The 57,671-nt window shown below is 70.2% G+C and carries 49 protein-coding genes (1 of these 49 running past the window's edge); 24 read left to right on the top strand and 25 right to left on the bottom strand.

Features of this window, described 5'->3' with window-relative positions; all coding sequences use genetic code 11:
- Nucleotides 1-42 precede the first annotated feature (42 nt).
- The gene (locus tag DSY14_RS03020; protein WP_211714872.1) at nt 43-441 is read left to right on the top strand and encodes a hypothetical protein; all 399 of its coding nucleotides are present in this window, start codon (nt 43-45) and stop codon (nt 439-441) included.
- A gap of 199 nt (nt 442-640) precedes the next feature.
- Here DSY14_RS03020 and DSY14_RS03025 read toward each other — a convergent pair whose 3' ends face one another.
- From DSY14_RS03025 to DSY14_RS03055, 7 genes are all read right to left on the bottom strand, one after another.
- Nucleotides 641-1,372 carry an RNA polymerase sigma factor SigF gene (locus DSY14_RS03025; RefSeq protein WP_249187246.1) on the bottom strand — a complete coding sequence of 244 codons (732 nt, stop codon included), beginning with the start codon at nt 1,370-1,372 and terminating at the stop codon, nt 641-643.
- A gap of 68 nt (nt 1,373-1,440) precedes the next feature.
- The gene (locus tag DSY14_RS03030; RefSeq protein ID WP_211714873.1) at nt 1,441-1,866 is read right to left on the bottom strand and encodes an anti-sigma factor; all 426 of its coding nucleotides are present in this window, start codon (nt 1,864-1,866) and stop codon (nt 1,441-1,443) included.
- 125 nt (nt 1,867-1,991) lie between these two features.
- Nucleotides 1,992-2,483 (bottom strand): GNAT family N-acetyltransferase, encoded by a 492-nt coding sequence (locus tag DSY14_RS03035; protein WP_211714874.1) that lies wholly within the window; start codon nt 2,481-2,483, stop codon nt 1,992-1,994.
- Nucleotides 2,484-2,557: 74 nt separating this feature from the next.
- The gene (locus tag DSY14_RS03040) at nt 2,558-3,148 is read right to left on the bottom strand and encodes a class I SAM-dependent methyltransferase (protein ID WP_211714875.1); all 591 of its coding nucleotides are present in this window, start codon (nt 3,146-3,148) and stop codon (nt 2,558-2,560) included.
- Nucleotides 3,149-3,376: 228 nt separating this feature from the next.
- Nucleotides 3,377-4,207, bottom strand: coding sequence for an amino acid ABC transporter ATP-binding protein (locus DSY14_RS03045; RefSeq protein ID WP_249187247.1), 831 nt, complete (start codon nt 4,205-4,207; stop codon nt 3,377-3,379).
- Complete coding sequence (locus DSY14_RS03050) at nt 4,207-5,166, bottom strand: amino acid ABC transporter permease (RefSeq protein ID WP_211714876.1); 960 nt, start codon at nt 5,164-5,166, stop codon at nt 4,207-4,209. Before DSY14_RS03050 ends, DSY14_RS03045 begins: the two co-directional genes overlap by 1 nt.
- Before the next feature lie 138 nt (nt 5,167-5,304).
- Nucleotides 5,305-6,213: an ABC transporter substrate-binding protein gene (locus DSY14_RS03055; RefSeq protein WP_211714877.1), complete on the bottom strand. Its 909-nt coding sequence runs from the start codon at nt 6,211-6,213 to the stop codon at nt 5,305-5,307.
- A gap of 381 nt (nt 6,214-6,594) precedes the next feature.
- Here DSY14_RS03055 and DSY14_RS03060 point away from each other — a divergent pair, with 381 nt between their 5' ends.
- Nucleotides 6,595-7,788, top strand: a complete 1,194-nt coding sequence (locus DSY14_RS03060) for an NADP-dependent malic enzyme (protein WP_211714878.1) — start codon at nt 6,595-6,597, stop codon at nt 7,786-7,788.
- Between the two features lie 268 nt (nt 7,789-8,056).
- Here the strand turns inward: DSY14_RS03060 and DSY14_RS03065 are convergent, their stop codons facing one another.
- The 5 genes from DSY14_RS03065 to DSY14_RS03085 form a co-directional block, all read right to left on the bottom strand.
- Nucleotides 8,057-8,236, bottom strand: a complete 180-nt coding sequence (locus DSY14_RS03065; protein ID WP_211714879.1) for a hypothetical protein — start codon at nt 8,234-8,236, stop codon at nt 8,057-8,059.
- A 94-nt stretch (nt 8,237-8,330) separates the two neighbouring features.
- On the bottom strand, nt 8,331-9,365 hold the full coding sequence (locus DSY14_RS03070) for a PadR family transcriptional regulator (RefSeq protein WP_211714880.1): 1,035 nt from the start codon (nt 9,363-9,365) through the stop codon (nt 8,331-8,333).
- Nucleotides 9,366-10,217, bottom strand: a complete 852-nt coding sequence (locus DSY14_RS03075) for a DUF4097 family beta strand repeat-containing protein (protein WP_211714881.1) — start codon at nt 10,215-10,217, stop codon at nt 9,366-9,368.
- Between the two features lie 197 nt (nt 10,218-10,414).
- Entirely contained in the window at nt 10,415-10,597 is a 183-nt protein-coding gene (locus tag DSY14_RS03080; protein WP_211714882.1) for a DUF6104 family protein, read from the bottom strand.
- A 4-nt stretch (nt 10,598-10,601) separates the two neighbouring features.
- Complete coding sequence (locus tag DSY14_RS03085; RefSeq protein WP_211714883.1) at nt 10,602-14,237, bottom strand: multifunctional oxoglutarate decarboxylase/oxoglutarate dehydrogenase thiamine pyrophosphate-binding subunit/dihydrolipoyllysine-residue succinyltransferase subunit; 3,636 nt, start codon at nt 14,235-14,237, stop codon at nt 10,602-10,604.
- A 574-nt stretch (nt 14,238-14,811) separates the two neighbouring features.
- Between DSY14_RS03085 and DSY14_RS03090 the strand changes: the two genes are divergently transcribed.
- Nucleotides 14,812-15,213, top strand: coding sequence for a BlaI/MecI/CopY family transcriptional regulator (locus DSY14_RS03090; protein WP_211714884.1), 402 nt, complete (start codon nt 14,812-14,814; stop codon nt 15,211-15,213).
- Here the strand turns inward: DSY14_RS03090 and DSY14_RS03095 are convergent.
- Complete coding sequence (locus DSY14_RS03095; protein ID WP_211714923.1) at nt 15,196-16,389, bottom strand: MFS transporter; 1,194 nt, start codon at nt 16,387-16,389, stop codon at nt 15,196-15,198. The two genes, DSY14_RS03090 and DSY14_RS03095, sit on opposite strands and share 18 nt — an antisense overlap.
- Before the next feature lie 173 nt (nt 16,390-16,562).
- Nucleotides 16,563-17,648: a suppressor of fused domain protein gene (locus DSY14_RS03100; RefSeq protein ID WP_211714885.1), complete on the bottom strand. Its 1,086-nt coding sequence runs from the start codon at nt 17,646-17,648 to the stop codon at nt 16,563-16,565.
- A 218-nt stretch (nt 17,649-17,866) separates the two neighbouring features.
- Between DSY14_RS03100 and rlmN the strand changes: the two genes are divergently transcribed.
- A complete protein-coding gene (gene rlmN, locus DSY14_RS03105; RefSeq protein ID WP_211714886.1) occupies nt 17,867-18,964 on the top strand; it encodes a 23S rRNA (adenine(2503)-C(2))-methyltransferase RlmN in 1,098 nt (365 codons plus the stop codon).
- A 6-nt stretch (nt 18,965-18,970) separates the two neighbouring features.
- Nucleotides 18,971-19,444: a hypothetical protein gene (locus DSY14_RS03110; RefSeq protein WP_211714887.1), complete on the top strand. Its 474-nt coding sequence runs from the start codon at nt 18,971-18,973 to the stop codon at nt 19,442-19,444.
- Between the two features lie 39 nt (nt 19,445-19,483).
- Here the strand turns inward: DSY14_RS03110 and DSY14_RS03115 are convergent, their stop codons facing one another.
- On the bottom strand, nt 19,484-20,347 hold the full coding sequence (locus DSY14_RS03115) for an alpha/beta hydrolase (protein ID WP_307851112.1): 864 nt from the start codon (nt 20,345-20,347) through the stop codon (nt 19,484-19,486).
- 77 nt (nt 20,348-20,424) lie between these two features.
- Here DSY14_RS03115 and DSY14_RS03120 point away from each other — a divergent pair, with 77 nt between their 5' ends.
- The 3 genes from DSY14_RS03120 (at nt 20,425) to DSY14_RS03130 (ending at nt 22,286) form a co-directional block, all read left to right on the top strand.
- Complete coding sequence (locus tag DSY14_RS03120) at nt 20,425-20,751, top strand: transcriptional regulator (RefSeq protein ID WP_211714888.1); 327 nt, start codon at nt 20,425-20,427, stop codon at nt 20,749-20,751.
- 239 nt (nt 20,752-20,990) lie between these two features.
- Complete coding sequence (locus DSY14_RS03125) at nt 20,991-21,803, top strand: carbon-nitrogen hydrolase family protein (protein WP_211714889.1); 813 nt, start codon at nt 20,991-20,993, stop codon at nt 21,801-21,803.
- 240 nt (nt 21,804-22,043) lie between these two features.
- Nucleotides 22,044-22,286, top strand: a complete 243-nt coding sequence (locus DSY14_RS03130; protein ID WP_211714890.1) for a hypothetical protein — start codon at nt 22,044-22,046, stop codon at nt 22,284-22,286.
- A 257-nt stretch (nt 22,287-22,543) separates the two neighbouring features.
- Here DSY14_RS03130 and DSY14_RS03135 read toward each other — a convergent pair whose 3' ends face one another.
- Nucleotides 22,544-24,052 carry a CoA-acylating methylmalonate-semialdehyde dehydrogenase gene (locus tag DSY14_RS03135; RefSeq protein WP_211714891.1) on the bottom strand — a complete coding sequence of 503 codons (1,509 nt, stop codon included), beginning with the start codon at nt 24,050-24,052 and terminating at the stop codon, nt 22,544-22,546.
- Nucleotides 24,053-24,188: 136 nt separating this feature from the next.
- Nucleotides 24,189-25,475 (bottom strand): aspartate aminotransferase family protein, encoded by a 1,287-nt coding sequence (locus DSY14_RS03140; protein ID WP_211714892.1) that lies wholly within the window; start codon nt 25,473-25,475, stop codon nt 24,189-24,191.
- Between the two features lie 183 nt (nt 25,476-25,658).
- On the opposite strand from DSY14_RS03140, the gene DSY14_RS03145 reads away from it, so the two are divergent.
- Both DSY14_RS03145 and DSY14_RS03150 read left to right on the top strand, forming a co-directional pair.
- The gene (locus tag DSY14_RS03145; protein WP_211714893.1) at nt 25,659-27,263 is read left to right on the top strand and encodes a PucR family transcriptional regulator; all 1,605 of its coding nucleotides are present in this window, start codon (nt 25,659-25,661) and stop codon (nt 27,261-27,263) included.
- A gap of 155 nt (nt 27,264-27,418) precedes the next feature.
- Complete coding sequence (locus DSY14_RS03150; protein ID WP_211714894.1) at nt 27,419-27,907, top strand: Lrp/AsnC family transcriptional regulator; 489 nt, start codon at nt 27,419-27,421, stop codon at nt 27,905-27,907.
- A gap of 274 nt (nt 27,908-28,181) precedes the next feature.
- Here the strand turns inward: DSY14_RS03150 and gabT are convergent, their stop codons facing one another.
- Nucleotides 28,182-29,516, bottom strand: a complete 1,335-nt coding sequence (gene gabT, locus DSY14_RS03155) for a 4-aminobutyrate--2-oxoglutarate transaminase (RefSeq protein ID WP_211714895.1) — start codon at nt 29,514-29,516, stop codon at nt 28,182-28,184.
- 213 nt (nt 29,517-29,729) lie between these two features.
- Between gabT and DSY14_RS03160 the strand changes: the two genes are divergently transcribed.
- The 11 genes from DSY14_RS03160 to DSY14_RS03210 all read left to right on the top strand — a co-directional run bounded on the left by DSY14_RS03160 (nt 29,730) and on the right by DSY14_RS03210 (nt 45,505).
- Nucleotides 29,730-31,214 carry a PucR family transcriptional regulator gene (locus tag DSY14_RS03160; RefSeq protein WP_211714896.1) on the top strand — a complete coding sequence of 495 codons (1,485 nt, stop codon included), beginning with the start codon at nt 29,730-29,732 and terminating at the stop codon, nt 31,212-31,214.
- A 144-nt stretch (nt 31,215-31,358) separates the two neighbouring features.
- Entirely contained in the window at nt 31,359-34,490 is a 3,132-nt protein-coding gene (locus DSY14_RS03165; protein ID WP_211714897.1) for an ATP-binding protein, read from the top strand.
- Nucleotides 34,491-34,627: 137 nt separating this feature from the next.
- Entirely contained in the window at nt 34,628-35,506 is an 879-nt protein-coding gene (locus DSY14_RS03170) for an Fpg/Nei family DNA glycosylase (protein WP_211714898.1), read from the top strand.
- 148 nt (nt 35,507-35,654) lie between these two features.
- On the top strand, nt 35,655-36,674 hold the full coding sequence (locus tag DSY14_RS03175) for a LacI family DNA-binding transcriptional regulator (protein WP_211714925.1): 1,020 nt from the start codon (nt 35,655-35,657) through the stop codon (nt 36,672-36,674).
- A 259-nt stretch (nt 36,675-36,933) separates the two neighbouring features.
- A complete protein-coding gene (locus tag DSY14_RS03180; RefSeq protein ID WP_211714899.1) occupies nt 36,934-38,625 on the top strand; it encodes an ABC transporter substrate-binding protein in 1,692 nt (563 codons plus the stop codon).
- Nucleotides 38,626-38,687: 62 nt separating this feature from the next.
- A complete protein-coding gene (locus tag DSY14_RS03185; protein WP_211714900.1) occupies nt 38,688-39,683 on the top strand; it encodes an ABC transporter permease in 996 nt (331 codons plus the stop codon).
- Complete coding sequence (locus DSY14_RS03190; protein ID WP_211714901.1) at nt 39,680-40,588, top strand: ABC transporter permease; 909 nt, start codon at nt 39,680-39,682, stop codon at nt 40,586-40,588. Before DSY14_RS03185 ends, DSY14_RS03190 begins: the two co-directional genes overlap by 4 nt.
- Nucleotides 40,588-41,541, top strand: coding sequence for an ABC transporter ATP-binding protein (locus DSY14_RS03195; RefSeq protein ID WP_211714902.1), 954 nt, complete (start codon nt 40,588-40,590; stop codon nt 41,539-41,541). The genes DSY14_RS03190 and DSY14_RS03195 overlap by 1 nt, the downstream gene beginning before the upstream one ends.
- Before the next feature lie 4 nt (nt 41,542-41,545).
- Entirely contained in the window at nt 41,546-42,457 is a 912-nt protein-coding gene (locus DSY14_RS03200; protein ID WP_211714903.1) for an ABC transporter ATP-binding protein, read from the top strand.
- Between the two features lie 46 nt (nt 42,458-42,503).
- Nucleotides 42,504-45,023, top strand: coding sequence for a glycoside hydrolase family 2 protein (locus DSY14_RS03205; protein WP_211714904.1), 2,520 nt, complete (start codon nt 42,504-42,506; stop codon nt 45,021-45,023).
- Nucleotides 45,024-45,301: 278 nt separating this feature from the next.
- Entirely contained in the window at nt 45,302-45,505 is a 204-nt protein-coding gene (locus DSY14_RS03210; protein ID WP_067601566.1) for a cold-shock protein, read from the top strand.
- 356 nt (nt 45,506-45,861) lie between these two features.
- On the opposite strand, the gene DSY14_RS03215 is transcribed toward DSY14_RS03210, so the two are convergent.
- Nucleotides 45,862-47,427 carry a glycerol-3-phosphate dehydrogenase/oxidase gene (locus tag DSY14_RS03215; RefSeq protein WP_211714905.1) on the bottom strand — a complete coding sequence of 522 codons (1,566 nt, stop codon included), beginning with the start codon at nt 47,425-47,427 and terminating at the stop codon, nt 45,862-45,864.
- 461 nt (nt 47,428-47,888) lie between these two features.
- Here DSY14_RS03215 and DSY14_RS03220 point away from each other — a divergent pair, with 461 nt between their 5' ends.
- Entirely contained in the window at nt 47,889-48,743 is an 855-nt protein-coding gene (locus DSY14_RS03220; RefSeq protein WP_211714906.1) for a helix-turn-helix transcriptional regulator, read from the top strand.
- Between the two features lie 189 nt (nt 48,744-48,932).
- On the opposite strand, the gene DSY14_RS03225 is transcribed toward DSY14_RS03220, so the two are convergent.
- From DSY14_RS03225 to DSY14_RS03245, 5 genes are all read right to left on the bottom strand, one after another.
- Complete coding sequence (locus DSY14_RS03225; protein WP_211714907.1) at nt 48,933-49,688, bottom strand: MIP/aquaporin family protein; 756 nt, start codon at nt 49,686-49,688, stop codon at nt 48,933-48,935.
- Between the two features lie 229 nt (nt 49,689-49,917).
- Nucleotides 49,918-51,414: a glycerol kinase GlpK gene (glpK, locus tag DSY14_RS03230; RefSeq protein WP_211714908.1), complete on the bottom strand. Its 1,497-nt coding sequence runs from the start codon at nt 51,412-51,414 to the stop codon at nt 49,918-49,920.
- A 269-nt stretch (nt 51,415-51,683) separates the two neighbouring features.
- A complete protein-coding gene (locus DSY14_RS03235) occupies nt 51,684-52,472 on the bottom strand; it encodes an IclR family transcriptional regulator (protein ID WP_211714909.1) in 789 nt (262 codons plus the stop codon).
- A gap of 48 nt (nt 52,473-52,520) precedes the next feature.
- Nucleotides 52,521-53,618 (bottom strand): low specificity L-threonine aldolase, encoded by a 1,098-nt coding sequence (locus DSY14_RS03240; RefSeq protein WP_211714910.1) that lies wholly within the window; start codon nt 53,616-53,618, stop codon nt 52,521-52,523.
- An 82-nt stretch (nt 53,619-53,700) separates the two neighbouring features.
- Nucleotides 53,701-54,330 carry a DJ-1/PfpI family protein gene (locus tag DSY14_RS03245; protein WP_211714911.1) on the bottom strand — a complete coding sequence of 210 codons (630 nt, stop codon included), beginning with the start codon at nt 54,328-54,330 and terminating at the stop codon, nt 53,701-53,703.
- A gap of 676 nt (nt 54,331-55,006) precedes the next feature.
- Between DSY14_RS03245 and DSY14_RS03250 the strand changes: the two genes are divergently transcribed.
- A complete protein-coding gene (locus tag DSY14_RS03250) occupies nt 55,007-56,383 on the top strand; it encodes a GntP family permease (RefSeq protein WP_211714912.1) in 1,377 nt (458 codons plus the stop codon).
- 38 nt (nt 56,384-56,421) lie between these two features.
- On the opposite strand, the gene DSY14_RS03255 is transcribed toward DSY14_RS03250, so the two are convergent.
- A complete protein-coding gene (locus DSY14_RS03255) occupies nt 56,422-57,132 on the bottom strand; it encodes a FadR/GntR family transcriptional regulator (RefSeq protein WP_211714913.1) in 711 nt (236 codons plus the stop codon).
- Nucleotides 57,133-57,265: 133 nt separating this feature from the next.
- On the opposite strand from DSY14_RS03255, the gene DSY14_RS03260 reads away from it, so the two are divergent.
- A protein-coding gene (locus DSY14_RS03260) for a gluconokinase (RefSeq protein ID WP_211714914.1) crosses the window boundary here: on the top strand, nt 57,266-57,671 show its 5' portion. Its footprint extends 110 nt past the window's final position; only the first 406 of its 516 coding nucleotides appear in the window; it begins with the start codon at nt 57,266-57,268; its stop codon lies beyond the right edge, outside the window.

Below are 57,671 nucleotides of genomic sequence, written 5' to 3' on the forward strand. Positions count from 1 at the left end.
GGTCGGACGGGGGCGGGCGCAGGACCCGTATAGGTTTGAGGGGTGTCTTCGCGTCCTCTCACCCTCATCGTCGCCGCCGCCCTGGAGGCCCTGATCGGGCTGGCCGCGGCCGCCGGCGGCCTCTACAGCCTGTACACCGTCATCATCGGGCAGGCCACCGACGTGGCGTCCTCCGCGCTCCCGCTCACCGTCATCGGGGTGGGGGTGGGCGCGCTGCTGATCTTCGTCGCCCGCGGCCTGCTCCAGCTGAGTGAATGGGCCCGTACCCCGGTGGTGGTCACCCAGCTGTTCATGGCCGTGGTGTCCTACTACATGTTCACGGGCGAGCAGTACGTGGCGGGAGCGGTCATGCTCGGCACGGCCGTCGTCGCGACCGCCGCGGTGCTGGCGCCGCCGACGACGGCGGCGCTCTTCTCCGACGACTCCACCCGGGGCCGGTGACACCGCGGCCGCGGCCGCGTTCCCACGGTCCGGCGCGGGCCCGTGTCCGGTCGCCCCACAGCACGGCGGGGACCCTCGGGACCCGCGGTGGGATGGCCCGTTGCGCGCCATCCCACCTGCGGTCTCTTCTCGGGGTCCGGGAAGCGCGGTCCACCGGCGTCCCGACACGGCAACGCCACGGTGGCCCGACACCCGGGCCCTAGTCGTCGGTCGTCAGGGCCTGTCGTAGTTGCGCCAGGGTCCGAGCCAGCAACCGGGACACGTGCATCTGCGAGATCCCGAGTTCCTGGGCGATCTGCGACTGGGTCATGTTGCCGAAGAAGCGCAACAGCAGAATCCGCTTCTCCCGCGGCGGGAGCTGTTCCAGGAGCGGCTTCAGCGACTCCCGGTACTCCACCCCCTCCAGGGACTCGTCCACGATCCCGAGCGAGTCCGCCACCGCGGGTGCGTCCTCGTCGCCACTGTCGGGGGCGTCGAGCGACACCGTGGAGTAGGCGTTGGCGGACTCCAGGCCCTCCAGCACCTCTTCCTCGGTCATCTGCAGGTGCTGTGCCAGCTCCGCGACGGTCGGGGACCGCCCCTCCCGCTGGGACAGGTCGCTGACCGCCTTGGTCAGCGACAGCTTCAGCTCCTGGAGCCGGCGCGGAACCCGCACCGCCCAACCCTTGTCCCGGAAGTGGCGCTTGATCTCACCCACGATCGTCGGGGTCGCGTAGGTGGAGAACTCCACCCCGCGCTCCAGGTCGAACCGGTCGATGGACTTGATGAGCCCGATCGTGGCCACCTGGGTGAGATCGTCCAACCACTCACCACGATTGCGGAACCGGCGGGCCAGGTACTCCACCAAGGGAAGGTGGAGCTCCACCAGCTCGTCACGTATCGCACGCCGCTCGGGCGCGTCCGCGTCGAGGACGTTAAGGCGCTCGAACAACTCTCTCGCGCGCGCCCGATCGGGCACCGCGTGCTCGGTCTTCGCTGTCAGAGCGGGCCCCCTTTCGCTCACTCCGGCTCCAGCGTGCCGCGGTGTTTGTACAGGACGATGTAGACGCGGTCGTCCGGTCCGACCCCCGCGTCCACGTCCCCCGCCAGGGCGGACAGGACGGTCCAGGCGAAGGTGTCGCGGGCCGGGAGGCGCCCGTCCGCGGTCAACACCGAGACCGAGATGCGCATCCCCTCGGGGGTGAGTTCGAATTCGGTGGTCAGTTCTGTGCCGGGAAGCGCCTGGGAGAGGAGCATCGCGCAGGCCTCGTCGACACCGATCCTCAGGTCCTCGATCTCGTCGAGGGTGAAGTCGAGCCGCGCGGCCAGACCGGCCGTGGCCGTCCTCAGCACCGACAGGTAGGCACTGTCCGCGGGCATGTTGACGGTGACGGCGTCGCGGACACCGGTGGCGTCGGCCGTGGGCACAGCGGTTTCTTCGGTCACGTCCCTCCTTCGGGGGGCGAGGTTGCCGCTTGAATGCAATGTATCTCGTTTCACCCTGCCACTGACGCAGGGGACGAAGATCGTGTCCGGCCGATGACGGTCGAAACCGAGACGAATGGTCGGGCTCAGCCCTGAACGGAACCCAGTGCGACCAGCGCGTCGCCGTCCAGGCGACGGACCGTCCACTCGTCCATGGGGGTGGAGCCCAACGACTCGTAGAATCCGATCGCGGGGGCGTTCCAGTCGAGCACCGACCACTCCAGACGCGTGTGACCGCGCTCCACGCAGATCCGGGCGAGGTTGCGCAGCAGGGCCTGTCCGTACCCGTGGCCGCGCATCTCGGGCCGCACGTACAGGTCCTCCAGGTAGATGCCGTGCTTGCCGGTCCAGGTGGAGTAGTTGCGGAACCACAGGGCGAAGCCCGCGGGCACGAGTGAGCCGTCGGTGTCCGCGTGCTCCGCCACGTGCGCGTACACGGCCGCGTCCGGCCCGAACAGCGCCAGGTGCAGATCCTCCTCCGTGGCGGTCACCGCGTCGGGTTCCTTCTCGTACTCGGCGAGCTCCCCGATCATCCGATGAATGACGGGAACGTCGTCGGGACGGGCAGGACGGATCATCGATTCACCTTCGAACGGCTCGGAGCAGCGATCCTTCCCAGGATATGCGCTGCTGGACGGCCGGTTCGCAGGGCTCAGTGCGGGCGGTGCGCCACTACGCGTTCCACCATGCCGAAGAACAGCCGATCGTGATGGCCCACCTCGAAGCCGACCTCCCGGGCCACCTCCCGGGGCAGCCGTCGCGGGTGCTCGCGGCGGCGCTCCCGGAGCAGCAGCGGCATGCGCGTGTACTCGATGTGGTCGACCATCAGCAGACGGCCCCCGGGGACCAGGACCCGGTACATCTCCCGCAGGGCCCGCTCCTGATCGGGGATCGTGCAGAGCGAGAGCGTGCAGACCACGGTCTCGAAGGACCGGTCGTCGAAGGAGAGCCGTTGCGCGTCACCCTCCACCAGGGTGATGGGTCGCCCCAGTTCCTCGGCCTTCTCCCGTGTCCGCTCGATCATGTCGGGGCTCGGATCGAGGCCGGTCAGTGCGACCTGTGGCGGGTAGAACCGAAGGTTCCGCCCGGTGCCCACGGCCACGTCCAGGGTGCGCCCGCGGGCACCGCCGCACAGGAGCTCCCTGGTGTTGCGGATGGCCACGTGTTCACAGTGCCCTCCGAGGTCGTGACGGCCCGCCCGGTGCTCCCACAGCCGACGTGCCTTCTCCGTACGCGCGTCCATGCTTCTCCCCGGGGCAGGATCGGGGTGCCCCTGGGCAACGACTCTGGGACCGGAAGGCCTCCTGGTCAAGGGGAGAGACGGGGTGTTTCGCGAGTCACCCGCATCCACGTGGGATTTCGGGGGGTCGGGGGCCCGATATGGGTCGCGCGGGGCGACCGTGCCGGTGGTGAAACGGCGCGGGGCCCGCGCACCGAGCGGTGCGCGGGCCCCGTGGTGCTCGGACGCGGGTCAGAGGACCTTGGACAGGAACGCGCGGGTGCGCTCGTGCCGGGGGTCGGACAGCACGTCGGAGGGTGTGCCCGACTCCACCACGGCACCGTCGTCCATGAAGACGAGGGAGTCGCCCACCTCGCGGGCGAACCCCATCTCGTGGGTGACGACCACCATGGTCATGCCCCCCTGGGCCAGGTCGCGCATGACGTCCAGGACCTCACCGACCAACTCCGGGTCGAGGGCGCTGGTGGGCTCGTCGAACAGCATCAGCGACGGCTCCATCGCGAGCGCGCGGGCGATGGCCACACGCTGCTGCTGACCGCCGGACAGCTGCTCGGGGTAGGCGTGCGCCTTGTCCGGCAGCCCCACCCGCTCCAGCAGTTCCCTCGCGCGTTCGGTGGCGCGGGCCCTCGGGACGCGCTTGACCTGGACGGGCGCCTCGATGACGTTGCCGAGCACGGTCAGGTGCGGGAACAGGTTGAACCGCTGGAAGACCATCCCGATGTCGCTGCGCTGAGCCGCGATCTCGCTGTCGCGCAGTTCGTACAGGCGCCCGCGCTTTTGCCGGTAGCCCATGAGTTCGCCGTTGACCCACAGGCGGCCGGCGGTGAGCTTCTCCAAGTGGTTGATGCAGCGCAGGAACGTGGACTTGCCCGACCCGGAGGGGCCGATGACGCACATCACCTCGCCGCGTTTGACCTGGAGGTCGATGCCCTTGAGGACCTCCAGACGCCCGAAGCTCTTGTGCACGTCCTCGGCGACGACGAGGGCGTCGGCGGGCAACGCGGCGCCCTCGGCGGTCTCGACGACCTCGTCGGTGCCGGTCACGTTGTTCTCCTCGGCCATCAGTGCGCCCCTCCGACGATGCGGTCCCGCACCCCGCGCTCACTACGGCTGAACCGGCGCTCGATGAAGTACTGGCCCACCATGAGCACGCTGGTGATCGCCAGGTACCACAGGCACGCCGCCACCAGCATCGGGAAGATCTGGTAGGTCCGGGTGCCGATCGCCTGGAGTTGGTAGAAGAGCTCGATGGTCACCGGCACGTACGCCAGCAACGCGGTGTCCTTGAGCATGGCGATCGTCTCGTTGCCCGTGGGCGGGATCACCACCCGCATCGCCTGCGGCAGGGTGATGCGCCGCATGATCCTGCTCCGGCTCATCCCGAGGGCCTGGGCGGCCTCGGTCTGTCCCTTGTTCACCGACTGCAGGCCCGCTCGGATGATCTCGGCCATGTAGGCGCCCTCGGAGAGCGACAGGGCGAGCAGACCGGCCGCGTACCCGCTCAGGAGCGTGCGGACGTCGATCTCGAAGAACCGGGCGTCGCCCTCGAACCCGAGGAGCGGCATCCAGTAGTTGTCGAACGGCAGCCCGATGTGGATGGTCGAGTACAGGATGGCGATGTTGCCGAACAGCACCGCCAGCACCAGCCGGGGCACACCGCGGAAGAACCAGGTGTACAGCCACGAGACCGAGACCAGGATCGGGTTGCCCGACAGGCGCATCACCGCGAGCACGACGCCCAGCAGGATGCCGATGATCATGGACAGGACGGTGGCGCTGAGGGTCACCCAGACACCACGCAGGACCGGGTCCGAGAACATGTGCTCGAACATGAAGGGCCAGTTGAACGCCGGGTTCGTGATGAGCATGTTCACGAACATCGCGGCCAGGACCAGCACGACCCCGGCTGCGACCCAGCGTTCCGGGTAGCGGACGGGGACCGCGGTGATCGGTTCGACCGAACGACGCGGGGTCGGTTCCTTCGACCCCGGGCCGTCGGCCGATGCACTCGGTGAGGTCACGGATCAGACTTTCGCTAATGGCGGGCGAACAGGGCGGGCGGTCGCGGTGACCGGAGCGGTCGCCCGGACACGGTCGGTCGACACGGCCGCACGCCGGCCCGGATGAGCGCGGCGTGCGGCGGTGCGAACCTGTGGTGACTACTCGTCGACGTCGGGGTTCACCTCGGCGGTCTCGATGGCACCGACCTCGATGCCCCACTCCTGGAGAACGTCATCGTAGGTGCCGTCCTCGATGATGGCGTTGAAGGCCGCGGCCAGGGCCTCGGCCAACTCGGTGTCGTCCTGGTGCGTCACCACACCATAGGGGGCGGCGTCGTACTGGTCACCGATGAACTCGAGCTGGTCGCCGGTCTCCTGGAGAGCGAACAGGGAGGTGGGCAGGTCGGCCAGGGAGGCGTCGTTCAGACCGGAGATCACGCTGGAGGTGGCCAGCGGCTGGTTCTGGAACTTCTCGATGGTGATGGCCTCCTCGCCCGCCTCGACACAGGCCTCACTGCGGGCCTCGATGTCGTCGTCGTGCGTGGTGCCGGTCTGCACGGCGATACGCATGCCACAGGCGTTCTCCGGGTCGACCTCCTCGGGGTTGCCGGCGAGGGCGAACCACTGGGTGCCGGACGAGAAGTAGCTCACCATGTTCACGGCCTCCATCCGCTCCTCCGTGATGGTGAAGGAGGACGAACCGAGGTTGTGGTTGCCACTGTCGACGCCGATGATGATGGAGTCGAAGTTGGCGGGGACCCACTCGGCCTCGAGGCCGAGCTTGTTCACGGCCGCGGTGACCAGGTCCACGTTGAAGCCGAGGACGGTCTCGCCGTCGTCGTCGAGGTACTCGCCGGGGGGATACTCCGCCTCGACGCCGATGCTGACGACGCCGGACTCGCGGATCTCCTCGGGCAGGAGGGCGGCGAGCTCCTCGTCGGCGGAGACCTCAGGGGACTCGGGGGCGGCGTCGTCCTCGGCGCCGTCACCGCCGCCACATGCGGACAGGGTCAGGACACCCGCTGCGGCGAGGGCCGTGAAGTACGGAAGGGGCTTGCGCAGAGGCATCTGAGGTCTCCTTCAAGGGCACGGATCGTGCCTGGTCGGAGGCGGGTTCGCGGGACCACGCCGCCAGCCTAAAACGACATTTAAGACATTATGCTGCATAGTGCGATGCGTCGGTAACGACCCATCGTGGCGACCCGCGATGTTCCTGTGGTCACCGTTGTGAGAGAATTGTGTAACGGGTCATCCCCGTGAGACGCGGACACGCAGTACTCGCAAAAGAGTCCGGCGAAGACCGTCCCTCCCGGCGAACACCACCGGTCATGGCCGACCGGCGTCGTGGGGGGCTCCCCTGGCACCCTGACGTCTTCGCGCGTGTTCCGCCGCCCACCGTCCCCGTCATGGCCGACGCGGGACGTAGCAGCAGACCGAGGGGTTTGAGCAGTGACCACTTTTACTTCGCGTACCCAGGACACGTCCGCATTGGATCGTGATCCGGCCTTCGCCATGCACCGCGGCGGCAAGCTGCACGTCGCCTCCTCCGTCGACGTCAGCGACCACGCCGGCCTCTCCCTGGCCTACACCCCCGGCGTCGCCCGCGTCTGCGACGCGATCGCCGAGGACGCCGCCCTGGTCGAGACCTACACCTGGAAGAGCAACCTGGTCGCCGTCGTCACCGACGGGACCGCGGTGCTGGGTCTCGGCGATATCGGCCCCGAGGCCTCCCTGCCGGTGATGGAGGGCAAGTCGCTGCTCTTCAAGCAGTTCGCCGACGTCGACTCCGTGCCGATCGCCCTCAACTGCACCGACGCCGACGAGATCGTCGAGACCGTCGTGCGCATGTCGCCGTCCTTCGGTGGCATCAACCTGGAGGACATCGCCGCCCCGCGCTGCTTCGAGATCGAGGCCAAGCTGCGTGAGCGACTCGACATCCCCGTCTTCCACGACGACCAGCACGGCACCGCCATCGTCACCGTCGCCGCGATGCACAACGCCGCCCGCCTCACCGGCCGCACCCTGGCCGACCTGCGGGTCGTCGTCTCCGGTGCGGGCGCCGCAGGTGTCGCCGTCACCAAGATGCTCGTCGACGGCGGTATCGGTGACATCGCCGTCGCCGACTCCAAGGGCATCATCTACGACGGCCGCGAGGGCCTCACGCCGATCAAGCGCGAAATCGCCGCCATCAGCAACAAGGCCGGTCTGAAGGGCTCCATCGAGAGCGCTCTGGCCGGAGCGGACGTGTTCATCGGCCTGTCCGCCGGAGAGGTCCCGGAGTCGGTCGTGGCCACCATGGCCGAGGACGCCATCATCTTCGCCATGGCCAACCCGGACCCGGAGATCCACCCGGACGTCGCCCGTAAGCACGCGAGCGTCGTCGCCACGGGGCGCAGCGACTTCCCCAACCAGATCAACAACGTCCTGGCCTTCCCGGGTGTGTTCCGGGGCGCCTTCGACGTCCGTGCCTCGGACATCACCGAGAACATGAAGCTGGCCGCGGCCAAGGCCCTGGCCGACCTGGTCGGCGACGACCTGACCGCCGACTACGTCATCCCGAGCTCCTTCGACGAGCGGGTGGTCCCGGCGGTCTCCGCCGCGGTCGCCGCGCAGGCCCGTGAGGACGGCGTCGCCCGCCGCTAGCCGCGCCTGCTCGGGCCTCCACCGTGGTTCGGCCCGCGATCGAGGACTCGAAGGGCGGTGTCCTTCGGGGGCCGACCTTCGGGGAACACCCCCTGTGGTCGACCCCCAGGGGTGGCACCGCTCGGTGACACCCCCGCGTCCCGGCGCGAACACGAGGGGCCCGAAAGACCGCGACCCCGTCCGGTCCTCCGGGCCCCTCGGCCGTTTCCGAGCACGCGCCCGGCCGGACCCGCCCACGCGGAACCGACGCCCCTCGGGACGCCGGTCCTCACATCAGCTCCAGACGGGTGTCGCCCTCCGCGACCAGGAGGGCGAACTCCGCGCGCAGGTCGGCGAGGGCGGCGTCGGGGGTGTCGCCCACACCGCGGGCGCCGACACCGGGCCGCAGGCGCGCCCGAGCGCACCACACCCCGGCCTCGTCCTGCTCGATCGTGTACGGGACCAACACCGTTCCTTCCCTTCCTCGTCATCCGCCCGAGCGTCGCCGAGGGGCCCGTTGGACCACGCCCCCGTGTGGTCCAACGGGCCCCGTGCGCCTGTGGTCAGTCGCTCCGTTCCGCGTCCTCGCCGGTGGCGGTCGACCAGGGGTCCCCGCCCGTCTTCGGCATGGGGCGCGCCTCACGCCGCTCCGAGGGGTCCTCCCCCTCGCCTTCGGAGGTGGGGGTGGAGGACGGCTCGCGGGGGGCGTCGGTCTCACCCGTGGTGGGCTCGTCCTCGCCACGCTCGCTCGGGCCACGGCCCTCGTCGTCGTGTTCGCCCTTGGTCGGCCCCCACCGGCCCATGTCGCGGCGGATCACCTCGACGGTGTCGTCGAGGATCCGACGCAGGTCGTGGGCGGCGGACCCGCCGACCTGACCGGCGCCCCGCACCATGTCGCGCACGCGCGTGGAGAAGTCCCGCAGGGCCTGCTCGAACTCGGGGCCCTCACGCCCGGCCTCCTCACGCCCGGCCTCTTCGCGTTCGGAGCCCTCACCCTCGGTCCCGCTCGCGCCGCCGTGTTCGGAGCCGGGACGGCCCCAGGCGGCGCCGAACGCGCCGAAGCCCTGGGCGAAGCGCTCCCACTCACGGGCCCACATGCCGCCGTCCCCGCACTCCCGGGCACGGTCGCCCTCGCGGCGGGGTTCCTCGTCCCCCTCGCCCTTCTCGCGCCCGGCCTCGTCGGAGGCGGCGGTGCGTTCGGACTCCTCACGGCGGGCCCCACCGGCGGCGAACTTCAGTTCCTCGCGCAGGGAACCGATGGTCGCGCGCACGTCCTGCTTGACCGCGCGGGCGATGTCGCGCACCGAGTCGGTGATCTCCTGCTCCAGGTCGTCCAGGTCGCTCTCACGGGCGCGCAGTTCCTCGCGGCCCTTGTCGGTGAGGCTGTAGACCTTGCGTCCGCCCTCCTCCGTGTGGGTGACCAGTCCCTCCTCCTCCAGCCGGGCGAGCCGGGGGTAGATGGTGCCGGGGGAGGGCGAGTACACGCCCAGGAAGCGGTCGCGCAGCAGGCTGATGATCTCGTAACCGTGGCGCGGGCTCTCGTCGAGCAGTTTGAGAAGGTACAGGCGCAGTCTTCCGTGGCCGAAGATGGTGCTCATTCAGGCCCCCTCTGGGATCGCGGCCGGAGCCTCGGGCGCACGTCGCAGCAGCGCGGCCCGACCGGACACGGTGTTGACACTGATGGAGGCGGGGTCGACGCCCACGCCGATCTTGCCGCTCAGAGTGGTGCGGGCCGGCGCGCTGTTGCGGTCCAACCCGAAGTCCGAGTCCACGTCGCCGGTGACGGCGCGCAGTTCCACCGCGGCCGAACTCTCCGAGGGCACCCGCAGGGCCACCTCGCCCGACACGGTGTTCACCCGCACCCGGGCGGAGGAGGTCAGGTCGGTGTCGACCAGGACCGAACCCGAGACCGTCTTGGCCCGCAGCTCCGACAGTCGGCCGCCCGCCACCGCCAGCTGCCCGGTGGCGGTGTTGAAGCCCAGTGTCCCGCCCGGGCCGCGCACGGAGGCGTTGCCGTCGGCGGTGTGCAGTTCGGTCTCGCCCGAGACCTCGTCCAGGGTGACCTCGCCGGTGGCGGTCCGGATCTTGGTGCGCGCGCTCAACCCGGCCGCCACCACCGGGGCGGTGGCCGTGGTGACCTCGACCGGGCAGTCCCGGGGGACCCGCAGGTTCACGGTGGCCCGGCGCGAGTGCACGTTCTTGTACCCGGTCAGCTGCAGGGGCTTGAGGCGGTCCAGGAAGCCCTGGCCGGTCAGGTCCCGATAGTGGATGGTGAGGATCCCCGCCTCCTGGGTGACCTCCAGGGGCTCGCCCTCGATGTCACCGATCTCGAAGGTGACGGGGTCGTCGGTGGGGATGATGTTGACCTGGCCGCCGACGATCCGCACCTTCAGGGCGACGATGCCGTCGAGGGTGTGGGTCATCGGACTGTCGATGGTCCAACGTGCCATCGTGAACCCTTTCGTTCGCTCTCTCTGACTTCACGATATGTCGCGTCTGGAGCGAACTCAAGATATGTCGCGGATTTCGGGGGTCGATTCGGGGGTCTCTCCGGGTCGACCCCGAGAACCGCTCCGGGCACACGCGAGGGGCCCGGGTCGTTCGACCCGGGCCCCTCGGCCGTCACACCGCTCGACGCGGTGCCGTGCTACTCCTCTTCGTCCTCGTCGTCCAGCCGGGCCAACCAGGTGGCCAGCCGTTCGACGGGCGTCTCGAACTCGGGGTTGATGTCGGTGAACACCCGCAGCTGCTCGGCGAGCCAGGCGAAGCTGACCTCCTCGTCGCCGCGGCGGTTCTCCAACTCCTCGATTCCGCGATCGGTGTAGTACATGGCGTTACTCGGCGGGCGGGAACACCGTGTCCACCAGGGCTCGCTGCTCCGCCTCGTGGCGCTTGGCCGAACCGGCCGCGGGCGCGGAGGAGGCCGGACGCGAGATCCGGGTGAACGGGCGGTCCAGCTGCTCGGAGAAGACGAGCGCGACGAAGGGCCACGGACCCATGTTCGCCGGCTCCTCCTGGACCCACAGGACCTCGCCCGCGTTCGGGAAGGCCTTGAGCTGCTCGCGGATCTCCTCGGTCGGCAGCGGGTACAGGCGCTCCGCGCGAATGATCGCGGTGTGCTTGTCGCCGCTCTTGCGACGGGCCGCGTCCAGCTCGTAGTAGATCTTGCCGGAGCAGATGACCACACGGCGGACCTTGTCCGGCGTGATCGAGTCGTCCCCGATCAGCGGCTGGAAGTGGCCCGACGTGAAGTCGGAGGCCGCGGAGGTCGCCGACTTCAGACGCAGCAGCGACTTGGGCGTGAACACCACGAGCGGGCGCTCGACCGGCGACTTCGCCTGCCAACGCAGCAGGTGGAAGTAGCTGGCCGGGGTGCTCGGCATCGCGACGGTCATGTTCTCCTGCGCGCACTGCTGCAGGAACCGCTCGATGCGGGCCGAGGAGTGGTCCGGGCCCTGGCCCTCGTAGCCGTGCGGCAGCAGCAGGGTCACGCTGGAGCGCTGACCCCACTTCTGCTCACCCGAGCTGATGTACTCGTCGATGACCGTCTGGGCGCCGTTGACGAAGTCGCCGAACTGGGCCTCCCACATGGTCAGCGTGTCGGGACGGGTCAGCGAGTAGCCGTACTCGAAGCCCAGCGCCGCGTACTCGCTCAGCAGCGAGTCGTGCACGTGGAACTTGGTCGTGCCGTTGTCGAACTGCTTCAGCGGCGTGTGGGTCTCGCCGGTGTCGCGGTCCATGAGCGAGGCGTGACGCTGTCCGAAGGTGCCGCGACGGCTGTCCTGACCGATGAGACGGACCGGGTGGTCGTCCAGCAGCAGCGAGCCGAAGGCCAGCAGCTCACCGGTGGCCCAGTCGATCGCGTCGGTCTCGACCATGGTCGCGCGACGGGTCAACTGCGGGGCCAGACGCGGGTGCGGCGTGAAGCCGTCGGGCAGGTTCACCTGGGTGTCGATGACCCGCTTGACGGTCTCGGAGCTGATCGCCGTCTCGACCTTGGAGTGGACCAGACGCGACTCTGTGAACACCTGCGGCTTGACCACGGCGCCCGGCTCGATCGGCTTCTTCTCGACCTCGCGGGTCTCGGTGAAGGCGCGCTCGAGTTCGCTCTGGTAGTCGCGCAGGGCCTGCTCGGCCTCTTCCACCGTGATGTCGCCGCGGCCGATGAGGGCCTCGGTGTACAGCTTGCGGGTGGAGCGCTTGGCGTCGATGACGTCGTACATGAGCGGCTGGGTGAACGCGGGGTTGTCGCCCTCGTTGTGCCCACGACGCCTGTAGCAGACCAGGTCGATGACGACGTCCTTGTGGAACGCCTGACGGTAGGCGAAGGCCAGATCCGCGACCCGGACCACGGCCTCGGGGTCGTCCCCGTTGACGTGGAAGATCGGCGCCTGGACCATCCGCGCGACGTCGGTGGCGTACACGCTGGAGCGGCTGTCGGAGGGGGAGGTGGTGAAGCCCACCTGGTTGTTCACGATGACGTGCACCGTGCCACCGGTCCGGTAGCCGCGCAGCTGGGACAGGTTCAGGGTCTCGGCGACCACGCCCTGACCGGCGAACGCCGCGTCACCGTGGATGAGGATGGGCAGCACGGTGAACCCGTGCGGGCCCTTGTCCAGCACGTCCTGCTTGGCGCGGACGATGCCCTCGGCGACCGGGTTGACGGTCTCCAGGTGGGACGGGTTGGCCGACAGCGAGATCTGGATCTTGTCGCCGTCGCGCGTCTCGAAGAGCCCCTCGGTGCCCAGGTGGTACTTGACGTCACCGGAGCCGTGCGCGCTGCGCGGGTCGAGGTTGCCCTCGAACTCACCGAAGATCTGCCCGTAGGACTTGCCACAGATGTTGGCCAGCACGTTCAGGCGACCACGGTGGGCCATACCGATGACGGCCTCGTCCAGCTCCGACTTGGCGGCGCGGGAGATCACACCGTCCAGCAGCGGGATGAGGGACTCGCCGCCCTCGAGCGAGAAGCGCTTCTGACCCACGTACTTGGTCTGCAGGAAGGTCTCGAACGCCTCGGCGCTGTTGAGTCGGTGCAGGATGTGCAGCTGCTCGTCACGGTCGAGCTTCTCGTGCTCGCGCTCGACGTGCGACTGCAGCCACTCCCGCTCCTCCGGGCTCTGGATGTGCATGTACTCGATACCCACCGTGCGGCAGTAGGTGTCGCGCAGCACGCCCAGAACGTCGCGCAGCTTCATGACCTGCTTGCCACCGAAGCCCCCGGTGGGGAACTCGCGGTCCAGGTCCCAGAGCGTCAGGCCGTGCTGGAGCACGTCCAGGTCCGGGTGCTTGCGCTGCTCGTGGTCGAGCGGGTTGGTGTCGGCCATGAGGTGGCCGCGCACACGGTAGGCGTGGATCAGCTCCTGGACCCGGGTGGTCTTGTCGAGCTGGGTCGCCTTGTTGACGTGGATGTCCTGCACCCAGCGGACCGGCTCGTAGGGGATCCGGAGCGAGTTGAAGATCTCGTCGTAGAACCCGTCATCGCCCAGCAGCAGCTGGTGGATCCGACGCAGGAACTCACCCGACTGGGCACCCTGGATGATCCGGTGGTCGTACGTCGAGGTGAGCGTCATGACCTTGCTGATGCCCAGCTCGCTCAGGGTGTCCTGGGACGCGCCCTGGAACTCGGCCGGGTACTCCATGGCCCCGACGCCGAGGATGGTGCCCTGTCCGGGCATCAGGCGCGGCACCGAGTGCACGGTGCCGATGCCGCCCGGGTTGGTCAGGCTGATCGTGGTGCCCTGGAAGTCCGGAACGCCCAGCTTGTTGTTGCGGGCCTTGCGGACCAGGTCCTCGTAGCCGCTCCAGAACTCGTTGAAGTCCATCTCGTCGGACTTCTTGATGGAGGGCACGACCAGCTGACGGGAACCGTCCGGCTTCTGGAGGTCGATCGCCAGACCGAAGTTCACGTGTTCGGGCTTGGCGACGCCGGGCTTGCCGTCCAGCTCCGTGTAGGAGTGGTTCATCTCGGGCAGGGCCTTGAGGGCCTTGACCATGGCGTAGCCGATGAGGTGGGTGAAGGAGACCTTCCCACCGCGGCCGCGCCGGAGATGGTTGTTGATGACGATGCGGTTGTCGAACAGCAGCTTGACCGGCACCGCGCGCACGCTCGTCGCGGTGGGCAGGGTCAGGCTGGACTCCATGTTGGTCGCGGTGCGGGCGGGTGCGCCACGCAACCGCTCCTCCTTGACCTGGAGTGCATCGTCGGTATCGGTGTTCTTGGGTGCAGGGGCCGCGGCGGCCTTCTTCTTCGGCGCGGGTGCGGCGGGGGCCTTCTCGGACTGCGCCTTAGCGGTCGCAGCGGCCCCACCCTTCCCGCCGGCCGAGTCCGCGGGCTTGTAGTCCGCGAAGAAGTTCCACCAAGCCTTGTCAACCGAATTCGGGTCGGTGAGGTACTTCTGGTAAAGCTCCTCTACCAGCCACTCGTTCGGGCCGAAATCTGTCAGGGGTTGAGACGCCTCAGACGACACGGCGGAGATCGCCCACTTCCGCAGCTCGCTTGTGAATGTGTAGGAAAGACGGGTGGCTGTCGGCTAGGCGGGCTCGAAGAAGCATGGAGTCGCTCCCCAACGGGGGAGTGTCTGACCTGGCCAGCACTCGTCGGGTACAAGGCTACTTGTACCGACCTCCCGGACGGGAACGCGAGGGTTGTGGAAACTGGGAGATACCTAACAATCTTTCACACGAACCTTGCCGCTACGTGCCGGTCACTTTGCGTTGCGTGGTCGTGGCGACCCATTTGCCCCTATTTGGTGGGGTTTTCGGGGCGTCCCATCGTGATCGTCGTGGGGCGACAAGAATGTGGCGCGTACCACGTTTCCAGCGAGTAACACCGGGGGAGATGTTTCGATCCCCGTGAGGGCGCCCGCCGGCGGCCCGGGCGGCAACCGATGGCGCGCGGGGCGCTTCCGGCGGTGAAACGCCGGTGAACCCCGCCTTGGATGTCCGGATCTGCGTGTTCTCCCCGGTTCTTCCTGTGCGCTGTGTCTCGCACACCTACGATGCGCCTACGTACTGATGCAACGACGGGGGCTAGGGGGACCCATGAGGGGTCTGGGGGAACTGGAGGCGGCCATCATGTCCGCCCTGTGGCGCGCGGAGGGGCCGCTGCCGGTCCGCGACATCCGCGAGAGCATGGTCTACGACCGCGAACTCGCCTACACGACCGTCATGACGGTCACCAACATCCTCCATCAGAAGGGCCTGCTCGAGCGCGAGAAGACCGGCCGCGCCTGGGTCTACTGGCCCCGGGAGACCCACGCCGAGTTCACCGCCCGCGTCATGGGCGAGGTCCTGCGCACCGGCCCCGACCCCGGAGCCACCCTGCTCCGCTTCGTCGAACGCTTCAGCGACGAGGACATGGCGCGGCTGCACCACGTGTTCCGGCAGGTCCGGGACCGCCGCGCGGGCGGGCCCCTGCCCCGTCCCTCACCCGCGGCGCAGTGACCGCACGCTCGGCGCCGCCACGGCCGCCAGCGTGGCGATGATCGTCAGTCCCGCGACGATCAGGATCGACCGCTCCGGGCCGATCGTCTCGGCGAGCGGCCCGATCGCGACCTGCCCCACCGGCATCGCCACGAACGAGCCGAGGGCGTCGTAGGAGTACACCCGGGAGAGCCGGTCCGGTGGGATGTTCTCCTGTACCGACACCTCCCAGGCCACGGTGAACTGCTCCACCGCGACCCCGCCCACGAACATCGCCGCGAACAGCAGCGGCACCATCGGTGAGGGGTCGGCCAGCACGAAGAACGGCAGGGTCTGCAGGGTGACCAGGGCGGTGCCGTAGAACAGCGCCCTTCGGGGCTGCCACCGCGCCGCCAGGACCCCGCCCGCCAGCAGCCCCACGCTGTTGGCCGCCATGACCAGCCCCCACGTGGTCCGCCCGAACGTCTCGTCGGCGATGCCCGGGCCGAGTACCGCCGTGGTCGCCGACCAACCCGCGTTGACCACCATGAACTGCAGCACGATGATCCACACCCAGGGGCGCGCCACGAACTCGCTCCAGCCCTCGCGCAGGTCGCGCAGGACGTTGCTCCGCCCCGGCGACACCGTCGAGGGCACCCGCAGGAAGAGGAAGGCGACCCCGGCCGCGGCGAACATGAGGGCGTCCACGCCGATCGCCCACCCGGGACCGAGCAGCCCCACGGCCACACCGCCCACCGACATGCCCGCGAACATGCCCATCTGCTTCGCGATCCCCACGAGGGCGTTGGCCTGCCGCAACAGGGTGAGCGGCACCGTCTGGGGGGTCAGCGCCGCCGCGGCGGGCAGGTTGGCGGCGGCCGCGGCCCCGTTCAACAGGCTCAACACGATCATCACCGTCAACGTGGCGGTCCCGGTGAGCAGTGTCAGCGCCAGAAGCCCCTGGGAGAGCGCGGCGAGCACACAGGCGCCGCGGATCACCAGGGCGCGCGGCATGCGGTCGGCGATCACCCCGCCCAGGAGGAGCAGGGACACGTTGGCGACCGAGCGGGCCCCCACCACCAGACCCACCTGGGCCAGCGACCCGGTCACGTCGAGGACCGCGAACGCCAGCGCCACGCTCGCCATGCCGTTGCCGAACATCATCAGCACCCGGCCCAGCGCCAGCGCGCGGAAGTTCCCGTGCCGCAGCGGGGCCATGATCCCCGCGCGCCGATCCGTGTCCGTCCCGTCCGTCCGGCCCACGTGCCCTGCCCACCTTCACCTCGCGCGACCCATCGACCGGGGCATGGTCGTCGAACCGCGCGGGCGGGTCAACCGGTTTTCGGGAGGGCGATGGGGCGCCGACGGAGGACGTCGGCTCGGGGCGGAACTCAGCCCAGGATCCAGCTGCGGTTCTCCGCCGCGAGCTTCTCCACCAGGGTCGCGCTGTCGTGCTCCTTGGCGAACAGGTGCTCCGGGCGGGTGATCGGCACGATCCACAGCCACCGCACCGGGTCGCCCTGGAAGGAGAGCCCGGAGGTGTCCGGTGGCACGTGGGTCGGGTCGGTGACCAGGGGACCGGGGTCCTCCAACAGCAGGACCGCGCCCGCGTCGCCGCGCATCGCGCGGTCCTCGGGGTTGTCCAACCACTTGACCGTGTGCCCGGTCCCGAACCAGGTGACCGCGCGCCACGGGAAGGCCCCGATCCACCGGAAGATCCGTGCCGCGTGGTGCGCCGGCAGTGTCGTGGCCAGCGCCAACTCCACCCGGGCGTGGTGGGAGGTGTCGGCCATGTACCGGTCCAGGGTGGGCATGCGCTGCCCGCACATCCCCACCGTGGACAGGATCGTGAACGGTCGTTCCGCGGTCGGAGGGCGCTCCGACACCCGGAGCAGCGGGGGATGCCCGTCGGAGACGTCCCAGTAGTGCCCGGCCGCGCCCACCCGGCGGTTGAGGTGGCTCAGCACCGTGCGCTGCACGCTCCGCCAGGCCCCGGAGGCCCGTCTCCAGTCCCAGTAGGCCTCGGCGTGCACGACCCGCGGCCACAGTCGGCGCTTCACCGAGTCCAGCTCCCACGCGTAGGCGCTGCGCCCGATCGCCTCGCGCGCGTACCCGGGAAGTCCGCTGTCGGCGTCCGCCCATCCGGGGATGACCGCCAGCAGCCCCTCCTCGTCCAGCAGGGCCACCCCGTCGCCCTCCTCGAACCAGACGGCGCGCAGGGTCTCCGGATCGAAGCGGGGGCGCCCTTGGGGGTGCTTGGTGTGCGCCTCCGGCATGAGCGGCGCCCGGCCCTGGTAGAGGTCGCCGGGCTGTACCTCGCTCGGGGCGCTCTCGTGGTTGGCCAGCCACACCGGGACGCGGATGCGCTCGCGGGCGTCCAACAGGTAGGCGGCGGTGGTGTGGGAATCGCACTCCACGACGACGCGTCGGCTCTGGTAGGGGCTGATCTCGTCGAGCAGGACGTCGATCTCGGTCACCGGCCCTCCACGTATGCCGACCCAGGGGGTTGTCGTGTTGTCGTGGTCACCGAAAGGGCAGGACCCGTCCGGGCTGTCCACACTGCGCGTAGAATCGACGGTAGTGCCCTGACAGGCGGAGCAACGCCGCAGCCGCGTATAAGTCGTATAACGACCCGCGGCGCCACATCCCTTCCGCGCCGGGCGCAGTCCACCGACTCCACTCGTTACGGATCCTTATGCCCGCCGAGCTGACATTCGTCGCACCCCGCCGTGCCAAGCCGCCCCGGCACCTGGCCGACCTGACCCCACAGGAGCGCCAGGAGGTCGTCCGCGAACTGGGCGAGAAGCCGTTCCGCGCCAAGCAGATCGCCAAGCACTACTACGGTGCCCTGGAGTCGGACACCTCGAAGATGACCGACCTGCCCGAGGCCTCCCGGGAGAAGCTCGGAGAGGCGCTCCTGCCGACGCTCCTCACCCCCGTCCGGCACATCACCTGTGACAACGGGATGACCCGCAAGACCCTGTGGAAGGCCTTCGACGGGGTCATGTTCGAGTCGGTGCTCATGCGCTACCCGGACCGCGTCACCCTGTGCATCTCCTCCCAGGCCGGCTGCGGCATGAACTGCCCGTTCTGCGCCACGGGGCAGGCGGGTCTGACCCGCAACCTGTCCACCGGCGAGATCGTCGAGCAGGTGGTCGCCAGCGCCCGGGACCTGGCGCGCGGTGAGGTCGCCGGTGGCCCCGGGCGGGTCAGCAACATCGTGTTCATGGGCATGGGCGAGCCCATGGCCAACTACAAGCGCGTGCTCCAGACCACCCGCCAGATCACCGACCCGGTCCCCGAGGGCATGGGCATCTCCCAGCGCGGCGTGACCGTCTCCACCGTCGGTCTGGTCCCGGCCATCAACAAGCTCATCGACGAGAAGATGCAGGTCCGCCTCGCGATCTCCCTGCACGCCCCCGACGACGAGCTGCGCGACGAGCTGGTGCCGATCAACACCCGCTGGAAGGTCCGGGAGGTCCTGGACGCGGCCTGGCGCTACGCCGGTACCACCGGGCGGCGCGTGTCCATCGAGTACGCCCTCATCAAGGACATCAACGACCAGGCTTGGCGTGCCGACCTGCTCGGCAAGCTCCTCAAAGGCCACCTGGTGCACGTGAACCTCATCCCGCTCAACCCCACACCGGGGTCGAAGTGGACCGCCTCGCGTCCCGAGGACGAACGCGAGTTCGTCCGGCGTCTGCAGTCCCACGGAGTGTCCGTCACCGTCCGCGACACCCGCGGTCAGGAGATCGACGGCGCCTGCGGGCAGCTCGCCGCCGCCGAGAAGTAGACGCCCGTGGTCGAGACCCTCCTGGCCTTCGTGGTGGCCACGGCGGCCGGGCTGGTCCCGATCCTCAACATCGAGGTGTACCTGGTGGGCGCCGTCGCCCTGGTGGACGACGGCGCCCTCGTCGCGATGGCGGTGGCCGCCGCGGTGGGACAGACCCTCGGCAAGATCCCCTACTACTACGTGGGCAAGGGGACGATCTCCGCGCCCTGGCTCAGGCGCAGGGCCGCCACCCCCGGCAAGTGGTCGGCGCGGATGGCGGAATGGCGCGCGAAGGCGGAGGCCCGACCGGCCTGGGGCGCGGGCCTGCTGGCCCTGAGCTCCTTCGCGAGCGTCCCGCCGTTCATGGTGGTCTCGGTACTCGCCGGGGTGGTCCGGATGAACCTCGTCCTGTTCTGCGTGATCACCTTCGTGACCCGCGCGGCGCGCTTCCTCATCCTCGTCCTGGCGCCCGCCTGGGCCCTGTCCTACCTACCGGGCTGAGCCGCCGAACGGAAGGCCGGCGAACGAGGCCGGTGCGGATCACAGCACGTGGTCGGCCAGGCGGGTGAACGCCCCGATCACCTCGGGGCCGTGCACGAGTTCGGCGTCGTTGTGGTCCGCTCCCGACAGCACGACCTCCTCGAACGGTCCCCCGCGGGCCAGGGCCACCGCGTGGCTCTGCTCCGCCGGAACGATCGCGTCGACGTCCCCGATGACCACGGTCGTGGGGGACTCCACCCGCGCCACCTGCTCGGTGACCGGGTAGCGGTCCCAGAGCATCGAGCGCACCGGTAGGAGCGGGTAGTGGACCTCGCCCAATTCCGCCAGAGAGCTGAACGGCGAGCGCAGGAACAGTCCGGCGGGTGGACGTTCGACCGCCAGGGCGGTGGCCACGGCGGCACCCAGACTTTCTCCGAAGTAGAGCGTGCGGTCGGCGTCGAAGCCCCGTGCGGCCAGATGGTCGGCGGCGGCGCGGGCGTCGGCGGCCAGCCCCTCCTCGGAGGGCGAACCCTCGTTGCCGCCGTAGCCGCGGTAGTCGAACAGCAGGACGGAGAAGCCCTCGGACGCCAGGGCCCGGGCCAGTGGCGCCCGGCTCTCCCGGTTGCCCGCGTTGCCGTTGGTCACCAACACGGCGGCCTCGCGGTCCTCGTCCCGAGGCGGTACGAACCAGCCGCCCAGGTCGACCCCGTCCTCCGTGGTCAGCCGGACGTCCTCGGCCCCCTCGATCACGTCGGCGGCGGTTGGTGGCGCACCTCCGAAGGGCGCGTAGATCACCGATCTCTGCATGGCCCACATCAGTCCCGCCACCACCACGAGTACGACCGCCACCGCCGCCGCGACGATCAGCGCACGTCCTCCCCGGTGACGCCGGGGCGCGGGTGTCGAAGCGTCGGTACTGCTCACGACGGTCCTTTCGGGGGAGTACGGGGTTCCTCTCCGTCCGGGCTACCCGATTTCCGGTGCGTGGGAACGGACCGACCATGGGCACGCACTTGGAGGACATCGCGGAGATCGACCGTCTGGTGCACGAACCCTCGCGGTTGGCGATCACCAGCGCGCTCCGGTCCTGCGAGAGCACGGACTTCCTGTTCCTCCAACGCGCCACCGGGCTCTCCAAGGGCAACCTCTCCAGCCACCTGTCCAAGCCGGAGCGCGGCGGGCTCGTCGTCATCACCAAGACCGCCCGAGGTCGTCCCCGCACCCTCCTCGCCCTCACTCCGGTCGGCCGCGACACCGTCGCCGAACACGGGGAGCGACCGACCCGACTGCGCGACGCCGCACGCGACCGGACCGCCCCTGAGGAATGAGCCCCGGCGGCGCCGCTGCGTTCCGCGCGGCCCCGTGCGCCGTGGGGTGACCGCGTCGGGACCACGGAGCCCGGCAGGGGAGCCGGCACCGGCCTCTCGGCCGTCCGGCGGCGACCGTGCGTTCCCGGTGTCGTCGGACCACCGCCCCGCGGGTGGGCGGAGCCGGCCCGGACGTACACTCGTGGCACGTTCGGGGTGGGCCGGCCGGGTCGCGCCCCAGGCCTCGAGGGGGAAGTTCGATGGTGCAGGTCGCGGTCGCCCAGTTCGCGCCGGGGCAGGACAAGGCCGAGAACGCCCGCTCGGTGGCCGAGCTGGCCGCACGTGCCGCCGTCGCCGGCGCCGGGGTCGTCCTGCTTCCCGAGTACACGATGTTCACGGCGCCGCGCACCGATCACCGCTACGTCGAGGCGGCCGAGTCGCTGGACGGGCCCTTCCTCGCCGAGGCCGCCGACACCGCGCGCCGCGAGGGTGTGCATCTGGTGCTGGGGGTCAACGAGTCCGGGGGCGAGGGCTCCTCGCACTTCACCAACACCCTGGTGGCACTGTCCCCGCAGGGGGAACGCGTGGCCCTGTACCGCAAGATCCACCTGTACGACGCGTTCGGTGTCAAGGAGTCCGACGTGGTCGCGCCCGGCCCGATCGAGGCCCCGGAGACCTTCGTCGTCGACGACGTCGTCTTCGGTCTGCAGACCTGCTACGACCTGCGCTTCCCCGAGGTGACGCGGCGGATCGCCGACGCCGGGGCGCACGTGGTGCTCTTGGCCGCTCAGTGGGTGCCGGGGCCGCTCAAGGAGGAGCACTGGCGCACCCTGGCGCGCGCCCGCGCCGTCGAGAACACCGTCTACGTGGCCGCATCCGGCCAGGCCGCCCCCAGCGGCGCGGGTAACAGCATGCTCATCGATCCCATGGGCACCCCGCTGGCCTCCCTGGGCGAGCAGACCTTCGAGGTCGCCGCCGCTCGGGTTTCGGCCGAACGCGTCGAGTCCGTCCGCGTCACCAATCCCGCGTTGGCGATGCGTCGATTCGCGGTGGTCCCTCGTACCGAAGCGTGAAGGCCCTGATCGGCTTCGTGTGCACATATCGGTCACAGTGCATGAATGGCCACTTCTCGCCCCGGGTCTTCCCAGGGTTCGTTACTTAGGGTTATGATTTACCTTCACGGAGTGATTTAGATCGGTCCGGGCCCTTCCAGGCGCCGAGGGCTTCTGATTCAATTAAGAGCCGGTAACTATCGGCCCGCCAGACTGTCCTAAACCACGGGGGGAGCAAGGACATTGCGCGGAACGAGCACGATGTGCGAACCAGACATGCCGACCGACGCCGTATTCGAGCCTTACGTCTATGACCCGAGCCTGCTGAGCCGGGCGCAGTGCATGGGGGATGCCTGCGCCGTCTGCCACACCAAGTGGCCCCGGCCTCGCCGGGTGCTCGGGGAACTGCCGGACGGGGCCCATGTGTACGGGTGTGACGAGTGCGCGGGGATCATCGGCCTCCAGCCGGTGACCGCGGGCGAGCCGCTGATGGCGGCGCGCTGATCGGCATCCCGCCCTTCAGGGGCGGAAGTGACGGTCGCGCTCCGGGTCCAGGGGGAGAAGTCGGACCCGGAGCGCTTCCGTCGACGCGCCCGCTTCCATGGGGAGGAGGGGAATTGAGCGCGTCTTCTCAGGATGGCTCGCATGGCTGCGTGGCCGATGGCCACGCCCCGTGAAGGGCGCCACCGTCAACGATACTCCGTGTCGCGCGTCACCGACGGTCAGTGAGAGACATCCATGCGGTATTTCGCCGAAGTTCCTCAGCCATTGGTGGGGAATCCCAGGTCCACGCCGCCTTCGGGCCGACGGCCCGGGTCGGCCCAGCGGGCGGTGACCGCCTTCGTCCGTGTGTAGAAGTGGACACCCTCCGTGCCGTGGACGTGCGAGTCTCCGAAGAGCGACTGCTTCCAGCCGCCGAACGAGTAGTACGCCATGGGCACCGGGATGGGCACGTTGATGCCCACCATGCCGACCTCGATCTCGTTCTGGAAGCGGCGGGCGGCGCCCCCGTCGTTGGTGAAGATCGCGGTCCCGTTCCCGTACGGGTTGTCGTTGATGAGCTTGACGGCCTCGTCGTAGTCGCCCACGCGCACCACGCTCAGCACCGGACCGAAGATCTCCTCCCGGTAGCAGGACATCTGCGGTCCCACGTGGTCCAGCACGGACGGACCCAACCAGAACCCGTCCGCCTCCCCGCCCGACACCGGGTGCACCCGGCCGTCGACGGCCAGGGTCGCCCCCTCGCGCACACCCGACTCCAGGTACGAGGCCACCTTGTCCCGGTGCTCCCGGGTCACCAGTGGCCCCATCTCGCTGCGGTCGTCGTCCCCGGGGCCCACACGCAGCCGGGCCACCCGCTCCTTGATCCGGTCCAGCAGGTCGTCGGCGACCGAGTCCACGACCGCGATCGCGGAGATGGCCATGCACCGTTCGCCCGCCGAACCGAACCCGGCCGAGACCGCCGAGTCCGCCGCGAGGTCGAGGTCGGCGTCGGGCAGCACCACCATGTGGTTCTTCGCGCCACCGAGCGCCTGCACACGCTTGCCGTGTTCGGCGGCGGTCCGGTAGATGTACCGCGCGATCGGGGTGGAGCCCACGAAACTGACCGCGGCCACGTCCGGGTGCTCCAAGAGCGCGTCCACCGCGACCTTGTCGCCGTGCACCACGTTGAACACACCGTCGGGCAGCCCCGCCTCCTTCCACAGCCGGGCCAGGAGGTCGCCCGCCGAGGGGTCCTTCTCGCTGGGCTTGAGCACGAAGGTGTTCCCGCAGGCGATCGCCACCGGGAACATCCACATCGGCACCATCGCGGGGAAGTTGAACGGGGTGATGCCCCCGACCACGCCGAGCGGCTGCAGGATCGAGTAGGAGTCCACGCCGGTGGACACGTTCTCGGAGTAGCCGCCCTTGAGCAGGTGGGGGATACCGCAGGCGAAGTCCACGACCTCCAGGCCGCGCGCCACCTCGCCCTGGGCGTCGGAGAACACCTTGCCGTGCTCGGAGCTCACCAGGGCGGCCAGTTCGTCGGAGTGGGCGCTCAGCAGCTCACGGAAACGGAACAGGATCTGGACCCGCCTGGAGAGCGAGGTGTCCCGCCAGCCGGGGAACGCGGCCTTGGCGACCGCCACGGCCGCGTCGACCTCCTCGGGGCCGGCGAAGTCCACCGTGCCGGTGATCCGACCGGACGACGGGTCGTAGATGTCCCCGCTCCGTCGCGCGGGCCCCTCGTGGGCGCCGCCGCCGATCCAGTGGGTGACGTGCTTGCTCATACTGCCTCTTCCTGGTGCGGGGAGCTGTTCTCGGGCGTCGGATCGGCGCGGGCGGCCCGCGGCCGTGCGGACGCGAAGGACGTCGTGCGCACCCGGGGGAGGACGGTGTCGCGCCGCCCCTCCACCCGGGGTCGGCTCACGCCTGGTCGGCGACGGACCGGACGGCGTCCAGCAGGATGTCGCGTCCCTCGGCCGCCTCCTCCGTGGACAGGGTCAGGGGCGGGGCCATCCGCAGGACGTTGCCGTGCACGCCGCCCTTGCCCACCAGCAGTCCGCGCTCGCGGGTGGCCTCCAGGACCCGGCCCGCCAGCGGGGAGGAGGGCGCGCCGGTGGCCGGGTCGACCATCTCGATCGCGAACATCAGCCCCTTGCCGCGCACGTCCTTCACACAGTCGAACTCGCGCAGGGCCCGCAGCCCGTCGATGATGGTGTCACCCTGCCGCAGCGCGTTGCCCTGAAGGTCGTGTTCGAGCACGTAGTCGAGGGTGGCGCCGGCCGCGGCCATGGACACGGGGTTGCCGCCGAAGGTGGCCACGCCCAGTGCCTTCAGGCCGTCCATGAGGTCGCCGCGGGCGACCACGCCGCCCACCGCGAACCCGTTGCCCAGGCCCTTGGCGAAGGTCATGGCGTCGGGGGTCACCCCGTGGTTGCCGATCCCGAAGAAGCTCGTACCGGTGCGGCCCCACCCGGTCTGCACCTCGTCGGAGACGAGCAGGATGCCGTGCTCGTCCAGGACCTCCTTGTACGCGGCGTACAGGCCGTCCGGCGGCATCGCGAACCCGCCCACGCCCTGCACGGGCTCGGCGATCAGGCACGCCACGTTGGGCGCGGTGGTGTCGAGGACCTCGCGCAGGTCGGCCACGCACACGTCGATGTACTCCTGCTCCGACAGATGCCGGAAGGCGGGGGAGGAGTGGTCGGTGCCGTGCAGGTAGTGCACGTTGAGCGGGGACAGGGAGGAGTTCTTCCAGGCCTTGTTGCCGGTGACCGCCACGGTGCCGAAGGAACGACCGTGGTAGCTGCCGCGCAGGGCCAGCACCTCGTCGCTGCCCCGGGCGTGGGTGGCCAGCAGCAGGGCGGTCTCGTTGGCCTCGGTGCCGGAGTTGGTGAAGAACACCTTGGCGTCGGGGATGCCCGACAGGCGGGCGATCTTCTCGGCCAGCTCCACCTGGGAGCGGATGAGGTACAGGGTGGAGGTGTGCACGACCCCCCGGGCGATCTGCCGCTCGACGGCCTCGCGGACCTCGGCCACGTCGTAGCCGAGCATGTTGGTGACGATGCCGGTGAAGAAGTCGAGGTAGGTCCGGCCTTCGGCGTCCGTGACACGGGCGCCCTTACCGCCGACGATCTCCAACGGGGACTCGTAGTACAGGGGCAGCCAGGAGGGCATGACCGCCCGGTGGCGCGCAAGAAGTTCCGACATGCCCTCAGTCTCCCCAGGGGCCGAACACTTGGCCAGGATCAGCATGGTGACAACATGATGGGTGGCTTTACATGATGTAAATCCGCCCCCGTGGCGTGGAACCCGTGCTCACGCGACCGGTGCGCGGTTCACCCTGTCAAGGGAAACCCGCCTGAACGTGACAGAACGTCCTAGACTGACGGCGTGCTTCCCACCCTCGCCGAGGTCCTGCGTCTTCCCGCCCTGCAACGCGCCCGTCCCCGTGTGGTCGCCGGCTCCGCGTACCTGGACGTGGCCGTGCGCTGGGTGCACATCGCCGAGGTGACCGACCTCGCCCATCTCTTGCGCGGGGGCGAACTCGTGCTCAGCACCGGCATCGCCATGCCGGACGACCCCGACGCCCTGCGCCGCTACATCGAGGACATCGCCGACGCCGGGGTGAGCGGTATCGCCGTCGAACTCGGCCGCAAGTACCACGCCGAGCTCCCCCGGGCCTTCCTCGACGCCGCCGAGGACGCCCGCGTCCCCGTGATCCTCCTCGACCGGGAGGCGCGGTTCGTCGAGATCACCGAGGCCGTGCACATCCGTGTGGTCAACGAACAGCTGGAGGAGCTGCGCGAGTCCGAGAAACTCCACTCGGTCTTCACCCAGCTGTCCGTCGAGGGGGCCGACGCCACGCAGATCCTGCGCGAGGTGGCGCAGCTGTCCGGATGCCCCGTCGTCCTGGAGAACCTCACCCACCAGGTCCTGGCCTGCGACCTCAACGGCGAGGACCCCGGGACCCTGCTCACCTCCTGGGAGAGCCGGTCGCGGTCGGTCCGCTCCGGGACCCGTACCGTGCACGCCCCGACCACGGGCTGGCTGGTCACCACCGTCGGCGCCCGAGGGCAGGACTGGGGGCGTCTCATCCTCATCGTCGGTGCCACCCCCACCGCCCGCCAGACCATGCTCATCGAACGCGCCGCCATCACCCTGGCCCTGGGCCGGTTGCTGGAACGCCACCAGGAGAGCCTGGAGCGGCAGACGCACCGAACGATCATCACGGGCATCATCGACCGCTCCTACTCCGATCCCGAGGAGGCGCTGGTGCGCGCACGGGCGGTGGGCGTACCGCTCAACGGGCGCGAGCTGGTGGGGTTGGTGTTGCGCCTGCGCGAGAACGGGACCGGTCTGGCGGCCCAGGCACGTCTGTCCGACACCGCCGAGGGCGCGGCCCGGGCCTGCCGTGAACTGCGGTTGCCCGCCCTGGTGGGTTCGCTGGACGACCTCCGGGTCGGGGTCCTGCTGGCCCTGCCCGCCCGCCAGAGATTGGACGCCACCCTGCAACTGCTGGCCGACCGGGTGCGTTCCAAGCTGGGCGACGCCGCGGTGCTGGCGGTGGGTTCGGCGGCCGACGACATCCGCGACGTGCGCCGTTCCTTCCTGGAGGCCCGTCAGGTCGGTGACGTGGCCATCAAGCAGAGCGACCGGCGCTCCTTCTACCGGCTGCCCGACCTGCACCTGCGCGGACTGCTGCACCTGTTCCGGGACGACGAGCGGTTGCAGACCTACGTGGAGCGCGAACTGGGGCCGTTGCTCGACCACGACGCCCGCCACGGCGGCGACCTCGCCGACATGCTCCGCCACTACCTGGGGGCCGGGCGCAACAAGGCGCTGGCGGCGAGCCGGGCGCACCTGTCCCGACCGGCGTTCTACGAGCGGTTGCGTCGCATCTCGTCGGTGCTGGACGTCGACCTGGAGTCGGTGGAGACGTGTCTGTCGCTCCACGTGGCACTGCTGTCCCTGGACTCGGTCCGGGACCAGCACTGACCGGTATCGGGGTGCCGGTCCCTCCCTCCGTTGGAGCGGTGCAGTACCTTGGAATCCGTTGTCTCGGCCCGTGTGAAGAATGATTTTCCACGGTCGAAACGTCGAAAAACTGTGGTAACCGTATCCAGATCCATCGGTAACACTCGGAGGGCCCTGTGACCGAACCGCCCGAGCCCGGCCCCGCCCGCCGGGTCAACGGGGTGGCGTTGGACGACACCGCCAAACGCATCATCGAGGTCCTGCAGGAGGACGGACGCCTGTCCTACGCGGCCATCGGCAAGACCGTCGGCCTGTCGGAGGCCGCGGTGCGCCAACGCGTGCAGCGGCTCCTGGAGGCGGGTGTCGTCCAGGTCGTGGGGGTCACCGATCCCATGACGCTCGGCTTCCACCGCCAGGCGATGATCGGTGTCCGCACCACCGGGGACCTCAACGCGGCGGCCGACGCCGTGTCCGACCTTCCCGGAGTGGAGTACGTCGTCATCACCGCCGGCTCCTTCGACCTCCTGGTGGAGGTCGTGGCCGAGGACGACGCCCGACTGCTGGAGATCCTCGCCGACATTCGCGCGGTGGACACGGTGGAGAGCACCGAGACGTTCCTGTACCTCAAGCTGCGCAAACAGACCTACGCCTGGGGCACCCGGTAGCCGTGGCCCCCGGGGCCCGCGCCGCGCCTCGCCCCGTGTTCGGGCGTCCGAGTGGTCGGGAGCCTTCGGCGTCCACGGTGCGATGGCCCGTTCCTCGCGCTCCCACCCACCGCGCCCCCACGGGTTCCGGGGGCAGGGGCGCCGGCGCCCGGACCCACACCCCTTCGGGGCGGGGGCTGCGCGTTCACCGAACCCCTCCACATGGCGTGGGGCGGTGTCCGCAACAGCCCCCGGGTGGCGCGGCGGGCTTCGGTGGGGGCTCCCCGGGCCGGGACTACAGCGCGGCGAGCGCCTCCTCCAGCAGGTTCAGGCCCTCGACGAGCAGGTCGTCACCGATGACCAGCGGGGGCAGCATCCGGATCACGTTGCCGTGGGTGCCGGCGCTCAGCAGCACCAGGCCCCGGGCGTGGCAGTGCTTCAGCACCCGTGCCACGGCCTCCGGGTTCGGCCGCCCGTCGCCCTCGACCAGCTCGATCGCGACCATCGCGCCCCGACCACGCACGTCGCCCACGACGTCGAACCGCTCGGCGAAGGTGCGCAGCCGGGCCAGCATCAGCGCACCGATCTCGCGGGCGCGCTCCACCAGGCCCTCGGACTCGATCACCTCCAGTGCGGCCAGGGCGGCCGCGCACGCCGCGGGGTTGCCCCCGTAGGTGCCGCCCAGGCCGCCCCTGTGCACGGCGTCCATCAGCTCGGCGCGGCCGGTCACGGCGGCCAGCGGCAGCCCGCCCGCGATGCCCTTGGCGGTCGTGATCAGGTCCGGGACGATCCCCTCGTGCTCACTGGCGAACATGTGCCCGGTCCGCGCGAACCCGGTCTGCACCTCGTCGGCGACGAACACGATCCCGTGGGCCCGGCAGAACTCGGCCAAGGCCGGAAGGAACCCGGGGGCCGGTTCGATGAACCCGCCCTCGCCCTGGATCGGCTCGATCACCAGGGCCGCCACGTTGTCGGCGCCGATCTGCTCTGTGATCCGGTCGATGGTCACGGCGGCGGCCTCCGGGCCACAGTTCTCCGGTCCGGTGGGCCAGCGGTAGGCGTAGGCCATGGGCATGCGGTGGATCTCGCCGGCGAACGGACCGAACCCGTGCTTGTAGGGCATGTTCTTGGCGGTCAGACCCATGGTGAGGTTGGTGCGGCCGTGGTAGGCGTGGTCGAACACCACGACGGCCTGGCGTCCGGTCGCGCCGCGGGCGATCTTCACCGCGTTCTCCACCGCCTCGGCGCCGGAGTTCAGTAGGATCGACCGCTTCTCGTGGTCGCCCGGGGTGACCCGGTTCAGGGCCTCGCACACCTCCACGTAGCTCTCGTAGGGGTTGACCATGAAGCAGGTGTGGGTGAACCGGCCCAGTTGCTCGGCGGCGCGCTCGGCCACGCGCGGGTCGGCGTTGCCGACGTTGGTCACGGCGATGCCCGAACCGAAGTCGATGAGCGCGTTGCCGTCGACGTCCTCGATGATGCCGCCGCCCGCGCGTTCCACGTACACGGGCAGCACGCTGCCCACGCCCTGGGCGACCGCCGCGCCACGGCGTTTCTGGATGGCGCGGGACTCGGGCCCGGGGATCTCGGTGACGATCCGACGGGACTGGACGACCTCGGTCGTGGCCATGCGGCTGCCTCCTTGCGGGGGTCGGTGCTCCGGGGTGAGGCACGAGGACACGGTCCGGGACGCTCTCCGGCACGCGGTGTCTCCATGCGGACCCGCCTGACATTAGGCCGCGTGGAAAACGACACACATGGACATAGTGGATAATCGAACCAGCGTCCTGTGCCATTGCGGCAGGGAACGCGAGGACGTCGACGGGTGATCAGGGGAGGGGCCATGCCACCGACACTCGGTGCGCTGCTGCGCACGCCCAAGCTGCGGTTGCGCCTGCTCACCGGCGGAGACCGGCTGGACCGGCAGGTCGAGTGGGTGGCGGTCAGCGAACTCACCGACCCCACGCCCTACCTGGCCGGGGGCGAGCTGGTGCTCACCACCGGGGTGCGGTGGGCGGAGGAGATGCCCGACCTGCGCTCCTACGTGCGTCGCCTGGCCGAGCGCGACATCGCCGGGGTGGGGTTCGGCGCCGCGGTCGTGTGGGAGCGCACCCCCGACGAGCTGTGCGCGGCGGCCGAGGAGTTCGGCGTGACCCTCGTGGAGGTGGCGCGCGAGACCCCCTTCATCGCGGTCGGCAAGGAGGTCTCGCGGCTGCTCGCCCAGGAGGAGTACGAGGGGCTGGGGCGGGCCTTCACCGCCCAGCGCGCGCTCACCCGGGCCGCCCTGAGCGGGGCCGGTGCGGTGGTGGACCGGCTCGCTCGTGAACTCGACGGCTGGGTGGTGCTGATGGAACCCGACGGCGCGGTCCGGCACGCCGCCCCGGCCTCGGCGGCCGACCACGCGTACCGGTTGGCTCCCGAACTGCCCCGGCTGCGCGGTGCCGGTCCGCGGGCCGGCGCCTCCGTGGTCTCGGGCCGTGAGCACGTGGCCCTCCAGTCCCTGGCTGCCGGTCGCCGGGTGCGCGGGTTCCTCGCCGTGGGCGCCCGGGAGGGGTTCGGTTCGCACGACCGCACCCTGGTGCACGCCGCGGTCTCGCTGCTGACGCTGGAACTGGAACGCCCCGCCGCGGAGGTGGGCTCCGGGCTCGTCCCCGGTGTGGTGGCCGCGCTCTTCGACGGTGCCCTGGACCCGACGAGTCCGGGGGCCGCGGCGTTGGCTCGCGTCCTGCCCGCCGCACCGGTGGTGGTGGCCGCCGCCCAGGACCCGCCGCCGGAGGGGCCGTGGCCGGAGGGCGTGTGGGGCACGGAGACCACCGACGTGTCCACCCCCGGTACCGCGCGCACGCTCCTCCTCGCCGCGGCCGACCGGGCCGACCTGCTGCCCGAGGTGTGCGACGAGCTCTTCGAGGGGCCGGTGGGTCTGAGCGAACCCGTGGACTACAGCGAGCTGGCCGTCGCCCGTGCCCAGGCCGAGCGCGCCCTGTCCGTGGCGGTGGAGGAGGCACGCGCGATCGTGCGCTCCGGTGATCTGCCCGGCGGCCTTCTGGGGATGACGGACACCCCGGCCGGGCTCCGGTTGGCCGACGACCTGCTCGGCCCTCTCGACCGGCAGCGCAACGCCGCCGAACTGCTCGCCTCGCTGCGCGCCTACCTCGCCGCCTCCGGACGCTGGGACGCGGCGTCCGAGAGCCTGGGGGTGCACCGACACACCCTGCGTTACCGGATGCGGCGCATCCGGGAACTGCTCACCGTGGATCTCGACGACCCCGATCACCGCGTGGAACTGTGGATCGCGCTCCGTGTCCGGGAAGGGCGCGGTCGACCCTGAGTGCCCCTTCTTCGTCACCCTGAGTGAAATTCGCTGCGGGTTCCTGCGTTCCCCGGGTGGGGGCGCGCGGAATGCACCACAATGGGACCCGATAGCACGGAGTAATCACGTGGTCACATGTGACCGTGTGCTCAGGGGGACGCTGTGAGGTCACTGCGGGACGAGGCACAGATCGGACCGGCCGCGGTCCACACCGCCGGCGGTCCGGTCGGCGAGACGGGCGCCCAGGGGGTCGGGGTCGGGACGGCCTCGCGACGCTGGAAACCCCCGGTCGATCAGGGCGAGGTCCGTTCGTTCCTGGCCTACCTGCGCTCCTGCCTGCACCGGGAGGCGGTCCACGGCCACGTCGTGGACGCCGAACACCTGGACTCCGACACCTGCGCCTGTCTGCCCGCCGGGCCCGAGCTGCTCTTCAGCGGGGCCAGGGACACCCTGCCCCTGCACCACGAGAGCGCCCGCGTCATGCGGCTCGCCGGGCGCTACGGCCAGGCCCTGCGCTACGGCTACCCCCTCGTCGTCCTGCCGGGCGGGCCCGAGGACGGTCCGGGCGAGCCACGGGTGACGTTGCCGCTGCTCACCGTCGACGTGCGGGTCGTGGACGAACACGAGGAACGCCACGTGGGCGACCGGACGGGCGTCGGCGACGCGCTGTTGGTCCGCGCGGTCGGCCCTCCCGACGTCAACACCGCCCTGCTGGCGCTTCTGGGCATCACCGACCCCGAGGACCTCTTCGAACTCCGCACCCGGCTGCGCGCCGGGGCGCCCGACGTCTTCCACCGCCCCGCCGCCGTCGCCGACCTGGCCGCCAAGGTCCGCACCCTGCTCACCCGGCTGGAGATCGAGCGGGTGGACGACATCGCCCCGCTCGGTACCCGGGGGCTGCCCCGGCGGCTGCACATCGGAGCGCACAACACCGCCGTGTTGTTCCGCGCGGGGCCCGGCGGGCAGCCCGAGGTCGACGAATCCCGCCCCGGCAGCGTCGAGGGCCTCCTGGCCGACCTCGACCCCACCGACAGGGACGGTCTGGACCCCGACGCGATCGGCGGCACCGCCCTGGAGGCCCTCCTGGGGGCCCGTCCGGCCGGTGGTTCCACCGACCGCGACCACGGATCGACCACGGCACGGCCGACCCGGTCCCTCCTGAGGCGCGGGGCCGGTCGGCGTGCCGACGCCACGCGGGACGCGACCCCGTCGGTCGTCCCCGTCTCCACCACCGCGCTCGGCCAACCCCAGTACCGGGCGTTGCGGGCCGCCATGCACGAACAGCTCACCGTGGTCGCCGCCCCACCGGGCGGTGGTGTGCACGACCTCGTGGACGCCATGGTCCGCACCGCCGTCACGGCCGGACAGCGCGTCCTGGTGTGCGGGCGCACCGAGGCCGACGTCGAGGCGGTCTTGGGCCGGGCCGACACCGACCCCGGCCACCCCGTCGTCCGGGCCGGCGGCGCCGGCGGGCGTGCCGACGAGGTGCACCTGCTCACCCGTCTCCTGGGACAGCGCTCGGGCGCCCTCCCGGTCTCCCTGACCCCGGACGAGGACGACCCCGACCGCACCGACGACCTCGGTGCCGCCTGGGCCCGGGTCCACGACGTGTGGAACGCCATGGACACCATGGCCTCCGGCGGACACGCCCTGGCCCACCTGGCCGAGGAGCGCGGCCGCAGCATCGCTCTCGGCTGGGACCCCGAGACCCTGTTCACCCCCGAACGCGGCGGCCCCGAGTACTGGCTGCACCGCGCCGAACGCGCCGCGGCCCGCGGTCTGGGCGGCCTGTCCCACCGCGCCGCCGTGCGCCGGGAACTCGGCGTGACCACCGACCCCGACAGCCTGGCCCGACTGCGCGCGGTGGCCCGCCTGGAGAGCGAGTGGCGTGAGGCCGTCGACCGTCGGACCCGGTGCGCGCCCCTGGCCGAGCTCACCGGTGACCTCGCCCGCGCCCTCGACGACCACCGACGTGCCGCGGGACGCCGCCTGAGCACCATCACCGAGCCCCGCCTGTGGCGCGGCCGGTCCGCCCTCGAGAACCGTCTGGAGACCCTGAACTGGCACCACGGCGACGGTCGGACGCAGCTCAGCGGTCTTCTCGACACCCTGCCCGCCTGGGTCTGCCGCACCGACCAGGCCCGGGCCCTGCCCTCGCGGGCCGGACTGTTCGACCTCGTGATCGTGGTGGGTGCCGAGCGGACCCGGGTGGGCGAGCTCCTGCCCGTCCTCTACCGGGCCGACCGCGCCGTGGTCGTCGGCGACCCGGCGCACCCCGGGCCGCTCACCGTGCTGGAGCCCGAGGAGGAGCGCCGAGCCCTGGCCACCGCCGGACTCACCGCCGACCACCTCGATGACCGCGCGCTGCGCCACGGCTCCGGCTCGGCGCTGTGCGCCGCCTACAAGGCGGCTCCGACCATGATCTGGCTGGACGAGCAGCGGGGCGCGCCTCGCGCCCTGGCCACGGTGGCCTCCCGTCACTGTTACGGGGATCGGATCTCGGTGACCACCGAACCCGCTCCGGCCGACGGCCCGGCCTTCGACTGGCGTGACGTCGCCGGAGAGTGCCAGGCCGCCCCGGGGTCCTCCTACGTCAACCGGGAGGAGGCCTACCGGGTCGCCGTGGTGGTCGACGAACTCGACCAGGTCCTGCCCGAGGGGCACACGATGGTGGTGGTCGCTCCGTTGCAGCCCCAGGCGGCGCTGGTCCGCCGTCTGCTGCGGCAACGGGTCCTGCGCCACCGGGTCCGCGTCGGGGGACCGGATCTGCTGACCGAGGGGGTGGGAACGGCCGATGTCACCGTGCTGTCCCCGATGCTCTCCACCGGGGCGCCCGCCATCGCCGAACGGCGCGTGCGTCGGATGACCCACCTGTGGGCGGCGGTGCTCACCCGGACCCGGGGCCGTCTCGTGGTCGTGGGCGACCGGTCCCACTGGTCCGAGGGCGACGGGCCCCTCGCCGACCTGCTCGCCGGGGCCGTGTCCACCGCCGGTGTCGCCACCGCCGCCGACCCGGCCGGCGCCTCCCTGGTGGAGGCCCTGCGCACCGCCGGCACCGACGTCACCGTCGGACCGCGCATCCACGGATGGCCCGCGGACCTGCTGGTCCGGTACGGGGCCCGCGGCGTCGTGCTCCTGCTCGACCGTGAACCCGACGGCGCGGCCCTGCGCCGGTTGCTGGCGCGTGGTGAGGCCCTCAACCGGTCGACCGAGGAACTCGTCGTGATCGTTCCCGCCTGGCGCTGCCTGGCCGACCCCCACGCCCTGGTCGAGGAGATCCTCGCCGCCTGCTGACCCCTTCCGGCGTCCCTCACCGGGGTCGGTTCCGACCGCGGACCGCCCTATCCTGAGGGCGACGGACACATGCCCGCGCGACCCCCGACGACGCCCGCCTCCCGGGCCGGGGCGAGGGCACGACGAAGGGGACACGGGTGCCTGAGGGCCACACACTGCACCGGTTGGCGGCGCACTTCGACAAGACCTTCGGCGGCTCCGCGGTGCGGGCCACCAGCCCCCAGGGGCGCTTCGTCGAGGGGGCCGCGCGGCTGGACGGTCGTGTCCTCACGGTGGGGGAGGCCCACGGCAAGCACCTCTTCCTCGGGTTCGACTCCGGGGCGTGGCTCCGGGTCCATCTGGGCCTGTACGGTGCCTGGACCTTCGGCGACGCCGACGGTGAACGCCACCTGGGCGCGCCCCGCGCCCCCGGTGCCGAGCGGATCGACCTCGACCGCGACCCCGACGGCTTCGTGGTCCCGCCCGCACCCGTGGGTGCCGTGCGGGTGCGCCTGGTCAACAGCACCGGCTGGGCCGACCTGCGCGGCGCCTCGGCCTGCGAGGTCATCACCATCGATGACAAGCGGGCCGTCCAGGACCGTCTCGGGCCGGACCCCCTGCGACCCGACGCCGACCCCGAACGGGCCTGGCGCCTCGTCTCCCGCTCGCGCACCACCATCGCGGCGCTGCTCATGCGCCAGGACGTCATCGCGGGCATCGGCAACATCTACCGTGCCGAATCACTGTTCCGCGCGCGGATCGACCCGATGACCCCCGGCCGGGAGCTGGGACGGGAACGGTGGGAGGCCCTGTGGGAGGACCTGTCCGGGCTGCTCCGGGACGGGGTGCGCGACGGCCTCATCATCACCACCCGGCCCGAGCACCGGCTCGATCCGGACGCGCGTCCGGTGCCCCGGCCCGACACCCTCTACGTCTGTTACCGGACCGGCGATCCCTGCCGTGTGTGCTCCTCGCCCATCGCCGCCACCGAGCTCGCCGGCCGCACCCTGTACTGGTGCCCCGGCTGTCAGGGCTGAGTCACACCCGCATCGCCTTGCTTATCCGTCCCACCGGTCACACTCGAAGAATCCCCTGGACGACGGTCGGGAGAGGTGGGTTAAAATCCCCTGTCGATGACTGAACCGGTTCAGTCTCATGTGCACGGGAGGCGGCTTGGGTTCTGTGATGCGGCGTCCGACGATCATGGACATCGCCAGGGCGGCGGGCGTGTCCAAGGGGGCGGTCTCGTACGCCCTCAACGGCCGTCCCGGTGTCTCCGAGGCCACGCGGGAGCGGATCCTCAGTATCGCCAGCGACCTCGGCTGGGCGCCCAGCAACCCCGCCCGCGCGCTCGCGCCCGGTGGCCGGGTCGGCGCGATCGGCATGGTGGTGGACCGCCCCGCCCGGTCCCTCGGTATCGAACCGTTCTTCATGCAACTGGTCTCGGGCGTGGAGACCGAACTCGCCGCCGTCGGCATCGACCTGATGCTCCAGGTCGCCGACAACGTCGACTCCGAGATCGCGGTGTACCGCCGCTGGGCCGCCGAGCGCCGCGTCGACGGGGTCGTCATCGTGGATCTGCGGGTGGAGGACCCTCGCCCGGAGGCGATGGGCGTCCTGCCGCTCCCCGCCGTGGTCCTGGGCGGGCCGGAGGGCACCGGTGGCCTGCCATGCCTGTACACCGACGACGCCGCCTCGGTCCGTGAGGTGGTGCACTACCTCGCCGCGCTGGGGCACCGGCGGATCGTGCGGGTGGCCGGTCCCGAGGACTTCGTGCACACACGGGACCGGTCCGCGGCCTTCCAACAGGCGGCCCGGCGGGCCGGGCTGGACGAGGCGCGCACCGTGCACGCCGACTACTCCGGGGAGGACGGCGGCCGTACCACCCGGCGTCTTCTCGCCGACGCGGAGCCGCCCACCGCGCTGGTCTACGACAACGACCTGATGGCGTTGGCCGGCCTCGGAGTGGCCTCGGAGATGGGCGTGGACGTGCCCTCGCAGCTGTCCATCGTGGCCTGGGACGACTCCGCGCTGTGCCGATTGGTGCGCCCCTCGCTCACCGCGATCAGTCGCGACGTCGTCGCCCACGGGCGCCGGGTGGCCCAGATGCTCAACGGCGTGCTGTCGGGGGAGCGGGTCGCCAACGAGGAGACCCCCCTGGGTGAACTCCGACCGCGGGGGAGCACGGGCCCGCTGCTCCCCTGAACGCGGGCCCGGCGCGTCGTGCCCGCGGAACCGGTTCAGCGTCGTTGCCTCCACGTGTCCACGGCCCATCATGGCTGTTACAAGCGGATAACACCGAAGTGACGGGGATTGACGGGGTTCCGCCGCGCATGTTGTTGTTAACGTCACTTACCCGGTTCAGCAACGGTCCTTCGCGCTCACTATTGGGAGCGCTCCCAGCCTTCCTCGAAGGAATCGGCTACCCCCCGAAAGGACCGACCGGGTGAAAGGAGGAGTCGAGATGAGATCTCTGAGGCTTCCCGCCGCCCTGGCGGCCGTGGCGCTCATCGCCACGGCCTGCTCGGACGAGGGCGGGGATGGGTCCTCCGGGGGGTACCCCAGGAACGAGACCCTGTACACGACGGGTACGGCGTGGAGCCCGCCCACCAACTGGAACCCGATCATGCGGGGCCAGTACGCGGTCGGCACCTTCGGTCTGGCGTACGAGTCGCTCTTCCACTACGACCCGGAGGCCGGAGAGTACGTCCACTGGCTCGCCGAGAGCGACGAGTGGACCGACGAGGACACCCACGTCATTACCCTGCGCTCCGGTATGACCTGGAACGACGGTGAGGCCATCGACGCCGAGGACGTGGTCGCCACGCTCGAACTCGGTCAGATGGAGGTCCACTACAGCAACGTGTGGAACTACGTGGAGAGCGTGGAGGCGACCGGTGACCTGGAGGTCACCGTCGACTTCTCCGAGACGCGTCCGCAGGAGTGGATGAACTGGGCCTACTCCACCCCCATCGTCCCCGAGCACGTCTGGGGCGAGGCGAGCCAGGACGAGCTCACCGACAACCCCAACAACGACCCGGTCGGCAGCGGGCCCTACGTCTACGAGAACCACGCCGACGACCGCATGGTCTGGAAGCGCAACGACGACTGGTGGGGCATCGAGGCGCTGGGCCTGGAGATGCAGCCGACCTACATCGTGGACATCGTCAACTCGTCCAACGAGGTCACGATGAACATGCTCAACGGTGGAGAGGTCGACGCCTCCAACAACTTCCTCCCCGGCATCGACCAGGTCATCGACGGACAGAACGTCACCAGCTTCTACGACGGACCGCCCTACATGCAGTCCGCCAACACCGCCTGGCTGATCTTCAACCACGACCGTGAGCCCCTGAACGACCCCGAGTTCCGCAAGGCGCTCGCGCACGCCATCAACATGGACCAGATCATCGAGGGCCCCTACTCGAACCTCGTCCAGGCCGCGAGCCCCACGGGTCTCCTCCCGCAGTGGGACGACTTCATCGACCACGAGCTCGTCGAGGAGGAGGGCCACCGCTTCGACGCGGACGAGGCCGTGAGCCTGCTCGAGGAAGCCGGGTACACCGACGAGGACGGCGACGGCTTCGTCGAGGACCCCGACGGCGAGCCCATCTCCCTGACCCTGCAGGTCCCCTCCGGGTGGACCGACTGGATGGAGTCGGCCAGCGTCATCGCGGACAACGCCCGGGCCGTGGGGATCAACCTGGAGTCGGCGACCCCCGACGAGGACCTCCTGGTCACCGACCGCAACGAGGGCGACTTCGACATGGTGATCAACAACGAGCGCCAGTTGAGCAACACGCCCTGGACCTACTACGACTACCTCTTCCAGCTGCCGGTGCGCGACCAGCAGACCACCGCGAACTTCGGTCGCTACGAGAACGAGGAGGCGTGGGAGCTGGTCGAGGACTTCGCCGCCGTCCCCGCGGACGACCAGGAGGCCGCCGCCGAGATCGCCGCGCAGATCCAGGAGATCCAGCTCGCCGAGGTCCCGGCCATCCCCCTCTGGTACAACGGCCTCTGGTCGCAGCAGACCAACGGGGTCTGGACCAACTGGCCCAGCGAATCCGGTGACCCGGGCTACGCCACCATGTGGCACGGCTGGTACGAGCTCGGTTCCGTCGACACCCTCGCCCAGATCCAACTCGCCGAATAACGAACACGGGTGGGGCGCCCCCTGTCGGGAGGCGCCCCACCTCCGCACCCCTGGAGGATTCCGTGTGGCGTTACATCGGACGCAAACTCGGCATCTACACGATCACCTTCGTGATCGCGGTCACCATCAACTGGATGATCCCCCGCTTCATGCCGGGTGACCCGGTACGCAGCATGCTCAACCGGGCCTCGGTCTCCGACCCGGAGGCGCTGGAGCGCATGAGCGACTACTACGAGGGCGTGTTCGGCGTCGACGCCCCTCTGCACGAGCAGTACCTGAACTTCTGGGCCGGGCTCCTCCGCGGGGACCTCGGCATCAGTGCGTGGCTCTACCCCGAGCCGGTCGCCGACATCATCCTGCGCGCCGTGCCCTTCACCCTGGGCCTGCTCCTGCCGGCCATCATCCTGAGCTGGATCGTGGGCAACTACGTCGGGGCCTTCGCCGCCCGCAGCAAGGTCCTGGACAACACGGTCCTGCCGGTCGGCTACATCCTCACCGCGACCCCCTACATGTGGCTGGCCCTCCTCCTGGCCTGGGCCCTGGGCGTGGTCGGCGGATTCTTCCCCGCGGCGGGCGGTTACAGCTTCGCGCTGACCCCCTCGTTCACGTGGCCGTTCATCTCCAACCTGCTCACCCACTGGTTCCTGCCGTTCCTGTCCATGTTCATCGTGGCGCTCGGGGGGTGGGCGATCGGGATGCGCAACATGATCATCTACGAGTTGGAGGCGGACTACTCCAACTACCTGCAGGCCCTGGGCGCACCGCGCCGACTGATCCGTCGCTACGCGTTCCGCAACGCGATGCTGCCGCAGATCACCGGGCTCGCGGTCCAGCTCGGCACCATCATCTCCGGTGCCCTGCTCACCGAGATCGTGTTCAACTACCCCGGCCTCGGGATGCTGATCCTCAACGCGCTCAACAACCGGGACTACTTCATCCTGCAGGGCGCCTTCCTGTTCGTGGTGATCGGCGTTCTCATCGCCAACTTCATCATCGACATCATCTACGTCCTCGTCGATCCGCGCACGCGTGTGCAGATGACGGGAGGAGCATCATGAGCAACGTCGCCGGCGCTCCGGGGGCCGACGCCGCCACCCCCGCCGAACCCGTCGCTGAACGCGGCCGCTCGGAGATCCTGCACTTCGCCGGGCGCAACCCCAAGCTGCTCATCGGTGCGGGTGTGGTCCTCACACTGCTGCTCACCGGGCTCATCGGACCCCTGTTCGTCGACCACGGTCCCAACGAGTACATCGGCCCCAAGAACCAGCCGCCGAGCGGCGAGTACTGGCTGGGGACCACCTCGTTCGGGCAGGACATCTGGGCCCAGTTCGTCTACGGCCTGCGTTCGACCTTCATGATCGGCGCCCTCGGCGGCGGCATCGCCTTCCTCCTGGGCACCACCATCGGCTTCCTGGCCGGTTACAAGGGCGGGATCGTCGACGAGATCCTCAACCTGATCACCAACGTGGTCCTGGTGCTGCCCACGCTGGTCGTGCTCATCGTGGCCGTCAGCTACCTGCAGGTGGAGGGTCTGCTGGTGCAGGGGCTGTTCATCGGCCTCACCTCCTGGCCGTGGGCCGCCCGCGCGGTGCGCTCCCAGGCCCTGACCCTGGCCAACCGCGACTACGTGGACCTGGCCCGCCTCAGCGGTCGGCGCACCTGGAGGATCATCACGTCGGAGATCGCCCCCAACATGAGCTCCTACCTGATGATGTCGTTCATCCTCCTGTTCGGCGGCGCCATCCTCATCGCGGCCGGACTCGACTTCATCGGTCTGGGCCCCGCGGGCGGTGTCTCCCTCGGCCTCATGTTGGAGAGCTCCATGCAGTGGAGCGCGCTCCAGCTCGGCCTGTGGTGGTGGTTCATCCCACCGGGTGCCGGGATCACCGCGATCGTCGGTTCGATGTACATCCTCAACGTCGGGTTGGACGAGGTCTTCAACCCCAAGCTGCGGGAGCTGTGATGACCCTGCGCGTCAAGGACCTGAAGGTCTACTACCAGACCCTGCGCGGGGACGTCCACGCCCTCGACGGGGTGAGCTTCGACCTCGCCGACGGCGAGATCATGGGTCTGGCGGGAGAGTCCGGCTGTGGCAAGACCACGCTCGGCAAGAGCCTGATCCGGCTGGACGGCCGGATGCGCCACGTGGGCGGCACGATCGAGCTGAACGGGGCCGAGGTCCCGATCACCGACGAACGCGCCATGAACCCGCTGCGCTACCACGAGATCTCCCTCATCCCGCAGTACGCGATGAGCGCGCTCAACCCCACCCGCAAGATCGGGCGGATGATCAACGAGCTGTTGCGCGCACGCGGGGTGCGTCCGTCGAAGGTCGCCGACGAGCTGCGGCGCCGCCTGGAACTGGTGGGTCTCGACCCCGACGTCCTCAACCGGTTCCCGATCGAGCTGTCCGGCGGGATGAAGCAGCGCGTGGTCATGGTCATGGCCACCCTGCTGGACCCGTCGCTGCTCATCGCCGACGAGGCCACCTCCGCACTGGACGTGTCCACGCAGCGTTCGGTGGCCGAGTCCATGGTGGAGTTCCGGGACCGCGGGTTCGTCAAGAGCATGATCTTCGTGACCCACGACATCTCGCTCGTCTACCAGATGGCCGACACGGTCATGGTGATGTACGCGGGTCAGGTCGCCGAGAAGGGCCCGGCGAGCACGATCATCAACGATCCGCAGCATCCCTACACCAAGATGCTCATCGGTGCCCTGCCCGAAGTGGGTTCCACCACGACCGAGGCCCGCCTGGAGGGCATTCCGGGCACCCCGCCCGGTCTGCTCAAGCCGCCCACCGGCTGCCGGTTCAAGGAGCGGTGCCCGATCGCCTCGGAGGAGTGCGACGAGACGCCGCCGCTGGTCGAGATCGATACCGGCCACTGGGCCGCCTGCTGGAAGACGGGGAGGTAGCGCCGTGCTGGAACTGAGCCACGTGCACAAGGTGTACCGGGTGGGCGCCTTCGGCGCCGGCACGATGCGCGCGGTGCGCGACGTGAGCCTGGTGGTGCGCCCCGGTGAGGTGGTGTCGCTGATCGGGGAGTCGGGCAGCGGCAAGAGCACCCTCGGCAAGATGGTGCTGGGGCTGACCAAGCCCACCCAGGGCACCATCACCTTCGAGGGGAACGACGTGACCCGCCTGCGGGGGTTCGGCGCGAAGAAGGAGTACTACCGCCACGTGCAGGGCGTCTTCCAGGACCCCTTCAGCTCCTTCAACCCCATCTTCAAGGCCGACCGGGTCTTCGAGATGATCCGCACCTCCTACTTCCCGGCGATCTCCGACGCCGCCTGGAGGGCGAAGGTCCTGGACGTGGTCGGCACGGTCCGGCTGGACCCCGACAACGTCCTGAACAAGTACCCGCACCAGCTCAGTGGCGGACAGCTGCAACGGCTGCTCATCGCGCGGGCGCTGCTGCTGGACATCCGGCTGCTGGTGGCCGACGAGATCATCAGCATGCTGGACGCCTCGACCCGGATCGACGTGCTCAACCTGCTGGCCGATCTCAAGGAACGCGGTCTGGGGATCCTCTTCGTCACCCACGACCTGTCCCTGGGCAACTACGTCAGCGACCGGTCGGTGATCCTGCGCAAGGGAGCCATCGCCGAGATGGGGCCGACCCGCAGGGTGTTCGAGAACCCGCTGCACCCCTACAGCCGCCACCTGCTCTCGTGCGTGCCCCAGCTGCACCGCACCTGGGCGGAGGTCGACGCCGAACTGGCCGCGAACCCGCCCGAGGACGTCGAACTGCCCACCGTCGCCGAGGGCGACGACTCCGCCCCGCTGGTGGAGGCCGAGGAAGGGCACTTCGTCGGCATCGACCAACGCTGACCCGCCCCTCGCACGGGACGCCGCACACCTAGGAAGAGGAACGCGCATGACCGCGTGGTTCGACCTGCACGACCATTGGACCCTCGCGGTGGCGCCCGTGGAGGGCGGCACACCGTCGGAGACGACCGCCACGGCCGGGGAGGTCGTGACGGGGGAGGTCGCCGCCACCGTGCCGGGCTGCGTCCACACCGACCTGCTCGACCACGGCCTCGTCGACGACCCGTTCGTCGACGACAACGAGACCCGGCTGGGCTGGATCGGGCGCACCGACTGGCGGTACCGCCGTCCCCTGACGGCGGAGGCCGAGGCCCTGGCCTCGGCCCCGCAGGCCGAACGCGTCGACCTGGTGTGCGAGGGGTTGGACACCTTCGCCACCGTCCTGGTCGGCGACCGTGTGGTGGGGCGTACGGCCAACATGCACCGGTCGTACCGGTTCGACGTCACCGAGGCACTGGCCGAGGCCGGGACCGACGCCGGACTGGAGGTGCGTTTCGACGCCCCCTACCGCCGCGCGGAGGCCGAGCGGGACCGGTCGGGTCCGCTGCCCGCCGCCTATGACGAGCCCTACCAGTACGTGCGCAAGATGGCCTGCAACTTCGGGTGGGACTGGGGGCCCACCGTGGTCACCTCCGGTATCTGGCGGCCGATCCGGTTGCACGCCTGGTCCACGGCACGGCTGGCCTCGGTGCGTCCGCTGGTGTCGGTCGACACCGAGGAGGCCCGGGGTCGGGTCGCGCTGCGCCTGACGGTGGAGCGCACGGAGCGGGGACGCGACGCCGAGCTGACGGTCACCGCCTCGGTCGCCGGGGTGAGCGGTACCGTCACCGTTCCCGCGGGGGAGGAGGAGGTCGCCCTCGACCTCGACGTGGCCGATCCCGAGCTGTGGTGGCCGCGCGGCCACGGCGACCAGCCCCTGTACGACCTGTCCGTTGAGCTGGCCACGCCCGGGACGGTGCTGGACGCCTGGGAGCGTCGGATCGGGTTCCGCAACGTGGCCGTGCACAGTGCCCCGGACCAGCACGGCGCCGCCTTCGCGGTCCGCGTCAACGGCCGTGACGTGCTGGTCAAGGGCGCCAACTGGATCCCCGACGACACCTTCCCGTCCCGGATCGACCGTGACCGCTACCGGGAACGGATCGACCAGTCCTGCGAGGCCGGCATGAACCTGCTGCGCGTGTGGGGCGGTGGGATCTACGAGTCCGACGACTTCTACGACCTTTGCTCCGAGCGGGGCGTGCTGGTCTGGCAGGACTTCCTGTTCGCCTGTGCCGCCTACCCCGAGAACGAGCCACTGTGGTCGGAGGTGGAGGCGGAGGCGCGCGACGCCGTCGTCCGTCTCGCCCCGCACGCCTCGCTCGCCGTGTGGTGCGGCAACAACGAGAACATCTGGGGACACGAGGACTGGGGCTGGAAGGAACAGCTGGACGGGCGGCCCTGGGGCGCCGGTTACTACCTGGACCTGTTGCCCCGGGTGGTGGCCGAACTCGACCCCACCCGTCCCTACTGGCCGGGCAGCCCCTACTCCGAGGGCGAGGGTGTGCACCCCAACGACGCCGCCCACGGCACCATGCACCTGTGGGACGTGTGGAACCGACTGGACTACACCGTGTACCGGGAGCACCGGCCCCGGTTCGCCGCCGAGTTCGGCTACCAGGCGCCGCCCGCCCACGCGACCCTGCGCGGTGCGGTGTCCGACGACCCGCTCACCCCCGACTCACCCGGTGTGCGGCACCACCAGAAGGCAATCGACGGTGACGAGAAGCTCGCCCGCGGGCTCTCCCGGCACTTCGGCGACCGCGCGTGGTCCTACGACGACTGGCACTACCTCACCCAGGTCAACCAGGCCCGGGCCGTGACCGTGGGCATCGAGCACTTCCGCTCCACCTGGCCGTACTGCACCGGGACGGTGGTCTGGCAGATCAACGACTGTTGGCCCGTCACCTCCTGGGCCGCGGTGGACGGCGCCGGTCGGCGCAAGCCGCTGTGGTACGCGCTGCGCCGTGTGTACGCGGATCGGGTCGCCACGGTCCAACCGGGTGACGACGGGCTCACCGTGGTCCTGGGCAATGACACCGACACCGAGTGGGTGACCGAGGTGGCGATCGCTCGCCGCGACATCGCCACGGGCGCGGCGCTGGCCGACTCCGGCCACCCGGTGCGGGTGGCCCCGCGCGGGGCCCTGCGGATCACCGTGCCCGCGGAGGTCGCCCGTGCCGAGGATCCGGCCCGGGAAGTGGTCACCGTCGACGGTGTCGGGGAACGCGCGTGGTGGTTCTTCGCCCATGATCGCGATGTGGACTACCGAAAGCCGGAATTCGATGTGGAAACCCGGGCCATTGGTTCCGATTTGCGGGTGAAGGTCCGCGCCGGGGTGCTCTTGCGGGATCTGGTCCTGAACGTCGACAGGCTCGCGCCGGACGCCGTGGTGGACAGCGCCCTGGTGACCCTGTTGCCGGGGGAGGAGCACACGTTCACGATTCTGGGCGGTGCCGGCCTCGACCCGGGGCAGGTGTCGGCGTCACCGGTCCTGAGGTGCGTCAACGACGCGCTGACGGCCTCTTCGTGAGCACCTCGTGACACCCCGGTGACCGTCACGTGAATCACATGCGTTCCCCGCACGGCCCGCCGGTATTCCTCGGCGGGTCGTGTGTGTTGCCACATCCGAACCCCTCGCAAGGGAGGCCGGCTGTGGTACGTTCAAGGGGATTGTTAGTCGTTGAATTTCGCAGTTGGTGTCTTGCCCGCGGAGTTTGTGACCGGCGGGCGGTTTCTCTTGGAGTCGGCTCGCGGCAATTTTTCGGGCGTGAGTATGCGTCCGTAGTACACCGAGCTGAAGGAGAGAACATGGCTCAGGGAACTGTGAAGTGGTTCAACGGCGAGAAGGGCTTCGGCTTCATCTCCCCCGACGGCGGCGGCCCCGACGCCTTCGTTCACTACAGCGCCATCCAGGGTTCGGGCTTCCGTAACCTGGAGGAGAACCAGCGCGTGGAGTTCGAGATCGTCGAGGGCACGCGTGGCCCGCAGGCCGAGAACGTCGTCGCGATCTAAGAACGTCGACACGTAGCGTCGTCGCCCCCTCGGGGGCGTGAACGTCGCTGAACACCCCCGGACGGGTCCGCCCGCCGGGGGTGTTCTCATGTCCGGAGCCCGTGGTCGCCATCCCCGGACACACACGGCCACCGCGCCCGTGGGGCCTCCGGGCCCCTGAGGGCCCGCTCACGCGTGGCCCGGACCCGTGAGGACCCCGTTGCACGTGTGCGCCTGCGCGCACGCCCGGCCACGGACACGCGCGGCGCCCGTTCACCCGAGAGTCCCCTCGACGCGTGGACGGCCCGGGCACGCGGACCCCGGACACACGCGTGCCCCGGCCGAGAACCGGTCGACCGGGGCCCGCGAGGCGCGGTTCAGCCGGCCAGGAGTCGCTCCGTACGCTCGCGCACCTCGGCCGTGTCCAACCCGCGCACCGTCACCGTGGTGCGGCGACGCAGCGCGTCGTCGACGGTCACCGCCCATTCACGGTCACGGGCGAACACCACCTGCGCCCAGACGTCGGGGCCGTCGGGGTGGACGCGCTCGCCCAGCGCCGGTTCGTCCCGGATCATCGCCGCCAGGTCCAGCGCCAGGCTTCCGTAGTGGGTGGCCAGGTGCCGGGCCACGAGCGGGTCCAGGCGCGCGCCCGGCTCACTGTCCATGATGAGCCGTTGGGCGACCGCGTCGGGGCTGGCCAGGCCGGGCAGGGGAACGGTCCGCAGCGGGTCGGCCATGTCCTCGCCCACCGGCACCGCGGTGACCTTGCGCAGCTCCTCCAGGACCGTCCGGCCGATGTGCCGGTACGTGGTCCACTTGCCGCCCGCCACCGACAGCATCCCGCCCCGTCCCTGGCTGACCACGGTCTCCCGCTTGGCGGAGCTGGTGTCGCCGGGGCCGCCCGGCAGCACGCGCAACCCGGCGAACGAGTACGTCATGCGGTCGCGGTCCAGGTAGGACGGCTCGATGCCGAGGGACGCCTCGCTCAGGATCTGGTCCACGTCGGTGGAGACCACGCCGACGTCGGCCGGGTCGCCCTCGTAGGCCTCGTCCGTGGTCCCGAGCAGGAGGTGCCCCTCCCACGGGATGGCGAAGGACACGCGGTACTTGTCCACCGGGATGGTGAGCGCCGCCCGCCACGGTTCCGGAGTGCGCAGGACCAGGTGGGCGCCCTTGGACAGGCGCACACTGGGCGCCGCGTCCGGGTCCTCCATCCGACGCAGGTGGTCCACCCACGGCCCGGTGGCGTTGAGCACCAGCCGCGCGTCGACGCCGAACTCGTCGCCGGCGATCCGGTCGCGCACGTCCGCGCCCGTGACCCGGCCGCCCGTGGTGCGCAGGCCCCGCACCTCGGCGTGGTTGAGGACCACGGCCCCGGCGTCCACGGCGGCGCGCACCGTCATCACCGCCATGCGGCTGTCGTTCATCTGGTGGTCGCTGTAGGCGGCCACCGACTTGAGGCCGTCGGTCCGCAGACCCGGTGCCAGACGCTTGGCCTGCTTGGGCGACAGGAGCCGTCCCATGCCGTCGCCGAAGGCCGACAGCGCCGAGTACAGGAACACCCCGGCGCCCATCTTCGCGGCGCCGTGCGGGCCGCCCGCGTAGACCGGCACGAGGAAGGGGCGGTGGTTGACCAGGTGCGGGGCGACGTCGGAGGCCAGGGAACGACGTTCCCGGTGGTTCTCGGCGACCAGGCGCACGTTACCGGTCTGGAGGTAGCGCAGCCCTCCGTGCACGAGCTTGGAGGAGGCACTGGACGTGGCGCCCGCGAAGTCACCGGCGTCGATCATGGCCACACGGAGTCCGGCCTGGGTGGCGGTCCAGGCCACCGAGGTGCCCAGGATGCCGCCCCCGATGACGAGGAGGTCGAAGGTGCCCCGGGTCAGTTCCTCGCGGGTGCGGGGCCGGAGGGCGGTCGTGTCGCGTTGGGTACCGGCGGTCATGGCTGGTGCTCCGTCCGTTGGCAGGGGTGGCTGTCGCACCCACCTGAACGGGCTCCTCGTTGCAGGCCGGTGACGATTTCATGATACGACAATGCCGAACGTTGCCCAAGACTGCCCGCCCGCGACCGGGCCGCCCTCCCCGTGATCTCGCACGAAGGCAGCGGAGTGCGTGCCGGTGCTTCGGCGCTGTGCGCGCGCTCGTGCAGTGGGTGACTTCTGTTCGGCAATGTCGCACCCCGCATGACAGTGCTACCCGATGGGCGGCCCTGGGGTCCGTCCGCAGGGTCTCCACCGGGCTCGTGAAGCGTCCTCACGCGTGGCGCGGCGACCGTGGGTGGAAGCCGCTAGGAATGTGGATTCCAGCGTGAGAGAAGGCGGTATCCGGGTTTTCCGTTCGGATCCGCGCGCTGGACTCCGGATTCCCCGGATTGCCCCACTTCGAAGGCATCCCCGGATCTACGATGAGCCCCATCATGGCCACTAGGTACTCACCCACCATCCGGCGCCGCCGTCTGTCCGCCGAACTTCGCCGTGTCCGGCTCGCCGCACGCAAGACCAGCGAAGAGGCCGCCGCCGACGCCGGCCTGTCCAAGTCCACCTACTCCAACATCGAGTCGGGGGTGAAGAAACGGCCCACGGTCCCCGAGGTCGAGGCGGTCCTGGGGGCCTGCGAGGTCCCACCCGGTCGGGAGTACGACGAGATCCTCGCCCTGTGCCGCCAGTCCCTGGAACGGGGTTGGTGGACCCGCTACCGCGACGTCCTCGCGCCGCGCTTCGTCGGCTTCGAGACCGAGGCCCGCGCCATCACCACCTGGCAACCCGTCATGATTCCCGGCCTGCTCCAGGTGCCCGAGTACATGAAGGTCACCGCTCAGGCCTGCCTGGCCGGCCCTCAGGAGATCCGGAGGGCCATCGACGCCCGGATGACCCGCCAACGGATCCTGGAGGACCAGGATCCCCCCGAGCTGTGGGCGATCTTCGACGAGGGTTCGCTGCTGCGGCTGGAGGGCCACCCCGAGGCCAAGCGCGTCCAGGTCGGGCACATCCTCGACATGGCCCGGCGCCCCAACGTCACGGTGCAGATGACCCGGGCGAACCGGCTCAACCCCGGCTGCGGCGGCTCCTGCGTGGTGCTGGAGTTCCCCGACCCCATCGACCCCACGGTCGTCTTCCTGGAGACCGCGACCGACGGCATCTACCTGGAGGAACCGGACGAGGTGGCCCGCTACCAGAACCTGGTCGACCACCTGCGCCTGGTGGCACTGCGTCCGGAGGAGACCCTGGACTATCTGCGGGAGGTGCATCTGACCCCCTGAGCGCCGGTACGCGTCGGGGCGCACGGACGGAACGCCGACCGAGGCGCCCGTCACCGTCACGCGACCGGCCCCGGTCCCTCCGTGCGGGAGGACCCGGGGTTCCCGCCGCCGCTCGCCCCCGCACGACGGACGGGGGCGTCCAGCCCGAGCCGGACGCCCCCGTGACCTTCCGGGATCGGGATCGCCTGCTCAGCCGCCGAAACCGGTGAGCTTCCAGATCCAGGCGCCGATGAGGCCACCGATGATCGGGCCCACGACCGGGATCCAGGAGTAACCCCAGTCCGAGGAACCCTTGCCGGGAATGGGCAGCACCGCGTGCGCGATACGGGGACCGAGGTCACGGGCCGGGTTGATCGCGTACCCCGTGGGACCACCGATCGACAGACCGATCGCCAGCACCAGCAGACCCACCAGCAGGGGCGCCAGACCGTTGGCGAAGAGCCCCGACAGGTCGACGCCGCCCTCGGCCGTGACCGCGTCGGCGTTGGCGCCGATACCGAGGATGCCCAGCAACAGCATCGCGGTACCGATGATCTCCGTCGCCAGGTTGGCGATCGGGTTCCGCACACCGGGCGAGGTGCTGAACACGCCCAGCTTGGCCTCCGGGTCCTCGGTGTGCTTCCAGTGCGCGGAGTAGGCCAGGAACACCAGGCAGGCGCCCACGAACGCGCCCGCCACCTGGGCGGCGATGTAGCCGGGCACCAACGCCCACTCGAACTCGCCGATACTGGCCAGACCCAACGTCACGGCCGGGTTGATGTGCGCGCCACTGGTGGAGCCGACGACGTAGACGGCCATGGCGACCGCCATACCCCAGCCCATCGTCACCACGATCCAGCCACCGTTGAGGGCCTTGGATCGAGCGAGTGAGACGCCGGCGACGACACCGCCACCGAGAAGGATCAGGATCGCGGTTCCGATGAACTCTGCGAGATAGACGAGCATGGGACCTCCACCCCCGAAGGGGTAGCCGGGTCACGGGCGGTCCCTGCCGGAACAGCGGGGTCCTGGGTGGACCCGCTCCCACACGGGCATCATCGGACCCACCCGTCACGAATGGATGGGGCGGGGCACCGTTTCGGCGCCCCCGAACCGCGCCCCAGGGGTTCCGGCCTGTGCCGGTGCCCCCGGGGTGCGGTCATGAGCGGGTGCGGACGATGGGCGTCCGACCGCGCTATTTCTCGTCGTGCTCCACCCAGCCGAGGGTGCGCTGCACGGCCTTGTTCCAGTTGTGGTACTCGCGCTCGCGGACCTCCGGCTCCATCTTCGGGTTCCACTCGGCCGCCTTGTGCCAGTTGGCGCGCAGCGTCTCGATGTCGGGCCAGTAGCCCACCGCCAGACCGGCCGCGTAGGCGGCGCCCAGGCACGTGGTCTCGGCGACCATGGGGCGCACCACCTCGGCGTCCAACACGTCGGACAGGATCTGCATGAGCAGGTTGTCCGCGGTCATGCCGCCGTCCACCTTCAGGGTGGTCAGGTCGATCTTGGAGTCGGCGTTCATGGCGTCGACCACCTCGCGGGTCTGCCAGGCCGAGGCCTCCAGCACCGCGCGGGCGATGTGGCCCTTGTTCACGTAGCCTGTGAGACCGGCGATGACGCCGCGGGCGTCGCTGCGCCAGTGCGGGGCGAACAGGCCGGAGAAGGCCGGGACGATGTAGCAGCCGCCGTTGTCGTCCTCCGTGCGGGCCAGCGTCTCGATCTCCGGGGCAGTGGAGATGATGCCGAGGTTGTCGCGCAGCCACTGCACCAGGGCACCGGTGACCGCGATGGAGCCCTCCAGGGCGTACACCGCCGGAGCGTCACCGATCTTGTAGCCCAGGGTGGTGAGCAGACCGTTCTGCGAGGTGATGGGTTCGGTACCGGTGTTCATGACCAGGAACGAGCCGGTGCCATAGGTGCCCTTGACGTCACCCGGGTCGAAACAGGTCTGGCCGAACAGTGCGGCGTGCTGGTCGCCCAGCGACGAGGCCACCGGGGTGCCGGCCAGGTAGCCCTTGGACACGCCGTAGACCTCCGACGAGGAGCGGATCTCCGGTAGCAGACTCTCCGGGATCCCCATGGCCTCCAGGATCTCCTCGTCCCAGTCGAGGGTCTGGAGGTTCATGAGCATGGTGCGGCTGGCGTTGGTGACGTCGGTGACGTGCCGGCCGGTCATCTTCCAGATCAGCCAGGTGTCCATCGTGCCGAACAGCAACTCGCCGCGCTCGGCGCGCTCGCGCAGGCCGTCGACGTTGTCGAGCAGCCAACGGATCTTGGGCCCGGAGAAGTAGGTGGCCAGTGGCAGTCCGCACTTGGAGCGGAACCGGTCCTGGCCCTTCTCCGCGCCGAGCGCGTGCACGAGCGCGTCCGTGCGGGTGTCCTGCCAGACGATCGCGTTGTGGACCGGCTCACCGGTCTTCTTGTCCCACAACAGGGTCGTCTCACGCTGGTTCGTGATGCCGATCGCGGCGATCTGGTCCGGCGTGATGTCGCTCTTCTGCAGGGACTTCTGCACCACCGCCTCGACGTTGGTCCAGATCTCCAGGGCGTCGTGTTCCACCCAGCCCGGCTTCGGGAAGATCTGGCGGTGTTCGCGTTGGTCGACCGAGACGATACGCCCGTCCCGGTCGAAGAGAATGCAGCGGCTCGACGTGGTGCCCTGGTCGATCGCGGCGACGTACTGCTGACTCATCGGTCTCGCCTTCAGTGGACGTGTCTGGGGACGGGGAGTCGGATGGTGCGATGGGGCGGTGGTCACCGCACGATGTACGACATTGACGTATGATTAGGCGTCAGTTTCGACCGTCTTTCCTTTCCGTGTCAAGGCCGAGTGACGCAATCGTGTCGCGTGGATCACACGCTCTTGACCCACCATCTCAGGGGAACGCGAAGACACGAAGAGCACCACTCCGGAAATGTCCGAGTGGTGCTCGTGGGAGGTCGAGGGAGGCCCCTCGTTCTTCAGTAGGGAGTGACGCCCAGCTCGCGGGAGATGGCGCGCGCGGCGTCGCGCACGTAGGAGACCTGCTCCATGTCGGGCCTGCCGGAGTCGTCGCGCAGACGCTCCACCGCGCCCCGTACGCCGATCGCGCCCACGGTCACGCCCCGCCGGTCGCGGATGGGCGCGGCGATGGACACCTCGCCGTCGACGAGTTCCTCGGCCTCCCAGCCCCAGCCCTGCTCACGGATCTCGTCGAGCCGACCCTCCAGGGTCGCCATGGAGGCGACCGTGTGCCGCGTGAACGTGGTGAGCCGGACGGGCGCGTCGGTCTCCACCGACGTCACCTCCTCGGGCACGACCAGGGGGTCGAAGGCCATCAGGACCTTGCCCAGGGCCGTGGCGTGCAGAGGTAGCAGGGCGCCCACGTCCAGGGTCTGACGAGTGGAGTCGGGGCGGAACACGTGGTGCACCACCAGGACCTGGTGCTTGTGCGGCGTACCGATGCGCACGCTCTCCCCGCTGCGCGAGGCCAGTGTGTCGGCCCAGTTCAGCGCCCGGGTGCGCAGCTCGTTGCCGTCCAGGTAGCGGGTGCCCAGGCTGAGCATGCCTCCGCCGAGGCGGTATCGGCCGGATTCGGGGTCCTGTTCGACGAACCCCACGTGCTGGAGGGTGCGCAGGATGCCCAGGGCCGTGCCCTTGGGCAGCTCCAGGGAGCGGGAGATCTCCGCCAGGCTCAGTCCCCGGGCGCCACTGGCCAGGAGCCGCAGGATCGCGGCGGCGCGTTCGATGGACTGGATTCTTCCCGGCATTGCGGTGCTACCACTCTCTAGTACGACAATGTCATACGCACGATGCTACTACGCGATGTGATGCGCGACACCTTCCGGATTCGGCCCGCCGGTGTGGTCGGCCAAGTGTACCGACGCGTCACCGCTCTGACCTGCGATCGGTCGGAGCCCCTCGACGGCCCGCGCGAGCGCCGTCGCGGCCTCCTCCACGTCACCGTCGGTGATCTCCAGGCTCATCACCATGCGGATCCGGTCGCCACCGCCCAGCGCGCGCACCCCCTGGGCCGCGAACGCCTCCAGGTAACGGTCGGCCTCGCCTTCGGGCGTGGTCACCAGCACCATGTTGGTCCGCGCCACCGCGTTCAACCCCGGCAGTGCGTCCACCCGTGCGGCGAGTCGGGTCGCCCGCGCGTGGTCCTCCGCCAGGCGTGCGCGGTGGTGGCGCAGCGCGTACAGGGCGCCCGCGGCGATGACGCCCGCCTGACGCATGCCACCGCCCAGGAGCTTGCGGCCCCGCCGTGCCCGCCGGATCGTGTCCGCGTCACCGGCCACGGCCGAACCCACGGGTGCGCCGAGGCCCTTGGAGAAGCAGACCGACACCGTGTCGAAGCCCTCGGCGACCCCGGCAGGCTCCACCCCCAGGTGGACGGCGGCGTTCCAGAGTCGTGCGCCGTCCAGGTGCGCCTTCAGGCCGTGGGCGTGGGCGAAGTCCGTCACCCGCCGCTGTTCGTCGAGCGGTACGACCCGCCCGGAGAAGGTGTTCTCCAGCCACAGCAGGGCGGGATCCGCCCGGTGCACGTTGCCCAACCCGGCGATCCATCGCTCCAGGAGCTCCGCCGGGGGGAAGGGGTCACCCGAGTACAGCCGCGGCAGTACCCGCGAGAGTACGACGGCGGCACCCTGTTCGTCCCCGATGAGGTGGTGGTTCTCGTGCGCCCACACCTCCTCGCCGCTGCGCGAGGACACCCAGAGCCCCAGCTGGTTGGCCATGTGGCCCGAGGTCACGTAGAGGGCGGACTCCTTGCCGAGCAGGGCCGCGGTCTCCTCTTCCAGCTCCCGCACGGTGGGGTCCTCGCCCCACACGTCGTCGCCGACCTCCGCGTCGGCCATCGCCCGGCGCATCTCCTTCGTGGGGCGGGTGAAGGTGTCCGAGCGCAGGTCGATCATGAGGGTCCCCCGGGTGGCTGAGGTGGGTGTGGGCTCGACGATACTGCGCACCCGTCGCGCGCGCCGTCCCCGGGAGTGTGGATCAGCCCTCATCCGCCAGGGTCAGCGAGGCGTCGTCGTGCAGGGCGTAACGGCGGTACCAGGCGTCCAGGAATCTGGGGGAGTGCCCCTCCAGCCGGCCCAGGATCTCCCGCGCGAACTCCACCGGGGCCGTCGGGGCCGCGGTGATCAGATCGCCGTCGGTGACCGCCAGTCGGGCCCGGTAACGGTGGGCGCCCGCGTAACCGGTGATCGCCAGGTCCTCGCGGGAGACCCCCGTGTGGTCGCGGTAGTCCAGCAGGCCCTCCCGGGCCAGGCCCACCGTGGCCGAACCGATCGCCCCGACGGGGACCCCCGCGTCCAGGAAGATGCCGGCGGCCGAGACCAGCGGGGCCATCACCTCGGGTGCCCAGTCCCACTCCGCCGACCCCGGTAGCACCAACATCGCGCTCGCCGACGGTTTGAGCTGCGGCAACGTGATGTCGGGGAGGATGGTGAGCCCGCCCGCGGTGGTGATCGGGGCTCCGGTGAGTCCCACGGTGACGACGTCGCGGCCCCCGTACCCGTGCGGGCCCGGCCCTGAGCGCACGTGTGCGACCGCGTGACCGTAGTGCCAGTCGGCCATCCGGTCGTACACGGCGAGGTGGAGGGAGGTGGGGAGCTCTGCGTTCATGGCATGAGGTTGGGGTCTTGGGCGGTGGGGTGTCAATTTTCGGAAACCGGGGTTTCGGGGTTCACCGTTCCCGTCTTCGGTTTTATTCGTGGGTGCCGTGAAAATACCGGTCTGGTGGTTCGGAGGGGGCGTGTGCCGCGCCACCTGCGGAGCGTGCGTCTCACGAGACCCGTCCACCCTGGCCCGGCCGAGGAGCGTCGCGTCGGCGGCGGCCCGGAACGGCATGGCGACGGCCGCGCCGACCTCACCGCGCGGTGGGTGCCGGTGTGGCCGTCGAGGAGGGCGGCGCGCCCGGGGCCGAGGGAGGGTCGTTGCGTGTCGCGGTCCGGGGAGCGCCGACACGCGGCGTTTCGGACCTTGTCGCACCGTCGTTTTCGGCTGTGTCGGTGCCCGGATCGACGCCGTCGACGCGGTGGGTGCCCGCGCTCGGAGGGCTCCCCCGCCGCTCCGATCGGACCCGGAGGAAGGCCCGGAGGCGATCCAACCAATGTGCTCTGTTTCGAGGTGATTTCACCTGATTTGGGTGCTGTGACCTGCGTCTCCATCACAGAAGCTCACTGAGGTGTTCACAGGACCTCACAAATGGTATTACCATTCTCGAAGCCTGATCCAAGACCAGGTCACGGCGGTGCCCGGTGCCCGCCACGTCCCACCCCGCCCACTGGAAGGCTCCGTCGTGGAGAACTTCGCACCCGTCTACGGCACGGGTCCCCTCCTCGGGATCGCGGCGGGCGCCATCGCGCTCCTGCTGTTCCTGATCATCCGCCTCAAGGTGCACGCGTTCATCGCGCTCGTGCTCGTCAGCGTGATCACCGCCCTGGCCGCGGGGATCCCCGTCGACGCGGTGGTCCCCACGCTGTTGGACGGCTTCGGCGGCACCCTCGCCAACGTCGCCCTCCTGGTCGGCCTCGGCGTGATGATCGGTCGCATGGTCGAGATCACCGGTGGTGCCGCCGTGCTCGCCGGCGCGCTCATCAAGCTGTTCGGCGAGAAGCGTGCCCCGATGGCGTTGGGCGTGGCGTCCCTGCTGTTCGGCTTCCCGATCTTCTTCGACGTCGGTCTCATCGTCATGTTGCCGATCGTCTTCAGCGTCGCCCGCCGCGTGGGCGGTTCCGTGCTGCTCTACGCCCTGCCCACCGCGGGCGCCTTCGCGGTGATGCACGCGTTCGTGCCGCCGCATCCCGGTCCGGTCACCGCAGCGGTCGAGATCGGCGCCGACATGGGCCTCACCCTGCTCATCGGCACGCTGTTGGCCATCCCCACCTGGTACCTGGCCAGCTACCTGTTCGGTCTGTGGGCGGGCAAGCGCTGGGAGATCCCCGTCCCGGACGACATCATGTCCAACGGTGACGTCAAGCACGAGAACCCGCCGCACCTGGCGACGGTCATCAGCGTCCTCCTCCTGCCGATGCTGCTCATCTTCGCCAACACCGGCATCACCACGGCCATCGCCACGGGCGCGGTGCCCGAGGACGCCGTGTGGGTGCAGACCATGCGCCTGGTCGGCGAGACCCCCATCGCCCTGCTCATCACCGTGATCTACGCGATGATCGTGCTCAGCAACGGTCGCTTCACCCGCCAGCGGGTGGAGGAGATCGTCGGCGGCGCGCTCGGACCCGTCTGCGGCATCATCCTCATCACCGGCGCCGGTGGCATGTTCGGCGGCGTCCTGCGCACCAGCGGCATCGGCGACGCCCTCGCCGGCAGCCTGGAGTCCACGGGGATGCCGGTCATCGTGGCGGCCTTCATCATCGCCCTGGCCCTGCGCGTGGCGCAGGGGTCGGCCACCGTCGCCATCACCACGGCCGCGGGTCTCATCGCTCCGGCGGTCCAGGCCACCTCGGGTCTGACCTCCATCGACCTGGCCCTGATCGTGATCGCCATCGCCTCCGGCGCCACCGCGTTGTCGCACGTCAACGACTCCGGGTTCTGGCTGGTCGGCCGGTTCCTGGGGATGGACGTCAAGACCACGCTCAAGACCTGGACCGTGATGGAGACGCTCATCGGCTTCATCGGCTTCGGGTTCGCGTTCGGCCTCTCGCTGGTCCTGTAGGGGAGCGGGGCGTGGTCACCGAGCGACCCGGGAAGGGTTCACCGCCGCGAGGGACGGGTGTTCTTCAGTGCGTCGGCGACCTCGGTGACGATGGCCCGCATCGCCGCCTCGGCCACGTCCGGCAGCCCGTCCCGGATGGCCTGCGCCACCGCCATGTGCAGGCGCAGCGCCTCCGGGCGCGGCTGTTGCGGCATCAGGTCGTAGGAGGTGCGGCCGACCAGGACCTCGGTCACCACCTCCGCCAGCCCGGACAGCATCTCGTTGCCGGACAGCTCCAGGATGCGTCGGTGGAAGGTGACGTCCAGCTCCATGAAGGTGTCGAGTTCGCCCGCCTGGCCGGTCCGGATCATCTGCTCGGCCAGCACCACGAGCCGGGCCCGCTCGTCGGAGGGGCCCCGTTCCGCCGCCAGGGCGGCGGCGCCCGGCTCCACTGCGGCGCGCAGTTCGTTCAGGGAGCGCAGTTGTTCCATGCGTCCGTCCCCGGCCAGGCGCCAGCGGATCAGCTGCGGGTCGAAGACGCTCCAGTCGCTCTGGGGCCGCACCCGGATCCCGGTACGGGGGCGGCTGACCACCAACGCCATGGACTCCAGGACCCGCACCGCCTCGCGGGCGACCGTCCGGGAGACACCGAAGTCCCGTTCCAGGCCGCTCAGGGTGAAGGTGTGACCGCTCGCGTACTCACCCGCGGCGATCGCGGGGCCGAGCACCGCCAGCACCCGGTTGTGCAGTGTGCGGTGCGTCGTGCCCATCGGCGGTTCCCTCGAACTTCCCGGATCAGCTGCAGCGGCCGCGACGGGCCGGGGTCAGGCTGAAGCCTAACCGGAATGATTGATACCACTATTGATGGCGACGCCGCGGGGCGGGCCACGAGCAGGAGAGACCATGCACTTTGTCTTCATGGGTGTGGCGGGCAGTGGCAAGACGAGCGTGGCCGAACGGGTCGCGCACCGTCGGGGGCTGCCCTTCGCCGAGGCGGACGCGTTCCACCCCGAGGCCAACATCAGCAAGATGGCCTCGGGGATGCCCCTGACCGACGAGGACCGCTGGCCGTGGCTGCGGGAGCTGGCGGGGTGGATCGGTGAGCACGAGGCCCGGGGCGCGTCCACGGTGATGGCCTGCTCGGCGCTCAAGCGCGACTATCGCGACGTCCTGCGGACCGGGGCCCCGGGCGTGCACTTCCTCCACATGCACGGCCCGTCCGAGGTCATCTCACAGCGGATCGACGCCCGCGAGGACCACTTCATGCCGCCCGCGCTGCTGAGATCGCAGCTGGAGACCCTGCAGCGGC

Source organism: Nocardiopsis sp. MG754419 (assembly GCF_018207095.1).
Taxonomy (GTDB): domain Bacteria; phylum Actinomycetota; class Actinomycetes; order Streptosporangiales; family Streptosporangiaceae; genus Nocardiopsis.

Excerpts from the sequence above, each read along its gene's own strand:
- DSY14_RS03180 (WP_211714899.1), top strand. The coding sequence starts at position 36,934 with ATGAGATCTCTGAGGCTTCCCGCCGCCCTGGCGGCCGTGGCGCTCATC.
- DSY14_RS03075 (WP_211714881.1), bottom strand. The coding sequence starts at position 10,217 with ATGGCACGTTGGACCATCGACAGTCCGATGACCCACACCCTCGACGGC.
- DSY14_RS03210 (WP_067601566.1), top strand. The coding sequence starts at position 45,302 with ATGGCTCAGGGAACTGTGAAGTGGTTCAACGGCGAGAAGGGCTTCGGC.
- DSY14_RS03175 (WP_211714925.1), top strand. The coding sequence starts at position 35,655 with ATGCGGCGTCCGACGATCATGGACATCGCCAGGGCGGCGGGCGTGTCC.
- DSY14_RS03135 (WP_211714891.1), bottom strand. The coding sequence starts at position 24,052 with ATGAGCAAGCACGTCACCCACTGGATCGGCGGCGGCGCCCACGAGGGG.
- DSY14_RS03080 (WP_211714882.1), bottom strand. The coding sequence starts at position 10,597 with ATGTACTACACCGATCGCGGAATCGAGGAGTTGGAGAACCGCCGCGGC.
- DSY14_RS03095 (WP_211714923.1), bottom strand. The coding sequence starts at position 16,389 with ATGGCCCCGCTGCGGCACGGGAACTTCCGCGCGCTGGCGCTGGGCCGG.
- DSY14_RS03140 (WP_211714892.1), bottom strand. The coding sequence starts at position 25,475 with ATGTCGGAACTTCTTGCGCGCCACCGGGCGGTCATGCCCTCCTGGCTG.
- DSY14_RS03245 (WP_211714911.1), bottom strand. The coding sequence starts at position 54,330 with ATGAACGCAGAGCTCCCCACCTCCCTCCACCTCGCCGTGTACGACCGG.
- DSY14_RS03255 (WP_211714913.1), bottom strand. The coding sequence starts at position 57,132 with ATGGGCACGACGCACCGCACACTGCACAACCGGGTGCTGGCGGTGCTC.
- DSY14_RS03225 (WP_211714907.1), bottom strand. The coding sequence starts at position 49,688 with ATGCTCGTCTATCTCGCAGAGTTCATCGGAACCGCGATCCTGATCCTT.
- DSY14_RS03190 (WP_211714901.1), top strand. The coding sequence starts at position 39,680 with ATGAGCAACGTCGCCGGCGCTCCGGGGGCCGACGCCGCCACCCCCGCC.
- DSY14_RS03240 (WP_211714910.1), bottom strand. The coding sequence starts at position 53,618 with ATGATCGACCTGCGCTCGGACACCTTCACCCGCCCCACGAAGGAGATG.
- DSY14_RS03130 (WP_211714890.1), top strand. The coding sequence starts at position 22,044 with ATGTGCGAACCAGACATGCCGACCGACGCCGTATTCGAGCCTTACGTC.
- DSY14_RS03220 (WP_211714906.1), top strand. The coding sequence starts at position 47,889 with ATGAGCCCCATCATGGCCACTAGGTACTCACCCACCATCCGGCGCCGC.
- DSY14_RS03090 (WP_211714884.1), top strand. The coding sequence starts at position 14,812 with ATGAGGGGTCTGGGGGAACTGGAGGCGGCCATCATGTCCGCCCTGTGG.
- DSY14_RS03195 (WP_211714902.1), top strand. The coding sequence starts at position 40,588 with ATGACCCTGCGCGTCAAGGACCTGAAGGTCTACTACCAGACCCTGCGC.
- rlmN (WP_211714886.1), top strand. The coding sequence starts at position 17,867 with ATGCCCGCCGAGCTGACATTCGTCGCACCCCGCCGTGCCAAGCCGCCC.
- DSY14_RS03070 (WP_211714880.1), bottom strand. The coding sequence starts at position 9,365 with ATGAGCACCATCTTCGGCCACGGAAGACTGCGCCTGTACCTTCTCAAA.
- DSY14_RS03120 (WP_211714888.1), top strand. The coding sequence starts at position 20,425 with ATGGGCACGCACTTGGAGGACATCGCGGAGATCGACCGTCTGGTGCAC.
- DSY14_RS03055 (WP_211714877.1), bottom strand. The coding sequence starts at position 6,213 with ATGCCTCTGCGCAAGCCCCTTCCGTACTTCACGGCCCTCGCCGCAGCG.
- gabT (WP_211714895.1), bottom strand. The coding sequence starts at position 29,516 with ATGGCCACGACCGAGGTCGTCCAGTCCCGTCGGATCGTCACCGAGATC.
- DSY14_RS03040 (WP_211714875.1), bottom strand. The coding sequence starts at position 3,148 with ATGGACGCGCGTACGGAGAAGGCACGTCGGCTGTGGGAGCACCGGGCG.
- DSY14_RS03205 (WP_211714904.1), top strand. The coding sequence starts at position 42,504 with ATGACCGCGTGGTTCGACCTGCACGACCATTGGACCCTCGCGGTGGCG.
- DSY14_RS03125 (WP_211714889.1), top strand. The coding sequence starts at position 20,991 with ATGGTGCAGGTCGCGGTCGCCCAGTTCGCGCCGGGGCAGGACAAGGCC.
- glpK (WP_211714908.1), bottom strand. The coding sequence starts at position 51,414 with ATGAGTCAGCAGTACGTCGCCGCGATCGACCAGGGCACCACGTCGAGC.
- DSY14_RS03235 (WP_211714909.1), bottom strand. The coding sequence starts at position 52,472 with ATGCCGGGAAGAATCCAGTCCATCGAACGCGCCGCCGCGATCCTGCGG.
- DSY14_RS03045 (WP_249187247.1), bottom strand. The coding sequence starts at position 4,207 with ATGGCCGAGGAGAACAACGTGACCGGCACCGACGAGGTCGTCGAGACC.
- DSY14_RS03035 (WP_211714874.1), bottom strand. The coding sequence starts at position 2,483 with ATGATCCGTCCTGCCCGTCCCGACGACGTTCCCGTCATTCATCGGATG.
- DSY14_RS03215 (WP_211714905.1), bottom strand. The coding sequence starts at position 47,427 with ATGACCGCCGGTACCCAACGCGACACGACCGCCCTCCGGCCCCGCACC.
- DSY14_RS03160 (WP_211714896.1), top strand. The coding sequence starts at position 29,730 with ATGCCACCGACACTCGGTGCGCTGCTGCGCACGCCCAAGCTGCGGTTG.